Source organism: Paramesorhizobium salinisoli (genome assembly GCF_003335045.1).
GTDB lineage: Bacteria > Pseudomonadota > Alphaproteobacteria > Rhizobiales > Rhizobiaceae > Paramesorhizobium > Paramesorhizobium salinisoli.
In genome coordinates this window covers 400,097-455,534 of record NZ_QOZG01000003.1, presented here as the reverse complement: position 1 = coordinate 455,534, position 55,438 = coordinate 400,097, and the positions used below count along the sequence as shown (strand labels likewise).

At 60.7% G+C, this 55,438-nt stretch carries 57 protein-coding genes and 1 pseudogene (2 of these 58 cut by a window edge); 19 read left to right on the top strand and 39 right to left on the bottom strand.

Going from position 1 to position 55,438, the window contains the following annotated elements; genetic code table 11:
- A protein-coding gene (alaS, locus tag DUT91_RS09160; RefSeq protein WP_114440048.1) for an alanine--tRNA ligase crosses the window boundary here: on the top strand, positions 1–2,525 show its 3' portion. Its footprint begins 133 nt before the window's first position; only the last 2,525 of its 2,658 coding nucleotides appear in the window; its start codon lies off the left edge, out of view; its stop codon occupies positions 2,523–2,525.
- A gap of 214 nt (positions 2,526–2,739) precedes the next feature.
- On the opposite strand, the gene DUT91_RS09155 is transcribed toward alaS, so the two are convergent.
- Together DUT91_RS09155 and DUT91_RS09150 are read right to left on the bottom strand one after the other, a co-directional pair.
- Entirely contained in the window at positions 2,740–3,093 is a 354-nt protein-coding gene (locus DUT91_RS09155; RefSeq protein ID WP_114440047.1) for an antibiotic biosynthesis monooxygenase family protein, read from the bottom strand.
- Positions 3,090–3,419 (bottom strand): NIPSNAP family protein, encoded by a 330-nt coding sequence (locus DUT91_RS09150; protein WP_114440046.1) that lies wholly within the window; start codon positions 3,417–3,419, stop codon positions 3,090–3,092. Before DUT91_RS09150 ends, DUT91_RS09155 begins: the two co-directional genes overlap by 4 nt.
- A gap of 71 nt (positions 3,420–3,490) precedes the next feature.
- On the opposite strand from DUT91_RS09150, the gene DUT91_RS09145 reads away from it, so the two are divergent.
- Positions 3,491–4,168, top strand: a complete 678-nt coding sequence (locus DUT91_RS09145) for an ArsR/SmtB family transcription factor (protein ID WP_114440045.1) — start codon at positions 3,491–3,493, stop codon at positions 4,166–4,168.
- A 13-nt stretch (positions 4,169–4,181) separates the two neighbouring features.
- On the opposite strand, the gene DUT91_RS09140 is transcribed toward DUT91_RS09145, so the two are convergent.
- Positions 4,182–4,811 carry a glutathione S-transferase family protein gene (locus DUT91_RS09140; RefSeq protein WP_114440044.1) on the bottom strand — a complete coding sequence of 210 codons (630 nt, stop codon included), beginning with the start codon at positions 4,809–4,811 and terminating at the stop codon, positions 4,182–4,184.
- 110 nt (positions 4,812–4,921) lie between these two features.
- Entirely contained in the window at positions 4,922–6,136 is a 1,215-nt protein-coding gene (locus tag DUT91_RS09135; protein WP_114440043.1) for an NADP-dependent isocitrate dehydrogenase, read from the bottom strand.
- 196 nt (positions 6,137–6,332) lie between these two features.
- On the opposite strand from DUT91_RS09135, the gene DUT91_RS09130 reads away from it, so the two are divergent.
- Positions 6,333–7,184 carry an RNA methyltransferase gene (locus tag DUT91_RS09130; protein ID WP_114440042.1) on the top strand — a complete coding sequence of 284 codons (852 nt, stop codon included), beginning with the start codon at positions 6,333–6,335 and terminating at the stop codon, positions 7,182–7,184.
- Between the two features lie 14 nt (positions 7,185–7,198).
- Positions 7,199–8,038 carry a glutamate racemase gene (gene murI, locus DUT91_RS09125; protein WP_114440199.1) on the top strand — a complete coding sequence of 280 codons (840 nt, stop codon included), beginning with the start codon at positions 7,199–7,201 and terminating at the stop codon, positions 8,036–8,038.
- Here the strand turns inward: murI and DUT91_RS09120 are convergent.
- Together DUT91_RS09120 and DUT91_RS09115 are read right to left on the bottom strand one after the other, a co-directional pair.
- Complete coding sequence (locus DUT91_RS09120) at positions 8,035–9,066, bottom strand: LLM class flavin-dependent oxidoreductase (protein WP_114440198.1); 1,032 nt, start codon at positions 9,064–9,066, stop codon at positions 8,035–8,037. The genes murI and DUT91_RS09120 overlap by 4 nt on opposite strands.
- Positions 9,067–9,296: 230 nt before the next feature.
- Positions 9,297–9,941, bottom strand: a complete 645-nt coding sequence (locus DUT91_RS09115; RefSeq protein ID WP_114440041.1) for an NAD(P)-dependent oxidoreductase — start codon at positions 9,939–9,941, stop codon at positions 9,297–9,299.
- Positions 9,942–10,146: 205 nt separating this feature from the next.
- Here DUT91_RS09115 and DUT91_RS09110 point away from each other — a divergent pair, with 205 nt between their 5' ends.
- Entirely contained in the window at positions 10,147–10,560 is a 414-nt protein-coding gene (locus DUT91_RS09110) for a winged helix-turn-helix transcriptional regulator (RefSeq protein WP_114440040.1), read from the top strand.
- Between the two features lie 22 nt (positions 10,561–10,582).
- On the opposite strand, the gene bspC is transcribed toward DUT91_RS09110, so the two are convergent.
- Both bspC and DUT91_RS09100 read right to left on the bottom strand, forming a co-directional pair.
- The gene (gene bspC, locus DUT91_RS09105) at positions 10,583–11,005 is read right to left on the bottom strand and encodes a type IV secretion system effector BspC (protein ID WP_114440039.1); all 423 of its coding nucleotides are present in this window, start codon (positions 11,003–11,005) and stop codon (positions 10,583–10,585) included.
- 82 nt (positions 11,006–11,087) lie between these two features.
- Positions 11,088–12,158 carry an extensin-like domain-containing protein gene (locus tag DUT91_RS09100; protein WP_114440038.1) on the bottom strand — a complete coding sequence of 357 codons (1,071 nt, stop codon included), beginning with the start codon at positions 12,156–12,158 and terminating at the stop codon, positions 11,088–11,090.
- Positions 12,159–12,495: 337 nt separating this feature from the next.
- Between DUT91_RS09100 and rpsD the strand changes: the two genes are divergently transcribed.
- The 4 genes from rpsD to DUT91_RS09080 all read left to right on the top strand — a co-directional run bounded on the left by rpsD (position 12,496) and on the right by DUT91_RS09080 (position 15,889).
- Complete coding sequence (gene rpsD, locus DUT91_RS09095) at positions 12,496–13,113, top strand: 30S ribosomal protein S4 (protein ID WP_114440037.1); 618 nt, start codon at positions 12,496–12,498, stop codon at positions 13,111–13,113.
- A 99-nt stretch (positions 13,114–13,212) separates the two neighbouring features.
- Positions 13,213–14,142: a glutaminase gene (locus DUT91_RS09090; RefSeq protein WP_114440036.1), complete on the top strand. Its 930-nt coding sequence runs from the start codon at positions 13,213–13,215 to the stop codon at positions 14,140–14,142.
- Between the two features lie 60 nt (positions 14,143–14,202).
- On the top strand, positions 14,203–15,072 hold the full coding sequence (gene ttcA, locus DUT91_RS09085; RefSeq protein WP_114440035.1) for a tRNA 2-thiocytidine(32) synthetase TtcA: 870 nt from the start codon (positions 14,203–14,205) through the stop codon (positions 15,070–15,072).
- Positions 15,065–15,889 carry an inositol monophosphatase family protein gene (locus DUT91_RS09080; RefSeq protein ID WP_114440034.1) on the top strand — a complete coding sequence of 275 codons (825 nt, stop codon included), beginning with the start codon at positions 15,065–15,067 and terminating at the stop codon, positions 15,887–15,889. The genes ttcA and DUT91_RS09080 overlap by 8 nt, the downstream gene beginning before the upstream one ends.
- A 119-nt stretch (positions 15,890–16,008) precedes the next feature.
- On the opposite strand, the gene DUT91_RS09075 is transcribed toward DUT91_RS09080, so the two are convergent.
- The 6 genes from DUT91_RS09075 to DUT91_RS09045 form a co-directional block, all read right to left on the bottom strand.
- Entirely contained in the window at positions 16,009–17,283 is a 1,275-nt protein-coding gene (locus tag DUT91_RS09075) for a multidrug effflux MFS transporter (RefSeq protein WP_200834932.1), read from the bottom strand.
- A 212-nt stretch (positions 17,284–17,495) separates the two neighbouring features.
- Entirely contained in the window at positions 17,496–17,828 is a 333-nt protein-coding gene (gene grxD / locus DUT91_RS09070) for a Grx4 family monothiol glutaredoxin (protein ID WP_114440033.1), read from the bottom strand.
- Positions 17,829–18,168: 340 nt separating this feature from the next.
- A complete protein-coding gene (locus tag DUT91_RS09060) occupies positions 18,169–18,402 on the bottom strand; it encodes a BolA/IbaG family iron-sulfur metabolism protein (protein WP_105744927.1) in 234 nt (77 codons plus the stop codon).
- A gap of 146 nt (positions 18,403–18,548) precedes the next feature.
- Positions 18,549–19,289: a hypothetical protein gene (locus DUT91_RS09055; RefSeq protein WP_114440032.1), complete on the bottom strand. Its 741-nt coding sequence runs from the start codon at positions 19,287–19,289 to the stop codon at positions 18,549–18,551.
- A 156-nt stretch (positions 19,290–19,445) separates the two neighbouring features.
- Positions 19,446–21,662 (bottom strand): phosphoribosylformylglycinamidine synthase subunit PurL, encoded by a 2,217-nt coding sequence (purL, locus tag DUT91_RS09050; RefSeq protein WP_114440031.1) that lies wholly within the window; start codon positions 21,660–21,662, stop codon positions 19,446–19,448.
- 162 nt (positions 21,663–21,824) lie between these two features.
- Complete coding sequence (locus DUT91_RS09045; RefSeq protein ID WP_114440030.1) at positions 21,825–23,246, bottom strand: aminotransferase-like domain-containing protein; 1,422 nt, start codon at positions 23,244–23,246, stop codon at positions 21,825–21,827.
- 214 nt (positions 23,247–23,460) lie between these two features.
- Between DUT91_RS09045 and DUT91_RS26530 the strand changes: the two genes are divergently transcribed.
- On the top strand, positions 23,461–23,598 hold the full coding sequence (locus DUT91_RS26530) for a DUF1127 domain-containing protein (protein WP_245419640.1): 138 nt from the start codon (positions 23,461–23,463) through the stop codon (positions 23,596–23,598).
- 13 nt (positions 23,599–23,611) lie between these two features.
- Here the strand turns inward: DUT91_RS26530 and DUT91_RS09035 are convergent, their stop codons facing one another.
- The 5 genes from DUT91_RS09035 to purC form a co-directional block, all read right to left on the bottom strand.
- Positions 23,612–24,028 (bottom strand): hypothetical protein, encoded by a 417-nt coding sequence (locus tag DUT91_RS09035; RefSeq protein ID WP_114440028.1) that lies wholly within the window; start codon positions 24,026–24,028, stop codon positions 23,612–23,614.
- A gap of 37 nt (positions 24,029–24,065) precedes the next feature.
- The gene (locus DUT91_RS09030; protein WP_114440027.1) at positions 24,066–24,719 is read right to left on the bottom strand and encodes a glutathione S-transferase family protein; all 654 of its coding nucleotides are present in this window, start codon (positions 24,717–24,719) and stop codon (positions 24,066–24,068) included.
- A gap of 37 nt (positions 24,720–24,756) precedes the next feature.
- On the bottom strand, positions 24,757–25,425 hold the full coding sequence (gene purQ / locus DUT91_RS09025) for a phosphoribosylformylglycinamidine synthase subunit PurQ (protein ID WP_114440026.1): 669 nt from the start codon (positions 25,423–25,425) through the stop codon (positions 24,757–24,759).
- Positions 25,426–25,579: 154 nt separating this feature from the next.
- Positions 25,580–25,822, bottom strand: a complete 243-nt coding sequence (gene purS, locus DUT91_RS09020; protein WP_114440025.1) for a phosphoribosylformylglycinamidine synthase subunit PurS — start codon at positions 25,820–25,822, stop codon at positions 25,580–25,582.
- A 78-nt stretch (positions 25,823–25,900) separates the two neighbouring features.
- Positions 25,901–26,665: a phosphoribosylaminoimidazolesuccinocarboxamide synthase gene (purC, locus tag DUT91_RS09015; RefSeq protein WP_114440024.1), complete on the bottom strand. Its 765-nt coding sequence runs from the start codon at positions 26,663–26,665 to the stop codon at positions 25,901–25,903.
- A gap of 256 nt (positions 26,666–26,921) precedes the next feature.
- Between purC and DUT91_RS09010 the strand changes: the two genes are divergently transcribed.
- Entirely contained in the window at positions 26,922–27,245 is a 324-nt protein-coding gene (locus DUT91_RS09010; protein WP_114440023.1) for a DUF1476 domain-containing protein, read from the top strand.
- A gap of 113 nt (positions 27,246–27,358) precedes the next feature.
- A complete protein-coding gene (locus DUT91_RS09005) occupies positions 27,359–28,120 on the top strand; it encodes an HpcH/HpaI aldolase family protein (protein ID WP_114440022.1) in 762 nt (253 codons plus the stop codon).
- A gap of 5 nt (positions 28,121–28,125) precedes the next feature.
- Here the strand turns inward: DUT91_RS09005 and DUT91_RS09000 are convergent, their stop codons facing one another.
- Entirely contained in the window at positions 28,126–28,674 is a 549-nt protein-coding gene (locus DUT91_RS09000) for an RBBP9/YdeN family alpha/beta hydrolase (RefSeq protein ID WP_114440021.1), read from the bottom strand.
- A 100-nt stretch (positions 28,675–28,774) separates the two neighbouring features.
- Between DUT91_RS09000 and DUT91_RS08995 the strand changes: the two genes are divergently transcribed.
- Entirely contained in the window at positions 28,775–29,626 is an 852-nt protein-coding gene (locus DUT91_RS08995) for a VOC family protein (protein ID WP_114440020.1), read from the top strand.
- On the opposite strand, the gene DUT91_RS08990 is transcribed toward DUT91_RS08995, so the two are convergent.
- The 7 genes from DUT91_RS08990 to DUT91_RS08960 form a co-directional block, all read right to left on the bottom strand.
- A complete protein-coding gene (locus DUT91_RS08990) occupies positions 29,607–30,485 on the bottom strand; it encodes an EamA family transporter (RefSeq protein WP_114440019.1) in 879 nt (292 codons plus the stop codon). The two genes, DUT91_RS08995 and DUT91_RS08990, sit on opposite strands and share 20 nt — an antisense overlap.
- A gap of 15 nt (positions 30,486–30,500) precedes the next feature.
- Positions 30,501–31,802, bottom strand: a complete 1,302-nt coding sequence (gene purB, locus DUT91_RS08985) for an adenylosuccinate lyase (protein WP_114440018.1) — start codon at positions 31,800–31,802, stop codon at positions 30,501–30,503.
- An 89-nt stretch (positions 31,803–31,891) separates the two neighbouring features.
- Positions 31,892–32,626: a DUF2259 domain-containing protein gene (locus DUT91_RS08980; RefSeq protein WP_114440017.1), complete on the bottom strand. Its 735-nt coding sequence runs from the start codon at positions 32,624–32,626 to the stop codon at positions 31,892–31,894.
- 5 nt (positions 32,627–32,631) lie between these two features.
- Positions 32,632–33,324, bottom strand: a complete 693-nt coding sequence (gene rpe / locus DUT91_RS08975; RefSeq protein ID WP_114440016.1) for a ribulose-phosphate 3-epimerase — start codon at positions 33,322–33,324, stop codon at positions 32,632–32,634.
- 79 nt (positions 33,325–33,403) lie between these two features.
- Positions 33,404–34,108: a class I SAM-dependent methyltransferase gene (locus tag DUT91_RS08970; RefSeq protein ID WP_114440015.1), complete on the bottom strand. Its 705-nt coding sequence runs from the start codon at positions 34,106–34,108 to the stop codon at positions 33,404–33,406.
- A 132-nt stretch (positions 34,109–34,240) separates the two neighbouring features.
- Complete coding sequence (locus DUT91_RS08965; protein ID WP_114440014.1) at positions 34,241–35,254, bottom strand: P1 family peptidase; 1,014 nt, start codon at positions 35,252–35,254, stop codon at positions 34,241–34,243.
- Positions 35,254–36,267, bottom strand: a complete 1,014-nt coding sequence (locus DUT91_RS08960) for an ABC transporter substrate-binding protein (protein ID WP_245419639.1) — start codon at positions 36,265–36,267, stop codon at positions 35,254–35,256. The genes DUT91_RS08965 and DUT91_RS08960 overlap by 1 nt, the downstream gene beginning before the upstream one ends.
- Positions 36,268–36,569: 302 nt before the next feature.
- Between DUT91_RS08960 and DUT91_RS08955 the strand changes: the two genes are divergently transcribed.
- The 3 genes from DUT91_RS08955 (at position 36,570) to DUT91_RS08945 (ending at position 38,504) form a co-directional block, all read left to right on the top strand.
- Positions 36,570–37,025, top strand: a complete 456-nt coding sequence (locus DUT91_RS08955) for a flavin reductase family protein (protein WP_245419661.1) — start codon at positions 36,570–36,572, stop codon at positions 37,023–37,025.
- Between the two features lie 27 nt (positions 37,026–37,052).
- Positions 37,053–37,937 carry an alpha/beta hydrolase family protein gene (locus DUT91_RS08950; RefSeq protein WP_114440011.1) on the top strand — a complete coding sequence of 295 codons (885 nt, stop codon included), beginning with the start codon at positions 37,053–37,055 and terminating at the stop codon, positions 37,935–37,937.
- A gap of 114 nt (positions 37,938–38,051) precedes the next feature.
- The gene (locus tag DUT91_RS08945) at positions 38,052–38,504 is read left to right on the top strand and encodes a hypothetical protein (protein ID WP_425373764.1); all 453 of its coding nucleotides are present in this window, start codon (positions 38,052–38,054) and stop codon (positions 38,502–38,504) included.
- An 84-nt stretch (positions 38,505–38,588) separates the two neighbouring features.
- On the opposite strand, the pseudogene cobJ reads toward DUT91_RS08945, so the two are convergent.
- From cobJ to cobG, 4 genes and pseudogenes are all read right to left on the bottom strand, one after another.
- Positions 38,589–39,857, bottom strand: a pseudogene (gene cobJ, locus DUT91_RS08940) (precorrin-3B C(17)-methyltransferase); the annotation flags it as partial.
- 149 nt (positions 39,858–40,006) lie between these two features.
- The gene (locus tag DUT91_RS08935) at positions 40,007–40,738 is read right to left on the bottom strand and encodes a precorrin-2 C(20)-methyltransferase (RefSeq protein WP_114440009.1); all 732 of its coding nucleotides are present in this window, start codon (positions 40,736–40,738) and stop codon (positions 40,007–40,009) included.
- Positions 40,738–41,364, bottom strand: coding sequence for a precorrin-8X methylmutase (locus DUT91_RS08930; protein WP_114440008.1), 627 nt, complete (start codon positions 41,362–41,364; stop codon positions 40,738–40,740). Before DUT91_RS08930 ends, DUT91_RS08935 begins: the two co-directional genes overlap by 1 nt.
- Positions 41,365–41,387: 23 nt before the next feature.
- Positions 41,388–42,746: a precorrin-3B synthase gene (cobG, locus tag DUT91_RS08925; RefSeq protein ID WP_114440007.1), complete on the bottom strand. Its 1,359-nt coding sequence runs from the start codon at positions 42,744–42,746 to the stop codon at positions 41,388–41,390.
- 118 nt (positions 42,747–42,864) lie between these two features.
- Here cobG and cbiE point away from each other — a divergent pair, with 118 nt between their 5' ends.
- From cbiE to DUT91_RS08910, 3 genes are all read left to right on the top strand, one after another.
- Complete coding sequence (gene cbiE / locus DUT91_RS08920; RefSeq protein WP_114440006.1) at positions 42,865–44,076, top strand: precorrin-6y C5,15-methyltransferase (decarboxylating) subunit CbiE; 1,212 nt, start codon at positions 42,865–42,867, stop codon at positions 44,074–44,076.
- A gap of 98 nt (positions 44,077–44,174) precedes the next feature.
- Complete coding sequence (locus DUT91_RS08915) at positions 44,175–45,278, top strand: siderophore-interacting protein (RefSeq protein ID WP_114440005.1); 1,104 nt, start codon at positions 44,175–44,177, stop codon at positions 45,276–45,278.
- Positions 45,279–45,319: 41 nt separating this feature from the next.
- Positions 45,320–47,044, top strand: a complete 1,725-nt coding sequence (locus tag DUT91_RS08910) for an ABC transporter ATP-binding protein (protein ID WP_114440004.1) — start codon at positions 45,320–45,322, stop codon at positions 47,042–47,044.
- Between the two features lie 60 nt (positions 47,045–47,104).
- On the opposite strand, the gene DUT91_RS08905 is transcribed toward DUT91_RS08910, so the two are convergent.
- The 8 genes from DUT91_RS08905 to DUT91_RS08870 form a co-directional block, all read right to left on the bottom strand.
- Positions 47,105–47,857 carry an ABC transporter ATP-binding protein gene (locus DUT91_RS08905; protein WP_114440003.1) on the bottom strand — a complete coding sequence of 251 codons (753 nt, stop codon included), beginning with the start codon at positions 47,855–47,857 and terminating at the stop codon, positions 47,105–47,107.
- Positions 47,854–48,687: an ABC transporter ATP-binding protein gene (locus tag DUT91_RS08900; RefSeq protein ID WP_114440002.1), complete on the bottom strand. Its 834-nt coding sequence runs from the start codon at positions 48,685–48,687 to the stop codon at positions 47,854–47,856. The genes DUT91_RS08905 and DUT91_RS08900 overlap by 4 nt, the downstream gene beginning before the upstream one ends.
- Complete coding sequence (gene nikC / locus DUT91_RS08895; RefSeq protein ID WP_114440001.1) at positions 48,684–49,613, bottom strand: nickel transporter permease; 930 nt, start codon at positions 49,611–49,613, stop codon at positions 48,684–48,686. Before nikC ends, DUT91_RS08900 begins: the two co-directional genes overlap by 4 nt.
- Positions 49,610–50,614 (bottom strand): ABC transporter permease, encoded by a 1,005-nt coding sequence (locus DUT91_RS08890; RefSeq protein WP_425373773.1) that lies wholly within the window; start codon positions 50,612–50,614, stop codon positions 49,610–49,612. Before DUT91_RS08890 ends, nikC begins: the two co-directional genes overlap by 4 nt.
- Positions 50,615–50,680: 66 nt before the next feature.
- On the bottom strand, positions 50,681–52,288 hold the full coding sequence (locus DUT91_RS08885; RefSeq protein WP_114440000.1) for an ABC transporter substrate-binding protein: 1,608 nt from the start codon (positions 52,286–52,288) through the stop codon (positions 50,681–50,683).
- Between the two features lie 43 nt (positions 52,289–52,331).
- A complete protein-coding gene (locus DUT91_RS08880) occupies positions 52,332–53,396 on the bottom strand; it encodes a dipeptidase (protein WP_114439999.1) in 1,065 nt (354 codons plus the stop codon).
- 401 nt (positions 53,397–53,797) lie between these two features.
- Entirely contained in the window at positions 53,798–54,436 is a 639-nt protein-coding gene (locus DUT91_RS08875; protein ID WP_114440194.1) for an outer membrane protein, read from the bottom strand.
- 222 nt (positions 54,437–54,658) lie between these two features.
- Positions 54,659–55,438, bottom strand: partial view of an SLC13 family permease gene (locus DUT91_RS08870; RefSeq protein ID WP_114439998.1) — the final stretch only. The gene runs 993 nt beyond the window's last position; only the last 780 of its 1,773 coding nucleotides appear in the window; its start codon lies beyond the right edge, outside the window; its stop codon occupies positions 54,659–54,661.

Sequence of the window (55,438 nt, the reverse complement as noted above, 5' to 3'; positions counted from 1 at the left end):
AGTTCAAGAATGTCTTCACCGGGCTCGAGCAACGTCCCTATAACAGGGCCACGACTTCGCAGAAATGCGTGCGCGCCGGCGGCAAGCATAACGACCTTGACAATGTCGGCTATACCGCGCGCCATCACACCTTCTTCGAGATGCTCGGCAATTTCTCGTTCGGCGACTATTTCAAGGAGGAGGCGATCGGGTTCGCGTGGAACCTGATCACCAAGGAGTTCGGCCTGTCCAAAGATAAGCTACTCGTCACCGTCTATCACACCGACGACGACGCGGCGAATTTCTGGAAGAAGATCGCGGGCTTGTCCGACGACCGCATCATCCGCATCGCCACCAGCGACAATTTCTGGGCGATGGGCGATACCGGGCCTTGCGGCCCTTGCTCGGAAATCTTCTACGACCACGGCGACCATATCTGGGGCGGCCCTCCCGGCAGCGCGGACGAGGATGGCGATCGGTTTATCGAGATCTGGAACCTCGTCTTCATGCAGTTCGAGCAGTTGTCGAAGGAGGAGCGCATCGCGCTGCCGCGTCCATCGATCGACACGGGCATGGGGCTGGAGCGTATCGCCGCCGTGCTGCAGGGCGTTCATGACAATTACGACATCGACCTGTTCCGCGCGCTGATCCGCGCCTCCGAGGAGGCGACCGGCGTCAAGGCCGAGGGCAAGAACCGCGCGAGCCATCGCGTCATCGCGGATCATCTGCGTGCGTCGAGCTTCCTCATCGCCGATGGCGTGCTGCCGTCGAATGAGGGGCGCGGCTATGTGCTGCGCCGCATCATGCGTCGCGCCATGCGGCATGCGCAGCTTCTGGGTGCGCAGGAGCCGCTGATGTGGCGGCTGTTGCCGACCCTCGTGCGCGAGATGGGGCAGGCCTACCCTGAGCTTATCCGCGCCGAGGCGCTGATTTCGGAGACGCTGAAGCTTGAGGAAACCCGCTTCCGCAAGACGCTGGAACGCGGACTTGGCCTTTTGGGCGAGGCGACGGAGAATTTGAGCGAGGGCGGGCGTCTCGACGGCGAAACGGCTTTCAAGCTCCACGACACCTATGGCTTCCCGCTCGACCTGACACAGGATGCGCTGCGCCAGCGCGGCATCGGCGTGGATACGGAAGGTTTTAACGCGGCCATGGAGCGGCAGAAGACGGAGGCGCGCGCCAGTTGGGCAGGCTCCGGCGATGCCACGACCGAAACCGTGTGGTTTTCCGTACGCGACAAGTCAGGCGCGACGGAGTTCCTGGGCTACGAGACCGAGAAGGCCGAGGGCATCATCACCGCGCTGGTGCGCGACGGCGCCGTTATCGACAGCGTCGGGGAGGGCGACACGGTTGCCGTCGTCGTCAACCAGACGCCGTTCTATGGCGAATCCGGTGGCCAAGTGGGCGACGCAGGAACGATTTCGGGTGAGGGTTTCACAATCGAAATCTCCGACACGCAGAAGAAGGGCGACGGCGTTTTTGTTCATATCGGCCGCGTGGCGAAGGGCTTGGCGAAAACCGGCGCTGTAGTGGAGCTTGCGGTCGACGCGTCGCGCCGCACGCGCATCCGCTCCAATCATTCCGCTACACATCTTCTGCACGAGGCGTTGCGCGAGACGCTTGGAACGCATGTGGCGCAGAAGGGCTCGCTCGTCGCGCCTGATCGCCTGCGTTTCGACTTCTCGCATCCCAAGCCGATTTCGGCCGCGGAATTGAAAGCGATCGAGGATATCTCCAACGAGATCGTGCTGCAGAACAGTCCGGTGACGACGCGGCTGATGGCTGTCGACGACGCCATTGCGGCGGGTGCAATGGCGCTCTTCGGCGAGAAATACGGCGATGAGGTCCGGGTCGTCTCGATGGGCACGGCGATGCAGGGACCCAAGGTCGGCAAAGCCTGGTCCACGGAGCTTTGCGGGGGCACGCATGTGCGCCGGACCGGCGATATCGGACTGATCCGGATCGTCTCCGAAGGCGCTGTTGCCGCCGGCGTGCGCCGCATCGAGGCGCTGACGGGCGAGACTGCCCGTCGCTATCTGGAAGAGCAGGACGAACGGGTCAAGGCGCTCGCGGCCACGTTGAAGACGACGCCAGCCGAGACGCTCGATCGGGTGGCGAGCCTGATCGAGGAGCGCCGCAAGCTTGAGCGTGAACTGACTGAAGCGCGCAAGAAGCTGGCGCTGGGCGGCGGCGGAGAGCAGGCCGCGGCCCAGAACGAAACGATCAATGGCGTGAATTTTATCGGCAAGGTGGTAACGGGTGTTTCGCCGCGCGATCTGAAGCCGCTTGCCGACGAAGGCAAGAAGGCGCTCGGATCGGGCGTGGTGGCGTTCATCGGCGTCGGCGAGGATGGCAAGGCGAGCGCTGTCGTGGGCGTCACCGACGATCTGACGTCGCGCATCAGCGCCGTCGATCTCGTTCGCGCTGCCTCAGCCGCCCTTGGCGGTTCTGGCGGCGGCGGTCGCCCTGACATGGCCCAGGCCGGTGGTCCGGAAGGCGCCAAGGCGCCGGAGGCTATCGCGGCGGTCAAGGCTCTCTTGGGCTGAGCCGCGAAGGATTTTGAACCTTTTGCGGGGTGCAGTCATTCTGCACCGCTGAGCCCATGGAGAAGGCGAGGAATGGATTTCCAGTGCTTCACTGAAATCCATTCCACAACTGCACCACTGCCGCTATTGTGGAATGCCGGCGTGACGAGCCTCACGCTTCCGTGAGGTAAAAAACAACAGAGACAGGCCGGGGTTACTCCGGCCTAATTCGCTTTCACGGGTGGGCGTGGACGACCTTGCTATCATCCGGCGCTTCATCGCGGTCATCGAGCCCATAATCGCGCAGGACGGCCGCGATGCGCAGCCGGTAATCTTCGAAGACGCTATTGCGGCCCTTGGCTTGTGCGATACGGTGAGCGGGGAGGTTTCGCCATTGTTTCACCGCCTCCTCGTCGCGCCAGAACGAGAGCGACAGGAGCTTTCCCGGTTCGTTGAGGCTCTGGAACCGCTCGATGGAAATGAAGCCGTCTATCCCCAGGAGTTCGTCGCGCAATTCGGCGGCGATGTCGAGATATTGTGCCCGGCGTGTATCGTCCGCCGGCCAGACTTCGAAAATAACCGCGATCATGGGCGAACCAACTCCGCATGCGGGCCGGAGACGCGTTTGAGGAATATCCGGTCCTCTCCAAGAATGAAGCGTTCCTTGCGGGCAAATTCATAATTGGCGCGTCCCAGCGGGTCATTGGCCAGCCTGGCGCGGTAGGCTTCGTAAGTGGCGAGGTTTTCGATGTTGTAGACGCCGTAGGCGGTGGTGGCGGAGCCTTCATGCGGTCCGAAATAGCCGGTCAGATCCGCACCGCAGCGGGGAATTGCCTGACCCCAATTGCGTGCATATTCGGCGAAAGCATCCTGCTTGAAAGGATCGATCTGATAGCGGATGAAACAGGTGATCATGGGTACTCCTTGGTTTCCATGACTCATATCTAGCGCTTGAATTCCATTCATACTTCGGTTAGCGTCGAACTATGAAAGACGGTCCTGTCATTGCGAAGATTGCGGCGCTGCTTGGAGATCCGGCGCGGGCGAACATGCTCACGGCTCTCATGGACGGGCGCGCACTGACCGCAAGCGAGCTTGCCGGCTTGGCCGGCGTCACCCTGCAGACGACGAGCGGACATCTTGCCAAGCTCAGCGCGGCCAATCTTATCCTCATGGAAAAGCAGGGGCGGCATCGTTATTTCCGCCTGTCGGGGGCGGATGTGGCCGAGGTGCTTGAAGGGCTGATGGGGCTTGCCGAGCGCACGGGCGCGGTGCGCTTGCGAACCGGGCCGAAGGATCAGGCGCTGCGCGCTGCGCGGATCTGCTACGACCATCTGGCGGGTGAACGCGGCGTCGAAATGCTCGACGCGGCCCGCAGGCTTCATCTCGTTGCCGAGGATGCGGATGTCGCACTGACGGACAAGGGACGTGATTTCTTCACCCATATGGGCCTCGATATCGACAGGCTCGCAAAGGGTAAGCGCCCGCTATGCCGGGCCTGTCTCGACTGGAGCGAGCGGCGCAATCATTTGGGTGGCGCGTTGGGCGCCGCACTTCTCGATAGTTTCATCGCGCGTGGTTGGGCGCGGCGGCTCGAAGGCCGCGTCATTTCCTTCACACCCCCGGGCGAGCAAGCCTTCCGCTCGGCTTTCTCAATCGAGTAGCGGTAGATTTCCGTCAGGCGCTCGTCTTTTTCATGTTCGCCACCGCAGCGTCATCCAATTCACTGGCGCGGTTCAGGGCCTTGCGGTTCTTGAGCCGATCCCAATAGGCCGTGAAGGCAGGGCGGGGTTGGAGCGTGCCAAATCCAATGCCCCAGGAGACGTGTGAGCCGACATAGACATCGGCCGCCGTGAAGCGCTCGCCGGTGATATAGGGATGCGCCGATATGGCCTTTTCCAAAGCGTCGACGACTGAGGCGTAACTTCCGTAGCCGACCATGCGGCTCTTGTCGGCGGGCGGCTCAAGACCGAGTGCGTGGTTGGTCAGCGCCGCCTCGACGGGGCCTGCGGTAAAGAACATCCAGCGGAAATAATCGGCGCGCTCCTCGGGTCTTGGAGCCAGTCCTGCCTCGGGGAACGTCTCGGCGAGATAGGCACAGATTGCGGCGGCTTCGGTGACAACATGGGAGCCATGGCGCAGTGCCGGAACCTTGCCCATGGGGTTGATTGCGCAATATTCGTCGTTCTTCATCGGCGGGCCAAAATCGAGGATTTCCACATTATAGGGCTGGCCGATTTCCTCCAGCATCCAGCGGGCGATGCGGCCGCGCGACATGGGATTGGTGTAGAGCGTGAGTTCGGTCATGCTGGTCCCACCTGTGGTTCCTAGGTTCGTCGTCATTTCAGCATGCACCAGTTTCGCGCAAAGAAAAACCCGGCCGCGAGGCCGGGTTTGAAATTCATTCGCGAGTGGCTTTAAGCCGCCATTGCCTTCTTGAGGTTTTCATCGATCTTGTCGAGGAAGCCGGTGGTCGAGAGCCAGGGCTGATCCGGGCCGATCAGCACCGCCAGATCCTTGGTCATGAAGCCCGATTCGACTGTGTCGATGCAGACCTTCTCCAGCGTGTCGGCAAAGCGCTTCAACTCGGCATTGTCGTCGAGCTTGGCGCGATGCGCCAGACCGCGTGTCCAGGCGAAGATCGAGGCAATCGAGTTGGTCGAGGTTTCCTGGCCCTTCTGGTGCTGGCGGTAATGGCGGGTGACGGTGCCGTGGGCGGCTTCCGCCTCGACAGTCTTGCCATCCGGCGTCATCAGCACGGAGGTCATCAGGCCGAGCGAGCCGAAGCCCTGCGCCACGATGTCCGACTGCACGTCACCGTCATAGTTCTTGCAGGCCCAGACATAGCCACCCGACCATTTGAGCGCCGAGGCGACCATGTCGTCGATCAGGCGATGCTCGTACCAGATCTTCTTCTTCTCGAACTCAGCCTTGAATTCGGCGTCGTAGACTTCCTGGAAGATATCCTTGAAGCGGCCGTCATAGACCTTGAGGATGGTGTTCTTGGTCGAGAGGTAGACGGGATAGCCGCGCTGCAGACCATAATTGAGCGAGGCGCGGGCGAATTCCTTGATCGATTCGTCGAGATTGTACATGGCCATCGCCACGCCCGCGCCCGGCGCCTCATAAACCTCGTGCTCGATCACCTCGCCGTCGTCGCCGACGAACTTGATGGAGAGCTTGCCCTTGCCGGGAAACTTGAAATCGGTGGCGCGGTACTGGTCGCCGAAGGCATGACGGCCGACGATGATCGGTTGGGTCCAACCGGGCACCAGGCGCGGCACGTTCTGGCAGATGATCGGCTCGCGGAAGATCACGCCGCCGAGGATATTGCGGATGGTGCCGTTCGGCGATTTCCACATCTTCTTGAGCTTGAATTCCTCGACGCGGGCCTCGTCCGGGGTGATCGTCGCGCATTTGACGCCGACGCCATGTTCCTTGATGGCATTGGCGGCGTCGATCGTGACCTGATCGTTGGTGGCGTCGCGATGCTCGACCGAAAGATCGTAATATTTCAGGTCGATATCGAGATAGGGATGGATGAGCTTGTCCTTGATGAACTGCCAGATGATACGGGTCATCTCGTCGCCATCGAGCTCGACAACCGGGTTCGCAACCTTGATCTTCGCCATTGAAAAAAGCCTCTTTCTTGGTGGGTCGCGCCCCTATAGCACCGGCTCGCGCCAAGGCAAAGCTCTATGGCAGTTTTCTGCGAGGGCTCGGGGAACGATGGACCGTGGCATGGACATCGCCGTGCCGTAATTCTTTGAGTTTTTGATGCGATTGTGCCAGTGAGTGCGGCATTTCAATCACTGAACTGAGAAGATCATGGCCGGAACGGACAGACATCGCCCTTTTATTGCCGAAGGCCCGGCCATCATCCTGGTCGAACCGCAATTGCCGGAGAATATCGGCATGGTGGCGCGCGCGATGGCGAATTTCGGGCTGGCGGAATTGCGCCTGGTCAATCCGCGTGAGGAATTTCCGAACGAGAAGGCGAGGGCTGCGGCGAGCAAGGCGGATCACGTCATCGATGGCGCAAAGGTCTATGGCGATCTCGCCTCGGCCGTGCAGGATCTCAGCTTCCTCTTTGCCACCACGGCGCGGGAGCGCGATGGCTTCAAGCAGGTGCGAGGTCCGGTCGAGGCGGGAAGGATGTTGCGCCAGCGCTTCACGGCAGGGCAGAAGACAGGCATTCTTTTCGGGCGGGAACGCTTTGGCCTCAGCAATGAGGAAGTCAGCCTTGCCGACGAACTGGTGACCTTCCCCGTCAATCCGGCCTTCGCCTCGCTCAATATTGCGCAGGCCGTTCTGCTGATGTCCTATGAATGGATGAAGTCGGGCATGGAGAGCGAAACCGATACCGCCTTTCGCGGCCCGCAAATGGAGCCGGCGCACAAGGAAACGCTTCACGGTTTCTTCAATCATCTGGAGGAAGCTCTGGATGTCCGCGGCTATTTTCGCCCCGCGGCGCGCAAGGAGATCATGGTCCACAATCTGCGCTCCGTCCTGACCCGCGCTGGCTTTGCCGAGGCAGAGGTGAGGCTGTTGCGCGGCGTCATTACCTCGCTAGATTATTTCACGCGCAAGCATCCGCGCGGTTCCGGTGCGCCGGAAGGCCGCGAGAAGCCGAAGCCTATGGCGAAAAAGGCGAAAAGCGAAGGGGACGCCCAGGAATGACACTGGAGGAGACGATGGGGCAAACCGCGACGGCGCTTCTTGAGGGGCGAGAAGCCCTTGCAGGGCTGGACCGCCCCATCCTGGTCTTCGACAGCGGCATTGGCGGGTTGACTGTCCTGCGCGAGGCGCGGGTGCTGATGCCGGACCGCCGCTTCGTCTATATCGCCGACGATGCGGGTTTTCCCTATGGCGTTTGGGATGAGGAAGCGCTTACGCGCCGTATTGTCACGCTTTTCGGCGGCTTTCTCGCCCGGCACGATCCGGAAATCGCTGTTATCGCGTGCAATACGGCGTCGACGCTTGTGCTCGATGATCTGCGCCGCGCCTATCCCGCAACGCCCTTCGTCGGCACGGTGCCGGCGATCAAGCCTGCGGCGGAGCGCACGCGCTCCCGCCTGGTCTCGGTGCTGGCGACGCCCGGCACGGTGAAGCGTGCCTATACACGCGATCTCATTCAATCATTTGCAACGCAATGCCATGTGCGTCTCGTTGGCAGCGAAAATCTTGCCCGCCTGGCGGAAGCCCATATCAGGGGCGACGAGGTCGACGACGAAGCGGTCGCCAAGGAAATTGCGCCTTGCTTCATCGAGACAAAGGAGGGGCGCACGGATATTGTCGTGCTCGCCTGCACGCATTACCCCTTTATGGCCAATGTCTTTCGCCGGCTCGCGCCGTGGCCGGTGGATTGGCTCGACCCGGCGGAGGCGATTGCGCGCCGCGCCCGCTCACTTCTCTCAAGCAGCGGCGCACAGCCGGAACATGGCGACGACATCGCCATTTTCACCTCCGGCCAGCCTGATTTCTCGACGCGGCGGCTGATGCAGGGGTTTGGGTTGGCGCAAGGCGCTGTCTAACCCAGCGCCTTGCGCACCTCCGGTGCGACGCGGGTGCCAAAGAGTTCGATGGTCTTCATCATCTTGTCGTGTGGCAGATTGCCGACGCCGGATTGCATCAGGAAGCGGTCGTGTCTGAAATAGGAATGTTCGAGCAGGATCTTGTCGACGACTTCCTGCGGGCTGCCGGTCAGAAGCGAGCCGCGCGGGCCGCGCATGGCGTCAAACTGGGCGCGGGTGGTGGGCGGCCAGCCGCGCTCGCGGCCGATCTGGCTCATGACATGGGCATAAGGCGGGAAGAAATCGTCTGCGGCGCTCTGTGAATCCTCGGCGACAAACCCGATCGAATTGATGCCGACGCGGAGGCTTTCCGGCGCATGGCCGGCTTTTGCTCCCGCCTCGCGGTAGAGATCGACGAGCGGTGCAAAACGCTCGGGGTCGCCGCCGATGATAGCAATGGCGAGCGGCAGGCCCAACATGCCGGCGCGCACCACGGATTGAGGCGTGCCGCCAACGGCGATCCACACCGGCAGCGGGTTCTGCAACGGACGCGGATAGACCCCGCGATTGTCGATGGGTGCGCGCAATTCGCCAGACCAGGTCACGCGCTCGCTCTTTCGTAGGGCGAGAAGCAGGTCGAGCTTTTCGGCGAACAGCTTATCGTAATCATTGAGGTCATAGCCGAACAAGGGATAGGACTCGATGAATGAGCCGCGCCCGGCCATGATCTCGGCCCGTCCGTTGGAGATGAGATCGAGCGTTGAAAAGCTCTGGAAGACGCGGATCGGGTCGTCGGAAGAGAGCACCGTTACCGCGCTGGTGAGGCGGATGTTCCTGGTGCGCGTGGCGGCGGCGGCCAGAACGACGGCGGGGGCGGAGACGGCATATTCCGGGCGGTGATGTTCGCCGACGCCGAAGACATCGAGCCCGACCTGATCGGCGAGTTCGATTTCCTCGATAAGGTTCTTGAGCCTTTCGGCCGGCGTGACCGGACGCCCGGTCTTCGGGTCCGGTCCCATGTCCGCGAAGGTGTAGATGCCGAGTTCCATGATGCCCAAGCCTTTCGGAAAGTATGATCCCGAAAAGTTGCAGACTTTCCGGACAAGATCATGCGCGAAAAAGAGAATGATCGGGCTCACAAATACGGTGCGCCCTTGGTGTTGTTAAGGACGCACCTTTTCGTATTCAAGTCACCTGGAGGAAACCGGCGTGGGACAAGTTCTCCTGTCTTGCCGCTAATCCATGCGGAAAACCGGTTCCCCCTGTTCCTGGATTTGCTTTAGTAAGCAGCGGTGAAGCGCTTGCGGATGTGCTTGCCCTGCTCGGCCTCGTCGAGAATGGCCACGGCCAGATCTGCGGTCGAAATCCGGCTGTCGCCTTCGCCGTCGAATACCGGCTGGTCGGCGCCAAGGCGGTATTTTCCGGTGCGTTTGCCCGGTTCAAGATGAAACGGGGGGGAGACGAAGGTCCAGTCCAGGCCGTTCTCAGTACGAAGTTCGTTCAGGGCCTGGCGTGCGCCGAGCGCGCCTTCCTTCCATTCCGCAGGAAATTCCGGCGTATCGACAAACTGGACGCCAGAGGCGCTTTCGAGGCTGCCGGCGCCGCCGATGACGATCAGCCGCTTGACGCCAGCCTTCTTGGCGGCCTCGTTTATCGACTGGCTGCCCTTTATGTGGATCGCGCGGATTTCCGGGTTGCCCCAGCCGGGATTATAGGCGGAGATGACGATATCGTGACCCGCAAGCGCATCCGCCAGGGCACCGGTATCGAGAATATCGGTCTTTAAGGCGGTAACATTGTCCAGCTTTTCCACCTTTTCGGGATGGCGGACGATCGCGGTGACGGAATAACCGCGGGAGGCGGCTTCTTTAAGGATCTGCGAGCCGACGAAACCCGTGGCGCCAATGAGGGCAATCTTTGCCATTGCAATTGTTCCTTTCAATCTGTGAGCATGGAAGGTATTTTAGGTAGTCAGGTTATCCAAGGTAACTACTTATAAAGAGCGCGACGATCTGTGAAGAACGCACTTTTTTCTATTCAGGGCACATGGGTGTAACCGCGCTCGGGGTGGATGGGGTACGCGGACAGAAAAGCGCTCATCCAGTCCCGCGAAGGATCGAAGCAGAAACATGACGATTTCGACAAAGCCTGAGGGCAGTGCGCCACTTCTTGTCACGACGCCGGGCTTCGAGCCGGATGGCGAGGGAGGCTGCCCGATTCGCGAAGTGCTTAACCGGGTAGGGGATACCTGGAGTATCCTCGTGATATTCAATCTTCAGGAGAGGCCGCTACGTTTCAATGCGCTACGCCGGCGCATCGAGGGCATATCGCAGCGCATGCTGACGGTGACGCTCAGGTCGATGGAGCGCGACGGGCTGGTGGCGCGGCGGGTAAAGCCGGTCTCACCGCCGGAGGTGGAATATTCGCTGACCGAACTTGGTCACTCCCTTGCCAAGCCGATCACCGAACTTGGCAATTGGGCGGCCCAGCATCGCTCCGCCCTGCGCATGGCGCGGGCGGCTTTCGATGCAGAGAACGGGTAGTTCTTCGGCGGTCGCCTGAACTTCACTCGGCTGTGGTTCGGATCTCGATCGCCTGCAGCTTGCCCTTGGTGATGCCGCAGCGAAGCGTGACGTCGGCCCAGTTCGTGGAATCGTTACGTGGGCGAGCCTGACCCTGGACCGAAATGACGGCTGAAACCTTCCTGGGGTCCTTGTCGCTGAACTTGCCCGATTTCTGATTGACCTTGACCTTGCCGATATCTTCCTCCGTGAAGCCGAGGCGGTCGAATTTCTTGCTCTTCTTAACGAGGTCATAGCCCGTGGCTATGCAATCGGCCGTCTGGGGCGATGCATGCTGGTCTTTCACCAGCGTTTGATAATTTCCCCTGAAATCCCGTGTTTTCTTTGGTGGCGTTTCCGCGTGAGCGACGCCGGCCGCGATGAGAGAGACGAATATTGTCGCCATCAATGGTCTGGTGAGTTTCATTTCAGTGATTCCTCGTATTGAGAGCCGATCAAAAGAATATTCCGCCGATCGGGTTATTTTTGTGTTGATGAAAACTTTTCGTCTACTGGCAGATGCGCGACGTGCAACTGCCGCCATGGCAGCCCTGGTCGAGATGAAGATTGGTTTTGTGCGCCGCGTCGCCATCGGGACCGATAACGGTCATGAACATGTCGCAACTCGTCTTATGAATTGCGCGCCAGAATTCCTTCTCTTCCGGCGTTCCGTTCCAGCCCGTTGCAAGTTCCGTCTTCAGGCCATTCCTGAAGCTGAAGGACATGATGTCGAGCGCATTGGCAAAGGCGTGTTCGGACGTGCGGCCGGCGGACCCGCCATTGACTTTTCGGCACTGATAATCCGAACCGGTGCCAATCGCCTCGATCTCTGCATTGAAGGATTTCAGCGCCGCTATGCGCACCTCCTTCGCCCATTGCGCGAGCGTGACGGCCATCGAGCAGTTGGTGGTGATCGGCGCGATAAACCGCAAAGGATTTTCCTTGCCGATGGCGGCAAGCGACAGCGGCGATCTTTCTCCGCACATCCCCTCGGACAGAGGCGCAATGAGCGTGCCCTGGACTTCGCCATTCATCAGCGCGGGGCAGGCGGACTGATAGATCCGCTTGTCCTGCGTCCCGGCGTCTTTCTCGTCATGCGGCTCTGCCTCGTCGGGCTTTGCAGGCGGCGCTGCAGGAACGGGCGGTTGTGACTGAGGGGTGGCGTCCTTGCGCTTTTTGTCTTCAGGCTCTTCCCGGGGTGCAGCTGTGGGGGCGGGCTCTTTCGGTTCCGATCTGGGCTGTTCAGCCTTGAGCTCATTGGCTGTGGGCTGCTTTTCTTCTTCCGGGCTTGGCCTCGGCTGCGGAATGGGAATGGTACCCGGCATCTGGGTAGGGCTGGCGGCGCTGGTGATGGGGGAGGCGCGACGCGGGCGCTGGCTCTGTTTGCGGGGCGCAGCCCGTCTGGTTCTGACCGTTTTCTTCCTGGTGGCCCTGGGCTTGAAGACATCGAGAATGTTTTCAGCCTTCGCCTGGCTCGACATTACGGGAATATCAGCAGCAGGAGAGATGAGAAGCCCGATCGTTGCGGCTATCATCGCTAGAAAGCCGTTGCGTAACGGTCGCTGGAAGGAAAGGTTCACGGGCGATCTTTCTCCTGTTTCACATTTCTAGTGATAGTCCTATATTGCCATGCGATGGCTAAGCATCGTGTCACGCTTGGTGACAAAACGTATCAAAATTGGCTGATGTTCCGCGCGCGCAATCGGCTTCAAAGCTTGACATAGGGACAAGCCCTGTCTAGAAGCCAGCCAGCGCAGGGCTTTTCAGCTCTGCGTTTCATTTGACGTGTCCCGTGGATGTATGCCGCAAAGCGTGCGGGCATCATCCTGTCAGTCCTCGAAAACGGAGGGCAGAGGAGGGCGCGTTTCCTTGATCGGAGTGTTGAGCTTCGATCGTCAACGTTTGAAGGGAAATGCGATGAGCAAGCGCGAATCCGCAAAATACAAGATCGACCGCCGTCTCGGCGAAAATATCTGGGGCCGTCCGAAGTCCCCGGTCAACCGCCGCGAATACGGCCCCGGCCAGCACGGTCAGCGCCGCAAGGGCAAGCTTTCCGACTTCGGCGTGCAGCTGCGCGCCAAGCAGAAGCTCAAGGGCTATTACGGCGACATTTCGGAAAAGCAGTTCCGCAAGGTCTATGAGGAAGCTTCCCGCCGCAAGGGCGATACGGGCGAGCACCTGATCGGCATTCTGGAGACGCGTCTCGACGCCATTGTCTACCGCGCCAAGTTCGTTCCGACGATCTTCGCAGCGCGCCAGTTCGTCAATCACGGCCACATCAATGTCAACGGCCGCCGCGTCAACATCCAGTCGTACCGCGTCAAGCCGGGCGATGTGATCGAAGTGCGCGAGAAGTCGAAGCAGCTCGCTCTGGTTCTCGAAGCAGCACAGCTCGCCGAGCGCGACGTGCCGGAATATATCGAGGTCGATCACAACAAGATGACCGCCAAGTTCACCCGTATACCGGCTTTCTCGGATGTACCCTATCCGGTGAAAATGGAGCCAAGCCTGGTCGTCGAATTCTATTCGCGCTAAGGTTTTCGACAGTTTAGAAAGAAGCCGCCCTGTTCATACAGGGCGGCTTTTTTGTATCTGGGAGACAGGTTTGGGACAGGAAAGGTGGCGGAGAGGCGGATGAGCGAGCTTCAGGAACTGGTCGAGGGCGTCTATCGCGATCTCAAGAGCCATATCGGGGAGGGCAAGATCGCCGACTATATTCCCGAACTCGCCAAGGTCGATCCGAAACAGTTCGGCATCGCGGTGGCGACGCTGGACGGCGGTTTCCATGTCGTCGGCGATGCGGAAACATCTTTCTCCATCCAAAGCATTTCCAAGGTCTTCACGCTGACGCTGGCGCTCGGCAAGGCCGGCGACACGCTCTGGACCCGTGTCGGGCGCGAGCCGTCCGGCTCGGCGTTCAATTCCATCGTCCAGCTCGAATATGAGAAGGGCAAGCCGCGCAATCCGTTCATCAATGCGGGTGCCATCGCCGTGGCGGATCTGATTCTCGCCGGACATCAGCCGCGTGAGGCGATTGGCGAGATCGTTCATTTCGCGCGTTTTCTCGCCGGGGACGACAGCATCGCCATCGACCATGAAGTGGCAAAGTCGGAAGCCGAGACGGGCTACCGCAATATAGCGCTTGCCAATTTCATGCGCTCCTTCGGCAGGCTCGACCATCCGGTGGAGCATGTTCTCGGCGTCTATGTTCATCATTGCGCATTGGCCATGTCCTGCCGGCAGCTCGCGCGGGCCGGGCTCTATCTCGCAGCCGGCGGAAACGATCCCCTGCTCGGAAATCGCGTCGTTTCGCGGGAGCGGGCGCGGCGCATCAATTCGCTCATGCTGATGTGCGGCCATTATGATGGTTCGGGCGATTTCGCCTTTCGCGTCGGTTTGCCAGGCAAGAGCGGTGTCGGCGGTGGTATCCTCGCGGTGGCTCCCGGCAAGGCATCGATCGCGGTCTGGTCGCCGGGTCTCAATGAATATGGAAATTCGCAGGTCGGCGCTGCCGCGCTTGAACTCTTGGCGCACCGGACAGGTTGGTCGATTTTCGGTTCCTGATCCTGTTTCGGATTCCTTTGTGTTTTGCGTTTGTCGCATCCGCCGGATAAAGGAAGGGCCATGACCGTTCACGATCCAGATTTCCCCTCCGATCCCGATGCCGATGGCTGCCATCCGCTGTTCCGCGACGTGCCGTCGTCGGTGGCCTTCAACAAGCTGCGCAAGCGTCTCCTGCGCCAGACGCGGCAGGCGATCGAGGATTTCGGCATGGTCAAATCCGGTGAGCGCTGGCTGGTCGGTCTTTCGGGTGGGAAAGATTCCTATGGGCTCCTCGCGCTGCTGCTCGATCTGAAATGGCGGGGACTGCTTCCCGTCGATCTCATCGCCTGCAATCTCGACCAGGGGCAACCGAATTTTCCCAAGCATATCCTGCCGGAATTCCTGACGCGCTATGGGATACCGCATCGCATCGAATACAGGGACACCTATTCGATCGTCACCGAGAAGGTGCCTGAGAACCAGACCTATTGCTCGCTCTGCTCGCGTCTGCGGCGCGGCAATCTCTATCGCGTGGCGCGCGAGGAGGGCTGTTCGGCGCTGGTGCTTGGCCATCACCGCGAGGATATTCTCGAAACCTTCTTCATGAATTTCTTCCATGGCGGGAGGCTTGCGGCGATGCCGCCGAAACTCGTCAATGACGAGGGCGACCTGATGTTGCTGCGCCCGCTTGCCTATGCGGCGGAGGAGGATCTGGAGAAATTCGCCTCTGCCATGCGCTTTCCGATCATCCCATGCGATCTTTGCGGCAGCCAGGACGGGCTGCAGCGCAATGCGATGAAGGCGATGCTGGCCGACATCGAAAAGCGCATGCCGGGCCGTAAGGAAACGATGATCCGCGCGCTTGCCCATGTGCGGCCGAGCCATCTTCTCGACCGTCAATTGTTCGATTTTGCCGGGCTGCAATCCATGACAGGGACCCACGATGTTTGATGAAAAGAGTATCGACTGGCTGGCCGATCTTCTGGCGGAGACGGCGAAGGCCGAGATCATGCCGCGCTTCCGGCGGCTTGGCAAAGGCGATATCAGGCAGAAAACCTCTGCCTCCGATCTCGTCACCGAGGCTGACGTGAACGCCGAGCGCGTTATCACCAAGGCATTGCAAGAGCGCTATCCCGATGCGCTTGTGATTGGCGAGGAGGCATGCAGCGACAATCCGGCGCTCCTCGACGGGTTGGGCGATGCCCGGCTTGCCTTCGTCATCGATCCAGTCGACGGCACGTATAATTTTGCTTCTGACGTTCCGCTGTTCGGCGTCATGCTTGCCGTGGTGGTCAATGGCGAAACGGTAGCCGGCATCATCCATGATCCGGTGGGGCAGGATTGGCTTATCGGCATGCGCGGCGCAGGCAGCCATATCCGCAGATCCGATAATTCATTGGAAAAGGTTGGTGTGGCCGAACCGGTTTCCGTCTCCGAGATGACAGGCGCAATTTCATGGCCATATCTGCCCGAACCCGAGCGTACGCGTCTGGCGCGAAACCATGCCAAATGCCTGGCGCAGATCGGCTATCGCTGCGCAGCGCATGAATATCGGGTGATCGCCAGCGGATATGCGCATTTTGCCGTCTATGGCAAGCTCATGCCCTGGGACCATCTGGGGGGTGTGCTCATCCACACAGAGGCCGGCGGCCATGCCGCGCGGTTTGACGGCAGCGCCTATTTGCCCTCGCATGTCGGCGGCGGGCTGATGATCGCGCCTGACAAGGCAAGCTGGAGGGAATTGCGCGAGGCGCTCTGGGCGGAATAGTCCAGTCAGATAGCGGATAGAGCTGATGCCGGAAAGCGAAACGGTTCTTCGTTGGGATCGTTCCGGAATCTTGCACCGTGGCCAGCCTCGTCGCGCCTCCCAATTGGACGCTCGACGCTTTAATGTGGATCGATGACCTGTGGCGCCGGTGCGTTATGCGGCTGGAACAGTTTTCCCCGTTCGGCGAAGAGCACGCAGATCAGGGCGATGGCACCGAGCAAGAAATAACCCGCTGCTATGGGCGTCGTCGTGCCATCGAAGGTCTGCCCGATGATGGCGCCGATCGTTGCCCCGATCAGCGTCTGCGTAAAGCCAAGCACCGATGACGCCGTGCCTGCGACCTTGCCAAGCGGCTCCATGGCAAGCGAATTGAAATTCGCGCCGATCGAGCCGAAGCAGAACATAACGGTGGCGAACATCAGGAGGAAAAGCGGGAACGGGACGGCGTCGTTGCCTTGCATCGACAGGACGAGCCAGATCAGGCTGACGAGGATGAAGACCAGCAGCATGGTATGGGAGATGCGGCGCATGCCAAAGCGCCCGACAAGGCGTGAATTGAGGAACGACGACAGCGCCATAGTCGCCGCGACCGCGGCAAAGGCGATCGGGAACAATTCGTTGAGCCCATAAATATCGACATAGATCTGCTGGGCTGAATTGATGAAGCCGAAGAGTGCACCGAGCATGAAGGACGTGGCAAGCGTGTAGCAGAGCGCCGCACGATTGGTGAGCACGATGGCAAATCCCCTGGCGACCGATCCCGCAGTGAAAGGCCGACGGTTCTCCCGGGCAAGCGTCTCGGGAAGACGGAAGAACGCCCACAACGCGATGGCAAGCGCCCCTACGGCCATGAAGGCGAAGATCATATGCCATTCGCCGAAAAGCATGATGAACTGACCCGTGGCCGGCGCTATGACCGGAATGATCATGAATACCATCATGACGAGCGACATGACCTCGGCCATCTGCCGTCCGTCGAATGTGTCACGCACGATGGAGATGGCGATGACGCGCGTGGCCGCAGCGCCGACGCCCTGAAGAACGCGGAAGCCGAGAAGCATCGCGAAACTTGGCGAGAGGGCGGCCCCGATGGCGGAGAGAACATAAATTACAAGACCGATCAGCAGAGGCGCGCGCCGGCCAAAGCGGTCGCTGATCGGGCCATAGGCAAGCTGCGAAACGCCGAAGCCGAAGAGATAGGCCGAGATGACATATTGCCGATGGTTTTCGGACGTCACGCCGAGGCTTGCGCCGATCTCCTGCAATCCGGGCAACATGATATCGATGGCGAGCGAATTGATCGCCATCAATGCCGCGATCAGCGAGATGAACTCGATGCGCCCGATCTGCGTCTTCAATTGCTGGAGGTTGGTCGTCGGCAAATCCGTGGTCATGGCTCGGCTATCGTCTCATTGAGCAAGTCCGGGAACTGACTTCATCTGGAAAGCAGCGACTGCTTTTTCATCGGACCTTGCGTGAAAACCTGGAGGAGAGCCGTTCCCTGATTCCAAAAAGAACAACGCTCGTGATCGACTCAACGAGAAAGGCGTCGGAATGCCGACGCCTTGCAAACTTCCGAACGCCTGGAAGTTGCTGCAATATCCGATCAGGCGGCCTTGGTGGCGATGCCCTTGCCGGTGAACAGCTCCTGAAGCTCTCCGGCCTGGAACATTTCACGGATAATGTCGCAGCCGCCGACAAATTCACCCTTTACGTAGAGCTGTGGGATGGTCGGCCAATTTGAATATTCCTTGATGCCCTGACGAAGTTCGTCGGAGGACAGCACGTTGATGCCTTTGTAATCGACGCCGATATAATCGAGAATCTGCACAACCTGGCCGGAAAAGCCGCATTGCGGAAATCCGGGCGTGCCCTTCATGAAGAGCACAACGTCGTTGCTCTTGACTTCATTGCCGATGAATTCACTGATGCCGCTCATTTCGTCTTCCTTTCCGCGCCGGGGGAGGGAGTCCGGCAAAGTAAGCACTCGTTTAGTGATATTTATGGCAGGAAGCGCCGGGGTGCAATGCGGGAAAGCGATTATCCTGACGATCCCTGGTTTTGGCCCCGCCATGCGGCCGGGCTGAGGGACGTGACGCGGCGAAACTCGCGGTTGACGTCTGGAACCCTGCCTCCAACATGGCGGCGGTTAGGGAAATGTCCGTTACTGCAAGCCGCACCCGAAGCGAATCCATGCGGAACTGGTCAATATGGCAGTCGCCGCATTCAGCAGAGCGCGGAACGCGAAACGTTAAAGCAAACCTATCAGGACGCGGCGTTCACTCCGGTGCGCTTGTCTGAAGCGCCAGGGCGTGTAGCACGCCGCCCATATTGCCTTTCAGCGCATCATAGACCATCTGATGCTGTTGAACGCGGGACTTTCCACGAAAGCTCTCCGCGACGACTTCGGCCGCATAATGATCGCCATCGCCGGCGAGATCGCGGATCGTCACCTTCGCGTCCGGAATTGCGTCCTCGATCATTTTCTGAATGTCGTGTGCGTCCATCGCCATTTGTAGTCTCCCCATTCAGGCGGCTGCCGCATACCCGGTACGAGTCGAGAAATGGCAACCTTTTCCCATGATATGGAGACAATGGCCGGCGGCGTCAATCGTAACAAGCGGTCGATTGCCGGCCAATTTCATTATGGGGCTACGCGCTAGGCGGCGGCCAGCCTTGGCTTATAAAGAGTGTATTCTTCAGTGAGGCCGAGCTCGATCCTCTGCGCAGCGGTCAGCGGAAAGGGCCGGTTTGCACCGGCGGCATCGCGCCACCATTGCGGAATGTTCCATGAGCCGAATTCCTTGCGCTCATCGGCTTTTCTGGATCGGCGGCTTTCCTGGACATGGAAGAATGCCGCGTTGGTGATGCGCCGGCGCAGCCATGTCTTGAGGGAACGCCGCGAAGCCTTGGTGAGAATATTCTCGCCGAGCCACGTCGTTTTCATATCCTGTTCCTGCGACAGTTCCCACCAGGCATAGCCAAGGCTGACCTGATCCCAGACCAGGGGATATTCCGAACAATAGGCGGACCATCTGTCGATGAGCCGCCCGGCGGCCGCGCTTTTGCCGAAATAGATCTGGCCGCCGGAAAAATTCCATCCCTGACGCTTCACTGCGGCAAAATCGCTGTCGATACCCATCAATTCGCGGGGAAGGCGCAGGAGCTCGGCATCGGCATCCACCCAGCAGATCGGCCGCTCCGAACGCTGCCAGACATCCCTGATGAAACTGGCCTTCACCGCGCAGTTCTCGACCCAGCTTGATTTTGCAGGTCTTGGTTCGATGATCGTATCGAGCCCTAGGCGCTCGGCGGATTTCTGCAATTTTTGGGCTAATGTCTCATAGGCCGTGGCGGGTGTGTAGTAGGAGACGATGACGGGCATCGCGGTCTCAGGCATGTGTGCTGACCTCGGAAGGGGATTTGGCGGTGAGATTGGGGAAGAAGGCTTGTGGGGCGAAGCCTGCAGCAGGAGGGACACAACGGCTGTGATCAACCGTTGTGTTTAACGCAGATGTATTGGCGGAAAATCGTGGCGGCTTTTCGGCGCTTTTTCCTAATCCAGCACGACGCCGGTCATATAGGCGGGGAACCAGCCCTCATTGGCCTTTGTCAGATCGTCAACCGCAACGTCGAGAATACCATCCATCACCAGCGATGTGCCACCGACCGTTCCGAGCGTGCGGAAGGGCACACCTGAGCCTTCTGCGTTGAGCGTGAGCAGTTTGGCCATCTCCGGTTTCGCTGCGACGACATAGCGGGCCTGGTCTTCGCCGAAGAGGCGGGCATGGCGGGGTCCTTCGCCGATATCGACCGTGGCGCCCTTGCCCGATTTGATGCACATTTCAGCAAGCGCCACCGCAAGACCGCCATCGGATAGATCGTGGCAGGCGGTCATCTGGCCGTTGCGGATGCCTGAGCGAACGAAATCGCCGTTGCGCTTTTCCATGGCAAGATCGACCGGAGGCGGCGGACCATCGGCGCGGTCGAGAAGGTCGCGCATATAGATGGACTGCCCAAGATGCGTGCCGTCGCCGCCGAGAAGCACGAGCACGTCGCCTTCCTGCATGCCGCCGATCTTCGCCATCACGTTCCAGTCGGGGATGAGGCCGACGCCGGCAATGGTCGGGGTAGGGAGGATCGCCTCGCCGTTGGTCTCGTTATAGAGCGAGACATTGCCCGAGACGATGGGGAAGGAGAGGGCGCGGCAGGCCTCACCGATGCCCTGAACAGCCTTGACGAGCTGACCCATGATCTCCGGCTTTTCCGGATTGCCGAAATTGAGGTTGTCGGTGGCCGCGAGCGGTTCCGCGCCGACGGCGCTCAGATTGCGCCAGCATTCGGCGACGGCCTGTTTGCCGCCTTCGAACGGGTCGGCCTCGACGTAACGCGGCGTGACATCGGAGGAGAAGGCGAGCGCCTTCGTCTCATGGCCTTCGACACGAACGACACCCGCATCGCCGCCGGGGATCTGCAGCGAATTGCCCTGGATCAGCGTGTCATATTGCTCGTAGACCCAGCGGCGCGAGGAGAGATCGGGCGAGCCGATGAGCTTGACGAGGGCTTCGCCATAGTCCTCGACTTCCGTGACGTTTTCTGCGGGGAGCGGGGCATGGCGGCCGGGCTCCATCCATGGGCGGTCATATTCCGGCGCCTCATCGCCCAGTTCCTTGATCGGCAGATTGGCGACTTCCTTGCCCTGATGCAGGACGCGGAAGCGCAGATCGTCCGTCGTATGGCCGACGATGGCGAAGTCGAGGCCCCATTTGCGGAAAATTGCCTCTGCTTCCTTTTCCTGTTCCGGGCGCAGCACCATGAGCATGCGCTCCTGGCTTTCGGAAAGCATCATCTCATAGGCTGTCATGCTCGCTTCGCGCACCGGCACCTTGTCGAGATCCAGCTCGATGCCGAGATCGCCCTTGGCGCCCATCTCGACCGCCGAGCAGGTGAGGCCCGCCGCGCCCATGTCCTGAATGGCGATGACCGCGCCCGACGCCATGAGTTCGAGGCAGGCTTCGAGCAGGCATTTTTCCGTGAAGGGATCGCCGACCTGTACGGTCGGGCGCTTTTCCTCGATGGATTCGTCGAATTCAGCCGAGGCCATCGTCGCTCCGCCGACGCCATCGCGACCCGTCTTGGCGCCGAGATAGACGACGGGCAGGCCAACGCCCTTTGCTTGCGAGAGGAAGATCGCGTCGGTCTTGGCAAGGCCTGCTGCGAAGGCGTTGACCAGGATATTGCCATTGTAGCGCTTGTCGAAATTCACTTCGCCGCCGACGGTCGGCACGCCGAAGGCATTGCCGTAGCCGCCGACGCCGGCGACCACGCCCGATACCAAATGCCGGGTCTTGGGATGGTCCGGCGCGCCGAAGCGCAACGCGTTCATCCCCGCGATGGGACGCGCGCCCATGGTGAAGACGTCGCGCAGAATGCCGCCCACGCCGGTCGCCGCGCCCTGATAGGGCTCGATATAGGAAGGGTGGTTGTGGCTCTCCATCTTGAAGACGACGCAATCGCCATCGCCGATATCGACCACACCAGCGTTCTCGCCCGGCCCCTGGATGACCTGCGGGCCGGTTGTGGGCAACGTGCGCAGCCATTTCTTGGAGGATTTATAGGAACAATGCTCGTTCCACATGGCCGAGAAGATGCCAAGTTCGGTAAAGCTCGGCTCGCGTCCGATCAAATCGAGAATGCGCTGATACTCGTCCGGCTTCAGGCCGTGGGCGGCGATCAGGTCAGGCGTGATGGCGATGTCGTTGCGAATGGTCATTTCTGTCCAATTTCTCTGATTTCCGGCCCAGACGGGTATTGCCGTCCATATCCCGGGGAACCACGTGGATTGTTCCCCCGGCCTATAGCCGAATTCCCATCAGCCAAGAAAGGGAAACGGACGGAATTTATGAAAAAATCGTGATTATTCGGATTGTAGGGCCTATTCCATTCCGTCGTAACCGGCCCGCGCATTGTCGAGAAGCTGGCGCAGGATGTTGAAGCCGCGCCTGACGTCTTCCTGCGTATTGAGCGCGGAAAACGCCGCGCGGACGCAGTGGCAGACGCGGTCGGCCTGGCCCACCTTGAACGCATCGGCCTCGACAATGGCCACGCCTGCCTCAAGTGCGGCATTCTTGAAGGTTCCCGGCAGCCAGGGGTCGGGCAGCGTGAGCCATATATAGGGGCAGCGCGGATCGCTTACGAAGCGATGTCCTGTCATTATTTCGCGAGCGATTTCTTCCCTCAGCCGGATTTCACGCAGAACGGCGGCCCTAAGCCTTGCCGCTTCGCCGCTGAGGACCAGCCGCGCGGTGACCTCCGTCATCACGTAGGGCAGGCCGCCTGTCATGAGCTTCTTGGCGTTGATGATCTGGTTGGTGAAGCCGATTGGTCCGGAAATCCAGCCCGCGCGCAATCCCGCGCTCAGCAGCTTCGAGACGCCTGAGACGTGGAAGGTACGCTCGGGCGCGAAATGCGCTAAAGGCGGCGGCGCGTCATCAAACGCCTCGCCGTAGATATTGTCCTCGATGATCCAGACATTATGACGACGGGCGATTTCGACGATCCGCCGCCGATTTTCCTCAGGCATGACCGTGATCGTCGGATTGTTCATCGTGGGAATGACGACCAGCATCTTCGGATGATCGCGCGCGCATACGCGCTCGAAATCGTCGGGGTCCAGCCCTTCATCGCCCCCGCGTACTTTGATGGGGCGGCGGCCGATGAGGGCAGCACCGCGCGCCAGCGCGCTGTAGGTCAAGTCCTCGAAGGCGATCTTGTCTCCCGGCGCGGTTACCCCCGCGATGACATTCTGGACGCCGCTCAGCGCACCGGTTGTGGGTATGATCGTCTCAAGAGCCGGGCGCCAGCCGCAGGTGGCGAGCCATGTTGCGCCGGCCTCGCGCCATTCATCGGAAAGCGTGCGCGTATAATCGTTGGCGCGGTGCGGCTCGTCGATAAAAACCTGCGCCAGCATTGGCCCTATAATTGCCGCCTGGCCGACATCGACGCCTGCGGTCGAGTCCATGCGCAGCGCCTGCGCAAGGGCAGGCGAGGCATCGACCCGCGCACCGCGGAAATCAGGATCCTGGAACACGACCGATGGCCGATCCGCGCCCTGCCGCGCAAGAACATAAGTGCCGCGCCCGACTTCGCCGGCGACAAGGCCTCGTTCGGCTGCGAGCGCATAGGCCCGGCTTATTGTTCCTATTGTCACCTTCATATCATAGGCGAGATCGCGTTGCGGCGGCAGGCGAGTACCAGGCTGGAGGACACCGGAATCGATATCGCGGTCCATCGCCTCCGTAATCGCTATATATTTCGGCGCTTTAATGCCCGTGATGTCGGGTGTCCAATTTGTCATGGTGACAATAATAGACTTGAAAAGAACGTTGAGTCAATCGATGGTGACAATTGGGCGGTCAAGATGGATCTGGAGTATAATTATGGATACAATGAGGACAATTATCCCTCGGATAAAGACGGGAAATCCATCATTGGAGCACCGCCCGGAGGTATATTCAGGCAGTCAGACGTTTTTTCGGAAGTGGATCGCCTGGTTTCTGCAAGGTTTCCGCGTGCAGCGCACGCGCAGGGCGTTGCGGCAGCTGACGGATGACGAGTTGCGCGATATCGGGCTCAGGCCAGACGAGGCAGCACGCGAAGCCAAGCGCCCGATCTGGGACCGGAACACGCATTTCGACCGGTGGGGTTGAGTCTCCGGGTGTTTCAGCCGACGCCGGCGCACCCGTTGTCGCCAGCCGACCAGCGGCGGATATCGGACGCGATGCGGTTGCCGTGCGAGCCCTGCATCAGCGGGCCGAAGGCCTCGACCTTGGCAGGATGACCCTCTGCCTGGACGACAAGCAGCGGGCGGTCGCCTGGATTTCTCGCCGGCACGACCAGGATGCGCGGACGGCCCGTGAAGGAGTTCAGCTCAGGCGCCAGCCGATAGGGGCGGAAAGCTGCGTCCTTGGATTTGAACCAGCATGAATTGGCGGCGAGCGCTACGCGCTCCATTGTGGACAGCGCGGTATTCTCGCTCGACAGGGCGATCGCGCCGGGGCCGGGTTTTTTCTCCGATTGGCAGGCTGCCAGAGGCAGAAGCGCTGTAGCCGCCGCAACCGCGAGAAAAGTTCTTTTCATGCATGAAACTCCGCAGACCAGGAGATAAAGGGATGTTTTAGGCCAGGCTTGGCTGAAATACCTTCAGCCCGTCGCTCATTTCGTCCCACACGCGTGAGAGCGGGGGATGCTGAACGGCTTTGTGGGCGTAGGCGTCAAATTTGGGGTAAGCGTCGAGCAAATCGTTGAGACCGGTCATCTTTCGTAGCGGATCGAGGATAAAGCGGATCGGTGTCAGCCAGGCGTCGGCAAAGCTCATCGCTCTGCCGTATGCAAACGGGCCGTCCGATAATCTCTCCTCGACAATGGAAAGCCCCTGCCGGAGTTTACGCAGTTCGGCGGCGATGGCCGTGTCGTTGCGCTCCTTCACGCTGTGGAGGATGAAAAGCTCTGTGGCGGGCGCCAATATTTCGAGCTCGGCAATGCGGGCGATGATGCGCACCCGCGCCCGGTCCTTCGGATCGGCGGGCAGGAGCGGCGTTTCAGGGAAATGCTCTTCCAGATATTCGGCAATGACCGAGGCTTCGAAGAGCGTCTCGCCCGATCCGGTGATCAGCACCGGAATGCGCTTCGTCGGTGAAATCGCTCGGAATTCCTCGGGGATCGGCACGCCCGGGGGTGGTGCAATGAGTTTTACCGGGAGATTCTTGGCATAGATGATGCCTCGGATGATGGAGGAATAGGGAGAAAGCGGCCGCGAATAAAGTTTCAAGGCTGATGCCCTCCCTCAATTTCCATGTGTTTTCCGCTCAAGCGGCGATGCCCAGCAAGCCTGTGAAGAGCGCGCGCCCGTCAAGGCCGCCATGCGCGGCTTCGATCAGGTTTTCAGGATGCGGCATCATGCCGAGCACATTGCCGCTTGCGCTGACGATGCCGGCGATGTCGTTGAGCGAGCCGTTCGGATTGGTGCCCTCGGCGTAGCGGAAGGCAACCTGGCCTTCGCCTTCGATACGCTTCAGCGTCTCATCATCGGCAAAGAAATTGCCGTCGTGGTGGGCGACGGGACAGCGAATGATCTCGCCCGGAGCATAGCCGCGGGTGAATGCGGTGTTGGCGTTGCTCACTTCGAGCTTCACTTCGCGGCAGACGAATTTAAGCGATGCATTGCGCATCAGCGCGCCGGGCAGGAGACCGGCCTCCAGCAGGATCTGGAAGCCGTTGCAAACGCCCATGACCATGACGCCTTTTTCCGCCTTCTCGCGCACTGCCTTCATGACCGGCATACGGGCGGCAATGGCGCCGCAACGCAGATAGTCGCCATAGGAGAAGCCGCCGGGGATAACGATCAGATCGACATCGGGAATATCCGTGTCGGTCTGCCAGACGGTTTCGGGCGCCTTGCCGGAAATCTTGGTGAGGGCCGCGATCATGTCGCGGTCGCGGTTAAGGCCGGGGAGAAGGACGACAGCTGATTTCATGGGTGCGGCTCAAACCTTGCTTGTGCTTCCGCCAATTCATGGAGATCGATACGATCAAGACGGTTTTTAATATGGGCGACGGTGCCACGCAGACTGGAGTTCATGGAGCAAGTCTTGCGAGATCTCAGCCATGCACCTCTCCAGATTGCAACCTCTATGCGATCTCCACACTATAATCTTCGATCACAGTGTTGGCGAGAAGCTTGTCGCACATCGCCTTGATGCGGGCTTCGGCCTCGTTTTTGTCCTTCGTGTCGAGTTCGACATCGAAGACCTTGCCTTGGCGCACGGCGTTGACGCCTTCGAATCCGAGGCTGTCGAGTGCGCCGACGATGGCCTTGCCCTGGGGGTCGAGAACGCCGTTCTTCAATGTAACGGTGACGCGTGCCTTGATCACTGTGCTATCCTGCTGGAATTCTGCTTTGGAGTTGAAATTGCCGGCCCCGAATGCATCTCGCCTTCGGGGCCGGATATCCTATTTGACCAGAACCGGGCCCACAGGGCGGGGCGGCTCGTTCTCGTTCATGATGCCGAGACGACGCGCCACTTCCTGATAGGCCTCGACGAGGCCGCCCATGTCACGGCGGAAGCGGTCCTTGTCCAGCTTATCGTTGGTCTGGATATCCCAGAGCCGCGCCGAGTCGGGCGAAATCTCGTCGGCGACGACAATGCGCATCATGTCGCCTTCCCACAGGCGTCCGCACTCGATTTTGAAATCGACGAGTTGGATGCCGACGCCGAGGAACAGGCCGGAGAGGAAATCATTGACGCGAATGGCGAGCGCCATGATGTCGTCGATTTCCTGCGGACTGGCCCAGCCGAAGGCGGTGATGTGCTCTTCCGACACCATCGGATCGTCCAACGCATCGGCCTTGTAGTAGAACTCGATGATCGAGCGAGGCAGGACAGTGCCTTCCTCGATGCCAAGCCGCTTGGAGAGCGAGCCGGCCGCGACGTTGCGGACGACGACCTCGAGCGGGATGATCTCGACTTCCTTGATCAACTGCTCGCGCATGTTGAGCCGTCGGATGAAGTGCGTCGGAATGCCCATGCGGTTGAGCTGGGTGAATATGTGTTCGGAAATGCGGTTGTTGAGCACGCCTTTCCCGTCGACCACTTCATGCTTCTTTTTATTGAAAGCTGTAGCGTCGTCCTTGAAGAACTGAATCAAGGTTCCAGGCTCGGGGCCTTCATAAAGAATCTTGCCCTTGCCCTCGTAAATACGGCGGCGACGGTTCATGGATTTTCCCAGATGTCTGACCTATCGGAACGGTCTCGCTGACCGCAGTGTTCGCGCGCTACCTATAGCAAATGGCCGCTTTTCACAATCATGCTTTACGCCGCTCCTCTCGTTTTTCGTTAGGAAGCTCCTGAGTCGCCCCATGAGTCGTCTATGCGGCAATCTCCGATTGATCTTGCGCGTCTCTTTTGATTTAGACAAGGAGACACCATATCGAACTCGGATTCGGAAACAGAAAACCAGCGCTTGGAGTTAAATGATGACCGGGATGGACGATCGCAAGGATGCCTTCGAAAACAAATTCGCCCATGATGCTGAATTGAAGTTCAAGGCAGAGGCGCGGCGCAACAAGCTTCTTGGCCTATGGGCTGCGGAGAAGCTGGGCAAAACCGGCGATGAAGCCGCCGCCTATGCCAGGGAAGTCGTGGCGGCCGACTTCGAGGAAGCGGGCGACGAGGACGTTTTCCGCAAGGTCCGCGGGGATTTCGATGCGGCCGGCGTAGGGGAAACCGATCAGCAGATTCGCCGCACCATGGAAGAGCTTCTCCGCGAAGCGGTTCGCCAGATCCAGGAAAACTGAGTTTTCGCATCGCAACTGACAAAACCGCCTTTCGGGGCGGTTTTTTGTTGGCTTAAACAGTTGAGACGCATAGGTTCTCCCGCATCTTCATGGATTTCTGCAGGATTTACAGTATGTCGCTTGCTTCCCGTCTTCGTTCAGGTGAAACCTTGCTCTCCGCCTGGTCGGCCCTGCCGGAACCGCTGACGATCGAGGCGGTGGCGCGGACGGCGTTCGATGCTGTTACGCTCGACATGCAGCATGGCGGCCATGACGAGCAAAGCGTGCTGCGCGGCCTCGGTCTCATCCTGGCGCTCGGCAAGCCGCCAGTGGTGCGGATTCCTGTCGGACGCTTCGACATGGCGAGCCGCGCGCTCGATTTCGGCGCGGAAGCCGTTATCGCGCCGATGATCAACAGCGTCGAGGATGCGCAGCGTTTCGCGGCTTCCATGAAATATCCGCCGGTCGGCGAACGTTCCTGGGGGCCGTTGCGCGCCAATATCGGCTACGGCGAGCGCGGGTCGAACGATTATCTGACCAATGCCAACCGCGAGTCGCTCGCCTTTGCCATGATCGAGACACGGGCAGCGTTCGAGGCGCTCGACGGTATTTTGGGCGTGCGCGGCATTGACGGGATTTTCGTCGGGCCCAGTGATTTCTCGATCGCCTGGAGCAATGGCCGCGAGTCCAATCCGGGCTCCGAGGCGCTGGTCGAACCGTTAACGGAAATCGCCCGAAAGACAGCGGCTGCCGGCAAGCTTGCGGGTATTTACGCGATCAATCCCGGATTTGCGCGGCGCTATGCCCCGCTCGGATACCGTTTCATCACCGTTTCGCACGACACGAGCTACATCCAGATGGGCGCACAGGCGCTGGTCGATGCGATCAAAGCCTGAAAAGTTCAGAGTCTCGACAGGAACTGCGCGAAGACCATGGAACCCTCCGGCCACGGGCCATGGCCGGATTCGGCGTTGATATGGCCGGATTCGCCGGCATCGATGAAGAGTGATCCCCAGGCGGAGGCGATCTCTTCGGCCACTTCATAGCGGCTGAAAGGATCGTTGCGGCTGGCAATGGTGACCGATGGAAACGGCAGGGGATCGCGCGGGTAGGGGCCGAACGTCATAAGATGGCGTGGCCTGATCGTGGGGTCGGCGACATCGGGCGGCGCGACGAAGAATGCCCCTTTCACCTTGTCCTTGATCTCGGGGAGGGCGTGGACCGCGGTTGCGACACCCAGAGAGTGTGCAACGAGGACAATGGGATTTGTCGCTTCGTTGGCCGCCTTGACAACCTCGGCCACCCAGTCCTCGCGTACCGGTTTGGTCCACTCCGCCTGCTCGACGCGCCTGGCGGTCGACAGCTTCGCCTGCCATCGCGTCTGCCAATGGTCAGGGCCGGAATTGGTATAGCCCGGGATGATGAGAATATCGGCGTCTTTGACTTTCATTGCTCTCATTTAAAGGGCTGTTTCCTGGTCTTCAAGACGCTTGTCGAAGCATTCGCGCTTGATCGGTGAACAGCTTGTTCGCTGAAAGGCGCCTTGTCCGATGCCGCGTTTGTGGCGATCTATGCTGCAACGAACGGAGACAGAGATGAGTGACGTACCTTTCGCGGTCACAACGCCGATCCGCGTTGCCAAGGTTGGATTGAAGGCAAAGGATGCCGAAAGCCTTGCCGCCTATTATCAGGACATCGTGGGCCTGAGGGAAATGGCGCGACGCGGCAGCATTATCGTGCTTGGCGCTGGCGACCGTGAGCTGCTTGAAATCGAACAGTTTTCCGCTGCCCGGCCGGACGATCCGCGCAGCGCCGGATTGTATCACACGGCATTTCTCCTGCCGTCGCGCGGCGATCTCGCCCGCTGGTCGCGACAGGCGATCGACCGGCATCTGCCGATATCGGGGGCTTCCGACCATCTGGTCAGTGAGGCCATCTACCTGACCGATCCTGAAGGCAACGGCATCGAGATCTATGCCGACCGGCCGCAGGATGCATGGCAGTGGAACGGTTCGGAGATCACGATGTCCACCAGGCAATTGAATGTGCCGGATCTGCTCGGTGAACTGGAGCGGGATACGCGCGCATGGGGTGGGGCGCCGGCGAATACGGTCATCGGCCATGTGCATCTGCGTGTCGGGAATGCCGCCGAGGCGGAAAGCTGGTGGCACCGGGAGCTTGGCCTCGACACGGTGCATACCTACGGCGACAAGGCGGTGTTTCTTTCAACCGGCGGCTATCACCATCATATAGGCGCCAATTCCTGGCAAAGCCCGCGCGCCGGCAAGCGCGACAGGGATCGCACTGGGCTCGCATGGATAGAGCTTGAGGACACGCGTGGCGGGACGTCGAAATCCTTCGAGGATCCGTGGGGAACCGCTATCAGAACCGTCGCGGCCTGAGACGGATGATCCTCGGCCCGAATATATTGATCATCAGGCCGAAGAAGATCAGCAACGAGCCAAGAGCCGCCTGAGGACCAAGACGTTCGCCAAAGACCAGCGCTGTCGATCCCATGCCGAAGACCGGGATCAAAAGCGCAAACGGGGTGACCATGGCCGCCGGATATTTGCGCAGCAGGAAGACCCAGGCGGTGAAGGCAAACACGGTCGTCGGCCAGGCGAGAAAGGCAATCGAGCCGAAGCCGATGAGCGAGGGAAGATGCGGCGGCAAGCCGAATGTCGTGCCTTCGAAGATCGCCGACAGGACGAACAGCGGCACTGGTGCGGCGAGCGACGACCAGAGCACAAAGGGCAGCATTTTCTTGGGCTTGGCCGCCTTGGCGATGACATTGGCAGTGCCCCATGCGGCTGCCGAGACAAGCACGAGGAGGAACGGCATGAGCGGCGCGCTTTCGACCCTCGACCAGCCGATAAGACCGATGCCGGCGAGCGCAACCGCGGCGCCGGCAATCTGCGCCGGGCCCGGCCGTTCGCCGAAGAGGACGGCCGAGATGAGAATGGTGAAGAACACCTGCATCTGCACGACGATGGAGGCAAGTCCTGCCGGCGCGCCGAGAGAGATCGCCACGAACAGCAGACCGAACATGACCACACCCTGCATCATGCCGTAGGCGATCAGCCAGTGCGCGCCCACATCCGAACGCCCGACGAAGAAGACCAGCGGCACGGCGGCAAAGAAGAAGCGATAGCCGGTCAGAAGGAGCGGCGGTATCTCGCCGACGCCTGCCTGGATAGCGACGAAGGCGAAGCCATAAGAGGCTGCAACGAGAATAGCGAGCAGGATATGCTTCAACGGCACGGGGAAGCCTCCCGTTCAGCCGAACACTCGCCGGAAAATCGTGTCCACATGCTTGGTGTGGTAGCCCAGGTCAAACTTCTCGCGAAGCTGTTCTTCCGAGAGGGCGGCGCGGACATCCCGGTCGGCGAGAAGTTCTTCCAGAAAATCCTTGCCCTGTTCCCATACCTTCATGGCATTGCGCTGGACGAGCCGGTAGGAATCCTCGCGGCTGACGCCGGCCTGGGTGAGTGCCAGAAGCACACGCTGCGAATGGATGAGGCCGCGGAATTTGTTCATATTTTTGAGCATGTTATCCGGATAGATCACCAGCTTCTCGATCACGCCCGCGAGACGGTTGAGCGCGAAATCGAGGGTGATGGTGGTATCCGGACCGATGGCGCGCTCGACGCTCGAATGCGAGATGTCGCGCTCGTGCCAGAGCGCCACGTTTTCCATCGCCGGGATAACCGACATGCGCACCAGACGGGCGAGGCCGGTCAGGTTTTCGGTCAGGACCGGGTTGCGCTTGTGCGGCATGGCCGACGAGCCCTTCTGGCCCGGTGAGAAGAATTCTTCGGCCTCCAGCACCTCGGTACGCTGCATATGGCGGATTTCGATGGCGATGTTTTCGATCGACGAGGCGATGACGCCGAGCGTTGCGAAGAACATGGCGTGACGGTCGCGTGGGATCACCTGCGTGGAAACCGGCTCCGGCTCAAGGCCGAGCTTAGCGCAGACATGTTCCTCGACGCGCGGATCGATATTGGCGAAGGTGCCGACCGCGCCTGATATGGCGCCGGTGGCGATTTCGGCGCGTGCTGCGACGAGGCGGGCGCGGTTGCGCTCCATCTCGGCATAGAAGCGCGCAAAGGTCAGCCCCATCGTAATCGGCTCGGCATGGATGCCGTGGCTGCGGCCGATGCGCACCGTATCCTTGTGCTCGAAGGCGCGCTTTTTCAGCGCGGCCAGCACGCGATCCATGTCGGCGATGAGGAGATCGGCGGCGCGGACGAGCTGAACGTTGAACGTCGTATCCAGCACGTCGGAGGAGGTCATGCCCTGGTGCACGAAGCGCGAATCCGGGCCGACGAATTCCGCAAGGTGGGTCAGGAAGGCGATGACATCATGCTTGGTTTCGCGCTCGATCTCATCGATGCGGTCGATATCGAACTCGGCCTTGCCGCCTTTTTCCCAGATCGTCCTCGCCGATTCCCTGGGGATGACGCCCAGCTCGGCAAGCGCATCGCAGGCATGGGCCTCGATCTCGAACCAGATGCGGAATTTCGTTTCGGGAGACCAGATGGCGACCATTTCCGGCCGCGAATAGCGCGGGATCATGTTTTCTTCCTGTAGCGGGAACCTGTCTGCCGTGGGCAATAACAGACGCGAGGTGATCACTCAACGTATTATGTCTTCGGGCCGAGGCGCTAGCGTTTCGTGACGGCGAGCCAGCGATGATTGGGGCCCTCGAAGCCGATACTGCGCACCGCTACGAGGATCGCGCCAGCAGGCGGCCCCTGCACGTCATGGGTGATTTGCACGGCGCCGATGCTATAGCCCAGCGGGCAGGCGCGGCTTGCCGGGATGTTCTTGTCCTCATGCAGCAATCGGGTCTTCCCGTTCGGCGCGGGGTCGATTTCCACGAGGCGAAAACCCTTCATCTCGCCCAAATCCGCGCTCAAATCCTTGCATGGTGCAGGCGGGGCCAGCGGAATTTCGCTCAGACGGTATTCAAGCGGCGCGTCGATGGCCGGGAAGACCGGGCGGGGATTGACGACGACGCGGAACGGATCGGCGGAAAGCTCGGTCACCGGGTTGGAGGCGACGGTTTTACCGGCATGGGCGCGAAGCTCGTCGTCGCCGACATGCGCTGCCGTCTCGCCCTTGCCGCGCGCTTCCCGGCGCGCCTCATCGATCGTCGCGTCGTCGCGGTCGATCACTATGCGCACCGGCGTTCCAGGCAGGAAGCTGTCATTTTCCGTCGAGATATAGAAACGGTTTGCATAAGGAAAGCCAGAGCCGTCCTGGATGCCGGACTCCTCAAAGGCGAATATCCCGCCGTCCTTGGAAAAGCCAATTATATCAAGGCTTGCCGCGTCTCCGGCATGGGCGGCACAGGCTCCTGAAACCAGGAGAGCCAAGGCGGCGAGATTGGTCCGCATTCACGTTATCCCTTCCCTGCGTTCGATGCCGCCGCGCGGATGGCGTCGACATTGGCGCGGTAGGACTCGACGGAGCTTGCCCCAGAACTGGCCTTGTAGATCGCGGAGCCTGCGACGAGCACGTTCGCGCCGGCCCGACCCACTGAGGCGGCCGTTTCCGCGGTGATCCCGCCGTCCACTTCGATGTCGATCGGCCGATCGCCTATCAGGGCCTTAATACGGCGGATCTTGTCAAGCGTGGCGGGGATGAATTTCTGCCCACCGAAGCCCGGATTGACGGTCATGACGAGGATCAGGTCGATATCGTCGAGCACATATTCGATGACCGATTCAGGCGTTGCCGGATTGAGCGCAACGCCGGCTTTCTTGCCGAGGGCGCGGATCGTCTGCAGCGAACGGTGGAGATGCGGGCCCGCCTCGGCGTGGATGGTGATGATGTCCGAGCCCGCCTTGGCGAAGGCTTCGAGATAGGGATCGCAGGGCGCGATCATCAGATGCGTGTCGAAGACGGCTGTGGTGAGCGGGCGTATCGCCTTCACCACCTCGGGGCCGAAGGTGATATTGGGCACGAAATGCCCGTCCATAACGTCGATATGGATCCAGTCTGCGCCCGCATCGAGGACATCGCGGACTTCCTGGCCAAGCTTCGAGAAATCCGAAGCGAGGATCGAGGGCGAAATAACGAGGGGACGCGGCATGGTGCACTCCGGGAAAGAATTACCTGCGCCGTTACCACACGGCGCAGGCCGGCTTCAACCGGCAATGGCGTGGCGGTCGTTACGCCCGGACCGCGATAATGGATTTGTTCAGTCCCATCATCTTTTCATGGGTGATTACGGCGTCCTTGAAGAGGAACCGCATCTGGCGGGTCGAGATGATGCTGTGGTGCTTGATGATGTCGCGCGCTTCCTCGTAATTGTCGATACGTTTGAAGAAGCCGAGGGGAACGCGCTGAATGAGCGCTATCCGAACACTTTCGGGAAGATACTGGAATCCCGGGGTGCGGAAATGCGGCTCGTAGGGAAACCAGTAGTTCGGCGTCTGCACATAATAGCGCTTGGCGAGGCGCCTGGTGTTCTCGGCGAACTGGATCATTCGGTTCCAGTCGCCGACATGCTCGATCACCGAATTGGAGTGGACGACATCAAACTCCTGGCCGGCAAGAAGGTCAGGGCTTGCGGCATCGCCTGCCAGAGATGTGAAAAGGGCGGTATCGCGTACCGGCTCCTGCTCCAGATTGACCATTGTGATCTTGATGCGGTGCTTGTTGCGATTGATGAAATCCTCGCCAATCAGCCAATAGGTTTCGGTGCCGCCAAGATCGAGAATGCGTGCTTCGCCGCGCTCCTTCAGCGCATCTTCGATAAGGGCCTGTACTTTGGCGAAGCGGCGCGCGCGGAAATTGAACTCCATGCTCGTGCGGTCCGTATAGGGATTTCTGGTCTTGGTATCCTCGGCGGCGGCGCGCTTGTCGTCAGACATTGCATTCACTTTCTCTCGTTGCCCGTCCCATATAGTTATCAGGGAGACTTTTGGGGAGAAATATTTGCCGGAAGGTAAATGAGGCGGGTCTCGCGATGTCGATCGGGCACAATATGCGTCCGCCGGGAAAATTTACCTGCCGTTCCGGCTGGTCCATGCCGGAAACAAGTCTCCGGCCGCCGATTGCGCCGCGAAGACGCCGCGCGCGATGGCGCGGGCCATGGTCGAGGCGGCGGCGGCGCAGAGGTCGATGAAATCGTCGAGTTGTGGCGAGGTGCCACTTGTTCCCGTTGCCAGCGCGAAGACCAGATCGCCGTCGAAGGGCGTATGTGCTGGCCAGATCGCGCGGGCAAAGCCGTCATGGGCCGATACGGCGAGACGCTTGGCCTGCGCCTTGGTCAGGACGGCGTCGGTGGCGATGACGGCGATGGTGGTGTTTTCGAGCGGCGTGGCATCGCGGAATTTGAGCGCGACCCCGGCGGCGTCCGCGGGCAGGGGATGCGGCAGGCCGAGGCCGCCGAATTCGGCATCCATTTCGAAGGGCGCGGCCCAGAAATGACGGCTTCGGCCCACCGTGACCGAGCCGATCGCGTTGACGGCGGCAAGCGCGCCGATCGTGATACCGCTGTCGAGAATGGTGGAGGCGGAGCCGAGCCCGCCCTTCAATCCGCTGACGAGCGCGCCGATACCGGCGCCCGCCGTGCCGATGGCAAAATCCTGCGCGGCGTTTGCCACGGCTTCGTAGCCGAGCTCGCGATAGGGCGGATAGCGGCCCCAGGCCTTGTCGCCGCCATTTCTCAGGTCGAAGAGGATGGCGGCGGGGACGATGGGGATGCGATGTCCGCCGACCTCGAAGCCGATGCCGCGCTCCCGCAATGCCGCCTGCACGCCGGAAGCCGCATCAAGGCCGAAGGCGGAGCCGCCCGACAGGACCAGCGCGTTGATCGTCTCGACGATATTCTGCGGCTCCAGAAGATCTGTCTCGCGGGTGCCCGGAGCGCCGCCCAAAACCTGTACGGCGGCGGTAGCAGGCCTGTCGCAAAGGATGGCGGTGACACCACTCTTGATATGCTGGTCCCCGGCGTTGCCGACACGCAGACCCTCGACATCGGTGAGGAGATTGCGTGGTCCGGGTCTCAGCGCCATCACTGCGCCTCTGGTATGAAACGGCTGCCGTCATAGCGGAACAGCCTATAGGGATTGTCGCTCCGGTTGCCGCTTTCATCGAAACGTATCTCGCCGAGTACGGTCGTGAATGTCCTGCTGCGCAGTATAGCCAGCGCCGGCTGCTTTCCCGCCTCCGCCGCCATGACCGCCTCCATGGCGATCTGCAGGGAGGCATATCCCGGCACGGCATAGCCCTCGACCGGTCGTCCGGCGCCGCGGATCGCGGCCACGGCCGGCGCCGCCGAGGGAAGGGTTTCAGCCTCCGGCGCGGCGATCATCAATGTGCCGGGCGCCAGGTCTACGCCGCCGGATGCGGCTCTCAGCGCTTCGTCGCTGGCGATTTCCAGCGGATAGTTCAGCTTGGCGGCGGCACTGGCGATTGCCGCCGCGTCGCCGCGCTCGCCACCGATGAAGACTTGGGTGGCGCCGGCGCGCCGCAGAAGCGCCACGAGCGCGCTCTGGTTGTCGAGACCCGGGCGGTAGGTGTCGGTATAGACGGGTTTCAGTCCTTTCGCCTCGATGGCGGTGCGAACGCCATGCGCCAGTTCGCGCCCACGGATCGTCCCATCATCGATGATGGCGAAAGGCTTGTCGCGCCAGTGATTGGCAAGGATTTCACCGGCTGCGGCGGCCTCCCGGTCGCTCGGCAGGGCGAGGCGGAAGACGGGCAGGGGCTCTTTCGCGCGTCTTTCAGTCAGACCACGTTCGCGGATGGAAGGGGTGAGGACGGGAATGTTTTTTTCGGCAAGGAGCGGTAGCGCCGCCTCCAGTGCTTCGGTGCAGAAAAAGCCGGTGACGATCCGGACTCCTGCCTTGATGAATGTCTCTGCTGCCGCGGCTCCGCCCTCCGCCGAACATTTGTCATCGACGACAATGGGCGTGGCCGTCGTTCCGGGGGGCGCCATCGTCGTCGCGAGATGCGCGCCGTCACTCAATTGCTGTCCCAGAAGCGCGAAAGGACCGGAGAGCGGCGCCGCAACGCCCACACGCATGTCCACCGCGGCAGCGGACGTCACAGCCGGAAAAGATAGAGCAAGGCTCAAAAACATCGTTCGGAGAAGCGTTAAATGCTTCATTCGGCTTTGTTAGTCCCTAAAGTTCACTATGTAAGCGGGTAGCGGTTTCCGTTCGACTGTGCAATGCCAAACGCTTATGTTCAGAAGCACATACCGAGAGGCATGCCCCGCAGACCTTACAGACCATGCCCACAGACCATGAAAGTGAAAACGTGCTCTACGTGAAGGACAATACGCAGAAGACGCCTGTCATCGATCCACTTTCCTATCGCAATGCCATGAGCCACTTTGCCGGCGCCGTGCATGTGGCGACGACGGATGGTACTGCCGGGCGGCGCGGTGTGACGATCTCCGCGACTTGCTCGGTTTCGGACGATCCGGCAACGGTACTGATCTGTCTCTTGCGCGGGCATGAGCAGAACAGGCTCTTCATCGAAAATGGCGTCTTTGCGCTCAACACGCTGGCGGCGGAACATCGACCGCTTTCGGAAGCGTTTTCGGGCCGGCTGGCGTTGTCGCAGGACGAGCGTTTCGCGCTGGGCAAATGGGAGACGCTGCAGAGCGGCGCACCGGTGCTCAAGGACGCGCTTGCCGTTTTCGACTGCCGCCTCGTGAGCCAGCAGGACCACGCGACGCACCATGTGCTGTTCGGCGAGGTCGTTGGTCTCAGGATGGGCGAGCACGACCAAGCGCTGGTCTATCTCAACCGCCGCTATCACGCGCTGGATTTGTAAGCGCCTGAAACGTACGGGAGGGGGAGCATGAAGATTGAACCGAAGGTGTTTCTGGCGGCACTCTGTCTTTTGCTCCTGCCGGTTCCGGCCCAGGCTCAGCTCGCACCCTACAAGGATGATTATTTTGCATATCCCGGCATTTTGAAAACTGCCGACAATGAGGATTATCTCGTCGTCGATTATTCCGAGATGCGCGATATCAACGGGCGCGATGCGACGCCGGAGAAACGGGTCAAGGACGCCTATGTCTCATTAACGCCGAGGCGTTCGCAGAAAGATCTGACCATCAAGACTCAGGCGGGACCGGTGAAGGCGCTGGCGGTGGGCAAGATCGCGGGCAATGCTTCGGTCATCGTCATTTACCTGCACGGGCAGGGCGGCAACCGGCTGCAGGGCATGAACGACTATACCTTCGGCGGCAATTTCAACCGGCTGAAGAATTTGATGGCGCGGAACGGCGGGCTTTATCTCTCGCCGGATTTCAGCGATTTCGCCGACAAGGGCGAGGCGGAGATCGCCGGATTGATCGCGCAGGCAAAGGCATCGTCGCCCCGCGCACCTATCATCGTAGCCTGCGGCTCGGCGGGTGGGGCGCTGTGCTGGCGCATGGCGAGCGATCCAGCGGTCGCGCGGGATCTATCGGGTCTCATTCTTCTCGGCTCACTCTGGGACGACGCTTTCCTGTCTTCGCCGGCCTTCAAGCGGCGAGTTCCCGTATTCTTCGGCCATGGTAGCCGCGATCCTGTTTTCCCCGTGGAGAAGCAGGAGGCCTTTTATCGCGGGATCCGCAAGGCCGCGCCCGGTTATCCCGTCCGCTTTCACCGATTCGAGACCGGAAATCACGGAACGCCGATCCGGATGACCGATTGGCGCGGTGCGATAAACTGGATACTGGGCGCGCAGCCCAAATAGGTTGTGGAGTGATTCGAAAATCTTCTCCTGTGGCTGCCACACCACTCGACAATCGGGGAAAACCGAATAGTTTCCGGGCTTATATCAATTTCCATCGCTTATGAGGTTTAAGCCATGCGTGCTTGCGTCCGGACCGGGACACGTATTCTCCTGTTAACCATGCTGGCGCCGCTTGGGGCCTGCGCGATTACGTCGGGGGAGCCGTCTTCCACGTCTTCGAGGCCGACGATCAATCCCTTGCCACGTTTCATGCCGCAGCCGTTGCGCACGCAGGTAGATCCGGAACTTGCCCGTCCCTGCATTGCGGCGGCGGCCGACAAATATTTCCTGCCGGAAAGCGCTATCTCAGCCGTCGATTCACGCTCGGCAGGCGACAACACGGCGGTCAGCCTGAAGGTCGATTTGCGCACTGCGCTCTGCACGGTCAGCTCGAGCGGAACTGTGCGCTCGGTCGTCGATACCTCGCCGAAGAGCGCCGACCAGGCTGCAGCCGAGGAAGCCGCGCGCAAGCGCGATATGGCTCCGGCGGCCAAGCCGGCTATGAACAAGAAGAAAAAGAACAGCTAAAACGGCTGTTTTTTAGTGAGATTTGGGAAAAGGCGGGACGAAGTCCCGCCTTTTTGCTGTTTCTGAAGCATGACTTCATGATTTTCAGGACGTTGGGCGGCCTTCGCCGTACCAGCGCGGCGTATAGACCCACTCGCTGCCATCGTTCCTACCAAAGCGCTGCGTCGTCGATGAGCCGATGATGACGACGGTGCGCATGTCGACCTGATCGGGCGTCAATTCGCCCAGGCTCGTTGCCGAAACCTTTTCACCCGGTCTGCCGACATCGCGTCCGAGTACGACAGGCGTCTGCGGCTCGCGATACCTGCGGATGATGTCGAGCGCCTGTCCGAGTTGCCAGGGGCGGGCCTTGGAGATCGGATTATAGAACGCCATGGCGAAATCGGCGCGCGCGGCAAGGTCGAGCCGCTGCTCGATGACGGACCAGGGCTTCAGATTGTCGGAGAGGGACAGAATGCAGAAATCATGGCCGAGCGGCGCGCCGATACGGGCGGCGGCGGCCATTGCGGCGGATATGCCGGGGAGAATCACAAGCTCGACGCCATGCCATGCGGGATCGCCGGATTCATGCAGCGCTTCCAGGACCGCCGCCGCCATGGCGAAGATGCCGGGATCGCCCGACGAGACCATCGCGACCGAACGGCCGGAGGCCGCCAGTTCGAAAGCATGGCGCGCGCGATGCATCTCCTCGCGGTTGTCTGTCATATGCTGCACCTGATCCGGCCTGAAGGGACCGGCCATGCGCACATAGGTCTCGTAACCCAGAATATCCTCGGCGCGCTGAAGCTCCTGGCGAACGGCGGGGGGCATCAGGAGGGGATCGCCCGGCCCGAGCCCAATCACGGCGAGCCGACCGCGCTTGTGGCCTGTCGAGACGAGATAGAGAAGTTCGTCGGCCTCCGGCTCGCGGCTTTCATCGGTCACGGTGATGGTCAGCGTGGCGTCCGGATCAAACGGCAATCTTGCGTTGGATATCCATGGCGCGTCCCCGACGAGTCTCACCTTTTCACCTGACAGGAGATCGGAGATGAATTTCTTGCCGGCCTCGGGATTAGCCAGCGTATAGCCTGCGGGGGGATGCAGCAGATTGGTGCCGAAGCGCAGTTCCCCTGTCGTGGTGATGGCGGGGACAACATTGAATGCGGCGGCGATGCGCCGCGCCAGATCGTTGACGCCGCTCAAGCCCCCCAGGAGCGGCACCACGGCGCTGCCGTCTTCCGCGACGGCCAGGACAGGCGGTTCCGCCCGCTTGTCCTCCAGAAGCCGCGCCAGCGCCCGTATGACGATGCCTGCGGCGCAGATGGCGATGATTGGACGCCCAGCCTCATAGAGGTCGCGCAGCGCGCCGCCGAAATCCGAAAACGGGATATCCGCCTTTTCGACGCGCGACTGAAGCCCGAAAATGTCCGCTTCGCCAAGAGCCGACCTGATGCGTTCGGCGGTTTCGATGCTGTTTTCGCCCAACACCAATATGGCGGGGCGGGCGATCTCTTCGCGATGCATCAGCCGTTCCACTTCTGGCCGGGCACGAGGATCAGCGAGAAATAGGGCGATTTATCCGGGTCCACTTCGGCGAGCGGCAGGATACGCTGCGCTGCCATCGTGGCCCGCTCGACGTAGAGCGCGCGGTCGATCAGACCAAGTCCCTCCAGAACGCCGCGCACCTTACAAAAATTCTGGCCGAGCTTCATGATGACCGCGGCTTCCGTATCGGCAAGACGACGCTTTAACTCGCCGGCGTCGAGAACGCCGGATAGAATGGTGAGCGTCTGGTTGCGATAGGCGACCGGCGCACCGAGGACGGCGGCGGCACCGAGAAACGAGCAGACGCCCGGCACCACCTCGGTCTCGTAGCGATGCGCCAGCCGGTCATGAATATACATGAAGGAGCCGTAGAAAAGCGGATCGCCCTCCGCGATCACAGCGACATCGCGGCCGCTGTCGAGATGAGCGGCAAGCGTGCCTGATATCTCGGCATAGAAATCGCTGACGATTTCTTCGTAATTCATATGCGGCGGCAGCTTCTCCGTGGTCACGGGATAGACGAGCGGCACCAGGATCTGCTCCGGCGACAGATATTCCTCGACGATCGACAGCGCGTTGCCCTTCTTGCCCTTGGCCGCGTGATAGGCCACGACCGGTGCAGCCTTCAGGCGTTTCAGGGCCTTCAGCGTGATGAGTTCAGGGTCGCCGGGGCCGACGCCCAGACCGAAAAGCCGTCCGGGTCTGGCCATCATTCGCGCTCCGTGGCAAGCGCATTGATCGCGGCCGCCGCCATGGCGCTGCCGCCGCGCCGTCCGCGTACGATGACGAAGGGAACGCCACGGCTGTCTTCGGCAAGCGCATCCTTCGATTCCGCCGCGCCGACGAAGCCGACGGGGAAGCCGAGGATCAGCGCCGGTTTCGGCGCGCCTTCATCGAGCATTTCGAGCAGGCGGAACAGCGCCGTCGGCGCATTGCCGATGGCGACAACACTGCCTGCCAGATAGGGCCGCCAGAGTTCGAGTGCGACGGCGGAGCGGGTATTGCCAAGCTCTTTCGCCAATTGCGGCACGGAAGGATCAGAAAGCGTGCAGATGACCTCGTTACCGGCGGGCAGGCGCGCGCGCGTGACGCCCTCGGCCACCATGCGCGCATCACAGAGGATCGAAGCCCCGGCGGCGAGCGCTTTCCGCCCGGCTTCGCCCGCGCCTTGCGAGAAGATCAGATCATCGACCACGTCCACCATGCCGCTCGCATGGGCGACACGCACGGCGAGCTTTTCCAGATCTGCGGGAATGCGGGAAAGGTCCGCTTCGGCGCGGATGATCGAGAAGGAACGGTCATAGATCTGCTGGCCGTCTTTGATGTAGTCAAGCATGGGCGCTCCCGGCATGTTTTTTGTCAGGAAGGGGATAGACGCTTGTCCAGCAAGCGCCCCGCTTCCTCGATTGTGATGTTCGCCGCCAATAGCCGTCCAAAGCGCGATGGTCCAGCCGTGGCGCGCAAAAAGAGGTCATAACGCCCGGGCGACACGGCGACCAGCGTGGCCGGGGCAGGGCGGATGGAGGCGCAGGATTTGGCGCAGCCGGTCAGGTGAACCGGCGCTGCCTTGCCGTTCTTCAATAGTTTCGCCAGCTTTGCGCCATCGGCCTGGGTGTCGGCAAATGCAGAGGCGCAGCCATTCGAGCCGGAGCAGGCGATCATCGAGGCAAGCGGATCGGCGGGATCGCTGGCGAGGCCGATGGGATGCATCCGCCTGAGAATATCGTCGGCGCGGTCGGTAGTGAGATCGGGCAGAAGTACGCTTTGCCATGGGGTCAGCCGGATCTGTCCGCCATTGGCTTCGGTGGCGAGATCGGCCAGCGCGCGCAGGTTCTCCGGGGTAAGCCGTCCGAGCGGTGCGGCTGCACCGGCATAGGCGAAACCTTGCTGTCGCTGGCGATGGCTGCCCAAATGCGCGAAAGGGCGCGGCGCGGCGCGGCGCCAGTCTGACGCGTGTTCCACCGGGAAAGCCAGGCGAAGGCGGAGCCTTTCGAGAATGTCCGATACCGGCATTTCAGCCAGAAGATGCTTCATGCGAGCGACGCCCGCTCGTTCTGCGCTCAATTCCAGGAAGAGATCGAGGAGGCTGGTGACGAGCGCAGTGGAATTTTCGGCAGCGACCATGCCGAGGGCGGGCTGATCGTCCACCGCAACCGGAGGGCAGGAGGCGAGGCCGAAGGCGAAGTGTTCGCCATCCTGTGTCGCCGCAAGCCAGATATCGCTGGTGTGCCGGACTATGGCGCAGGCCTCGCCGCCATCGAGGAGGAGAGAGAATTTCGGCGAAAGTGCATAGTAGGCTGGTGTTATCTGCAGTGTTTCCAGCAATCGTTCGGCAAGCGGGATGGTGTCGAAGGTCTGGGCCTCGTCGATACCGGCGGTCGGATTGACCATGACATTGCGGACGTCGTCGCCCTCGGGGACGAGAGGGCCGAGACCGGCTCCCGTAAGCGCCATAATCACCTGATCGGAATCGTTTTCGTCAATCCCACGCAGTTGCAGATTGGCGCGATTGGTGATCTCGACGATGCCGTTGCCATATCTATCCGCGACATCGGAGATTGTCCGCGCCTGATCCGCGACAAGCCGGCCGCAGGAGAGCTTGACGCGGCAGATATGTCCGTCCGCCGCCTGATTCATGCGGAAAAGGCCGGGGCAGGCGGATCGCCTTTGTGCTCTATCGGCTTTGGGTGCGATATTTTGCACGGTGCTATTCTTCATTCGAAATTCCATCCGGGCCTTTATACGCCGCCCCGCTTGCCCTCGCCACAGCCAAACCGTATCAACGACAAATCAACGTCTATCCGAAACAAAACAACGGGCAAGGTCTGGAAGCGACATGACGCCATGGCTGACGATTATCGGCATCGGGGAAGATGGCGTCGAGGGATTGGGCCGCGCCGCGCGAGAAGCTCTTGCCGCCGCCGTGGTCATCTTCGGCGGGAGGCGGCATCTCGATTTTCTCGATGACGGCATAAGGGGAACACGGGTTCCCTGGCCGACGCCCTTTTCCCTGGGCATCGACATGATCGCGTCGCATCGTGGCGAGGCGGTCGTGGTGCTGGCGAGCGGCGATCCCTTGTTCTACGGCATGGGTGCGACGCTGACGCGCCATATCCCGGTGCAGGAGATGCGCATCCTGCCGTTTCCATCCTCGTTCTCGCTTGCCGCAGCGCGCATGGCGTGGCCATTGCAGGATGTGACCCTCTTGAGCGTGCATGGCAGGCCGCTGGAGATCATCCATGCCCATATCCAGCCGGGCAATCGGCTGTTGATCCTCAGCAATGACGGGGAAACGCCGGCTGACATGGCAAGGCTCTTGAAAGCGCGCGGGTTTGGCGAAAGCAGGCTCACCGTTCTGGAGCATCTGGGCGGGCCAAGGGAGCGCCGCTTCGAGGGGACCGCGAGTGGCTGGGCGCATGAGCGCGCCGCCGATTTGAATGTCCTTGCGGTCGAATGCCGGGGGGAGGCGGAGGCCATGGCCTATCCGCTGTTGGCGGGACTGCCGGATGACGCCTTCGAGAATGACGGCCAGTTGACCAAGCGCGACGTGCGCGCCGCGACGCTTGCCCGGTTGGCGCCGATGCCGCGCGCGCTTCTTTGGGACGTGGGAGCGGGTTGCGGCTCCATCGGCATCGAATGGATGCGCGCGCATCCGACCTGCCGCGCCATCGCCATCGAGGCGCATGCGGGACGGCAGGCGATGATCGAGCGCAATCGTCTGGCGCTCGGCGTGCCCGGCCTCGAACTCGTCGGGGGAGAAGCGCCGGCCGCTCTGCAGGGGCTGGAAGCGCCGGATGCCGTCTTCATCGGCGGGGGCTTTACGGATGAAGGCGTGGCGGAAGCCTGCTGGCGGAGCCTCAAGCCCGGCGGGCGCTTCGTCGCCAATGCGGTGACGATCCAGAGCGAGGCGATGCTGGTTCAATGGCAGAAGCAAGTCGGCGGCGAGCTGACGCGGCTTTCGATGGCGCAGGCCGGGCCGCTGGGTGGTTTCGATGTCTGGCGGCAGGCATTGCCGGTGACAATGCTGATGGCTGTAAAGCCTTTGTAACAGGCAGAGCATTCGCATTGATAAAACATGACTTGTATTGTCATGTTACATCGGGCTAATCCTTGCGCACCGTATCGGGATATCTCCGGGAGTTAGCCTTGCAGCACAGCCGTTTGAGCGCCACCGCGCGCGTTACGCTTTCAAAACCCGACCTCATCATGGGCAAGCTTCTCGAACATTTCGCGGAATATGCTGACATTTCAAGATCGGATGGGAGGGGCCAGATTGCGCTGTCTTATGGGCGTGCGATGATCGAGGCCGACAGCGATAGTTTGACTTTCCATGCGGAAGGCGAGGACGATAGCGGGCTTGCCTATATGAAGCACGCCATGGCCGAGCATGTGCTGGAATTTGCCCATGACGAGACGCCGAGGATCGTGTGGACCGGCGACGGTGCCGTGGGCTCGCCGCTGCCTTATTTCCGCGAGATGCGCGTCGTGTCCGCCCGAAATGTGACCCCACATATGCGCCGGGTGACGTTGCGCGGCAGGAATCTCGAGCGTTTCGCGCGTGGCGGGCTGCATGTCCGCCTGTTCTTTCCGCCGAAGGGCGTGGTCGCGCCGCAATGGCCTGTTACCGGCGAGGACGGGCGGCCGCTCTGGCCGGATGGCGAGATGAAGCTTACCAACCGTGTCTATACAATCCGTAATATCGACGTCGCGAAAGGCGAGGTGGATATCGATATCGTCCTTCATGAGGGGGACGAGACGCCGGGCTCTTCCTTTGCGCTCAATGCCGGCGTGGGCGATCCGGTGGGGATGACCGGGCCCGGCGGTGGAAGCATCGGCGAGGCGGACTGGTATCTGCTGGCCGGTGACGAGACGGCGATTCCAGCCATCGGCCGTATTCTGGAAGACCTTCCGGCCCATGTGAAGGCTGTGGTGCGCGTCGAGGTGGACAGCGCCGCCGAGGAGCAGGCGCTACGCTCCGACGCTGATGTGGATCTCGTCTGGTTGCACCGTAAAGGGCAAGGAGCGGGAACGACCACGCTTCTGGCCGATGCGGTTCGAGCGGTTGAATTTCCGGATGAGGGAACGCGCCTATTTGCCTGGGCGGGCTGCGAATTCGCCGCTTTCCGTGCTATCCGCAGTTACCTGCGCAAGGAGCGCAAGCTCGACAGGCAGGATCATCTTGTCGTGGCCTATTGGCGCCACGGCTTCGATGGCGACAATGCAAGGCGTGACAAAGAAGAAAGCAATTGATATCCGGCGATACCCTGTCGGAGAGAAATCAGGTCAGTTATATGCTCCGCCGGTTCTTTTCCTATTACAGGCCCTACAAGGGCCTGTTCCTGCTCGATTTTGGCTGTGCGGTGCTGTCGGGGCTTCTCGAACTCGGCTTTCCCATGGCCATCAAGCTGTTCATCGACCATCTCCTCCCGGGACAGGACTGGGTGCTGATCCTGCTCGCGTCCGCCGGGCTTCTCATGGTCTATCTCGTCAACACCGGGCTGATGGCGGTCGTGACCTATTGGGGCCATATGCTTGGCATCAATATCGAGACGGAGATGCGGCGCAAGCTCTTCGATCATCTGCAGAAACTCTCCTTCCGTTTTTATGACAACAACAAGACCGGTCATCTGATCGCCCGTGTCACCAAGGATCTGGAGGAAGTGGGCGAGGTCGCGCATCACGGGCCGGAAGACCTCGTCATCGCCCTCATGACCTTCCTCGGCGCCTTCGTGCTGATGTTTACGATCAATGTGCATCTGGCGCTGATCACCATCGCCGTCGTGCCGCTGGTGGCGTGGCTGACCAGCCGCTATGGCGGGCGGATGACGCAGACCTGGCAATCGCTTTATGGCCGCATCGGCGATTTCAATGTGCGCATCGAGGAGAATGTCGGCGGCATGCGCGTCGTGCAGGCCTTCGCCAACGAGGAATATGAGCGCAGGCTCTTCGCGCGCGACAACAGCCGCTACCGCGAGATCAAGCTCGACGCCTATCGCATCATGGCGGCGAGCACCTCGCTCTCCTACATGTCGATGCGGCTGACGCAGCTCATCGTCATGCTGGCGGGGACGTGGTTTGTGCTACACGGTCAATTGACCAATGGCGGCTTCATCAGCTTCCTGCTGCTGGTCGGGGTGTTCATCCGGCCGGTCGAGAAGATCAATTCGGTCATCGAGACCTATCCGAAGGGCATTGCCGGGTTCCGCCGCTACACCGAGCTTCTGGATACCGAGCCGGATATCGTCGATGTGCCTGACGCCGTCACCGTTTCGGGTCTGAGCGGCGATATCCGCTATCGCGGCGTCACCTTCGGCTATAGCGCCGACAGAAAAGTGCTGCACGATATCGATCTCGACATCCGCGCGGGCGAGACGGTCGCTTTCGTCGGTCCGTCCGGGGCGGGGAAGACCACGCTGTGTTCGCTCCTGCCGCGCTTCTACGAGATCGAAGCGGGGGAAATAACCATTGACGGCGTGGATATCCGCCGGATGACGCTTGCCTCGCTGCGCAGCCAGATTGGCATCGTGCAACAGGATGTGTTCCTGTTCGGCGGCTCGATCCGCGAGAACATCGCCTATGGCCGGCTCGATGCGGGCGACCGGGAGATCGAGGCGGCGGCCCGGCGCGCGCGGCTCGACACGATGATCGCAGGCCTGCCCCAGGGCTATGACACCATTATCGGCGAGCGCGGCGTGAAACTGTCGGGCGGGCAGAAGCAGCGCCTAGCGATCGCGCGGATGTTCCTGAAGAACCCGCCGATCCTCATTCTCGACGAGGCGACATCGGCGCTCGATACCGAAACCGAGCGGGCGATCCAGCAATCGCTTGCCGAGCTTTCGGCGGGACGCACCACGCTCGTCATCGCGCACCGGCTGGCGACGATCAGAAATGCCGACCGAATCGTCGTGGTGGATGAAACCGGCGTGGCGAAACAGGGCAAGCACCGCGACCTGATTGCTGCGGATGGGATTTATCGCCGCCTGCATGATGCGCAGTTTGATCTGACGGGGAGCTAAGGCCTTTGCGCTTCTATTTAAAGATAGATGGAGTCAAAATCCCATCATAAGCCTTTGATTTTAGGCGATCGTGCGCCGAAACCCTTCGCTCGCCCGCATCAAATTATCGGTATAGGCCTGAGTGACCTTGCCGCTCGCGAGATCAGCTGCATCGAGCTGTTCGACGATATCGCCGTTCTGCATGACGACCAGCCGTTCGCACATATGGGTGATGACGGCGAGGTCGTGGCTGACCATGACGAAGGTCAGCTTGCGGTCGCGGCGGATCTGTTCAAGCAGGTTGAGAACTTCGGCCTGCACCGAGGCGTCGAGGGCCGATGTAGGTTCGTCGAGGAGAAGGATTGAGGGCTCGACGATCAGCGCGCGGGCGATGGCTATGCGCTGGCGCTGGCCGCCGGAAAGCTGGTGCGGATAACGGAAGCGGAACCCCGAGCCGAGGCCCACCTCGTCGAGCGCCCGGACAATGCGCTGTTCACCATCGCTGAAGCCGTGAATTGCGAGCGGTTCGAGCAGCAGGCGATCGATGGTCTGGCGTGGGTGAAGCGAGCCGTAGGGGTCCTGGAAGACCATCTGCACGGTGCGGTAGAAGGCCTTGTCGCGCGGCGTGGTGAGTGGCTTGCCATCAATGCGGATCTCGCCGGATTGAACCGGCGCAAGGCCCGCGACGGCGCGCAGCAGCGTTGATTTTCCGGATCCGGATTCACCAACCAACCCAAAGGATTCCCCCCGCGCCACCTCGATGCTCACGCCTTTCAGCGCGCGGAAATGATCGAAGGCGACTTCGAGATTGCTGATCGAGAGCGCATTCGTCATAGCGACCACTCCGCCTGGCGCTGGAGAGTGGGCAGGGGATGCCGGTCGGCACCGATCTTCGGCATGCAGTCGAGCAGGCCACGCGTATAGGGATGCCTGGCATTGGCAAGGTCGCTTGCCGCGATCTCCTCGACGATGCGGCCGGCATACATGACGATGACGCGGTCGCAGAAGGAGGAGACAAGGCGCAGGTCGTGGCTGATGAAGATCAGCCCCATGCCGCGGTCCGCCACCAGCCTGTCGAGAATGCCGAGCACTTCGAGCTGGACCGTGACATCGAGCGCCGAGGTCGGCTCGTCGGCGATGAGCAGTTCCGGGCCCGCGATCAGCATCATGGCGATCATCGCGCGTTGTCCCATGCCGCCGGAGACTTCGTGCGGATAGAGGTTGAAGACGCGTTCGGGATCGCGGATCTGCACGGCTTCCAGCATCTGAAGCGCGCGCGACCGCGCTTCGTTCCGGCTCACGTCTTCGTGGGTGCGGAGCGTTTCGACGATCTGGCGGCCAACGGACATGACAGGGTTGAGCGAATATTTCGGGTCCTGCAGCACCATGGCTATACGGCTACCGCGCAGGGTCCGACGTTGACGCGCAGAGACATTGAGAAGATCGATGCCGTCAAAGTCGAGGCGTTTCGCGGTCACTTGGGCATGGGGCGGCGTCAGCCCCATGATGGCGCGGCCGGTCTGCGACTTGCCGGAACCGGATTCGCCGACGATGCCAAGTCGTTCGCGCCCGAGCGAGAAGGAAACGCCGCGGACCGCCTCAATCGTTCCCGTGCGGGTGGGAAAGCGCACGCGCAGCTCATCGACCTGGAGAAGCGTGCTCATTGGTTGCTTCCCCTCGGATCGAGCGCATCGCGCAGACCGTCGCCGAGAAGGTTGAAGCCGAGGCTGACAATGAGGATCGCCAGACCCGGCATGGCGGCAACCCACCATTGGTCGAGAATGAAACGGCGGCCAGAGGCGATCATCGCGCCCCATTCCGGCAAGGGCGGCTGCGCGCCGAGGCCGAGGAAGCCGAGGCCGGCGGCAGTCAGGATGATGCCCGCCATGTCCAGCGTCACGCGCACGATGAGCGATGACAGGCAAAGCGGCATGATGTGGCGGACGACGATGCGCGTAGGAGATGCGCCCATCAGCTGCACGGCGGCGATATAGTCGGAATTGCGCACGGTCAGCGTTTCGGCCCGGGCCATGCGCGCATAGGGCGGCCATGAGGTGATGGCAATGGCAATGACGGCGTTCTCGATGCCGGGTCCAAGCGCTGCGACGAAGGCGAGCGCGAGGATAAGTTTCGGAAAGGCCAGGAAGATATCGGTAATGCGCATCAACACCGCATCAACCCAACCACCGGCATAGCCGGCAACGGTCCCGACGAGAAGGCCGATGGGCGCGGCGATGATGGCGACGAGCAGGACAACGTAGAGCGTCAGTCGCGAACCGTAGATCAGCCGCGAAAGGATATCGCGGCCTTGATCGTCTGTGCCCAGCAGAAATTCGCCGCCGGGCGGCAGCAGCCGCGTGGTGCGCAGATCGCCGACCGTAGGCGAATAGGGCGCCAGCAGATCGGCGAAGGCGGCAACGAAGAGCAGCGCCAGGATGATGACGAGACCGACAACAGCCAGCTTGTTGGCGGTAAACCGCCGCCAGATCATGTAGAAGCGGCCGAGCCGCGCCTGCATACGCGATTGGGGGCGCTCGGAGAGGAGCCAATCGCGAAGGGTTTGCGGGCTTGTTTCTGCGGTCTCGCTCATCGGGCGCGCGTCCTTGGATCGAGTGTTCGATAGAGAAGATCGGAAACGAGGTTGAGCGCGATGAAAACCGAACCGATGATAATGGTGCCGCCCAGGACCGCGTTCATGTCAGCGTTCTGCAGCGAGTTGGTGATGTATTGGCCAAGTCCCGGCCAGGCGAAGACAGTCTCGGTGAGGACCGAGCCTTCCAGAAGGCCAGCATAGGATAGCGCGATCACGGTCACCAGCGGCACGGCGGCATTGCGCAGCGCATGCCGCCAGATGATGCGGCTCTCTGAAAGGCCCTTGGCGCGCGCGGCGACGACATATTCCTGTTCAAGCTCGTTGAGCATGAAAGAGCGGGTCATGCGGCTGACATAGGCGAGCGAATAATAGCCCAGGAGGCAGGCGGGAAGGATGATGTGGCTCAGGATGTTGCGGAGCGCATCCCACTGGCGCTGCATGATGGCATCAATGATGTAGAATCCGGTGATCGGCGTGAAAGTGTATTCGAACACGACATCTATACGTCCTGGACCCGCAGTCCAGCCGAGACGGGCATAGAAGATGAGGAGCGCAATCAGACCGAGCCAGAAGATCGGCACTGAATAGCCGAAGAGGCCGATGACCCGCACCGTCTGGTCGATGAAGCTGCCGCGCTTCACCGCCGCCAGAACGCCAAGCGGAACGCCAATCAGCGAGCCGATGATCGTTCCGAGCGTGGCCAGTTCCATCGTCGCCGGAAAAACGCGGCGAATATCAGTCATCACCGGATTGGTGGTCAGCACCGAGGTGCCGAAATCGCCTTGGAGGACCTTCGAGACATAGATGTAGAATTGGGTATAGAGCGGTTCGTTCAGCCCCAGTTCCTGGCGCACGCGCGCAATGGTGCTGGCCGGCGCCCGGTCACCTACGATGGAGAGAACCGGATCGATGGGAATGACGCGGCCGATGAAAAAGGTTACGGCGAGAAGGCCAAGATAAGTGGTGGCCACAATCGCCAGGAATGTGCCGATCGAAATAGCGAATTTGATGACGCGGGCGCGTCTGCGCCCGGCCGTCTGTGTCAGGTCAAGTGAAGCCACGGTTTATTTCTTTGATACCGTGTAGACATAATTAGTCGAGAAGGACGGACCCAGCCGGTAGTTCTCGACGTTACCGCGGACACCGGCCACTTCGGTCTGCTGGAACAGGATGACGTAGGGGCCGGTTTCCAGAACCTTCTTCTGGAGGTCGTGATACATCTCGATACGCTTGGCTGTGTCACGCTCGAGCACCGCAGCCCTGGTTTCCTTGGTCAGTTCCGGGATATCCCATGAATTGCGCCAGGCGAGCGTCGTCGAAGAGGCACCGTCCTTGTTATCAGGATTGCTGGAGAAGGTGTCTGCATTGCTATGGGGATCCCAGTAGTCCATGCCCCATTGGCCGATATACATATCGTGATTGCGGGCGCGGTACTTGGTCAGCGTCTGCTTGCCATCGCCGGGGATGATCTCAAGCTTGACGCCTGCTTTGGCAAAGGTCTGCTGCACAGACTCGGCGATGCCTGTAACCGGCTGGTTATTACGCACATCCATCGTGACCGAGAACCCATCCTTGAGGCCGGCTTTCTCCAGGAGTTCCTTGGCCTTATTGACATCGAGCTTGTAGGGCATCTCATCCAGTTCGCCGAGAACGCCCTTGGGCAGGAATGTCTGGTGCAGCGTGCCGATACCTTTGATGAGGGTCGCACCGATCGCTTCATAATCAACCAGATATTTCAATGCTTCGCGCACTTCCGGCTTTGCCAGCGTCTCGTTCTTCTGGTTCAGGCTGAAATAATAGATCGTGCCTTTAGGCGCATTGGTCAGCGAAATGCTGTCTTCCTTGGAAACCGCGTCAAGGTCGCCGGGCTCCAGATTGCGCGCGACGTCCACATCGCCCTTTTCAAGCAGCAGGCGCTGCGTCGCGCTCTCCTTGACGTGGCGATAGATGACGCGGACGAGCTTTGCCTTTTCGCCATGATAATTGTCGTTGCGTTCCAGAACGAGGATCTCATTGGCGCGCCAATCGCGGATCTTCATAGGGCCGGAGCCGGCATAATGGGTCTTCAGCCAGGCATTGCCATAGTCATTGTCAACGACATTCTCCAGGACCAGCTTCTTGTCGACGACTGAAGCCACGTCTGCAGTCAGGCAGTTGAGCACGAAGCTTGGAGCATAGGGCTGATCGAGGGTCAGGACGAAGGTGGATGGATCGGTGGCCTTGGCTTTTTCCTCCACGTTGTCGGCTGTTATGCCGAACTGGGTGAGGATAAAGACCGGGCTCTTGTCGAGCTTCACCGCGCGCTGGATCGAGAAAGCCACATCTTCGGCCGTGACCGGATTGCCGGAGGCGAATTTGAGATCGGGCTTGATCTTGAACGTATAGGTCAGGCCATCCTCGGAAACGGTCCAGCTTTCAGCGATATCTTTCGTGACATTCGACGTATCATTGATGTCGAGGCGAACCAGCCGATCATAGCTGTTGCCCAGAATTTCGCCTGTGCTGAGCTCGAAGGATTCGGCGGGATCGAGCGTGATGATGTCATCGAACGCAAAAGCGATCACGAGCGTGTCCTGCGGAGTCGCGGTCCAAGCTGGTCCCGTAACCGCCATGATGGCGGAAATCGCAGCACCGGCGGCAAGAATACGAAATCGTCCCAAATTCATCATCATTACCATTGTTCCCTTTGTCTCAACTTCTTGGGTCCGGCGCTGGTCAGCCGACAGGGCTTTCATGCCAGGCGGAGCGCAGCACCCTTAGCCAGTTCTCACGGCATATTTTTGCGAGCTCGTCTTCACCATATCCGGCCTTGCGCAAGCCGACAATCAGGTTTTGCGTGCCCGCGGCGTCGCCGATCTCACGGGGGATCAGTGCGCCGTCAAAGTCCGAGCCGAGCGCGACACAGTCGATGCCTGCGCGCGAAACCATATAGTCGATATGACGGACCATATCGTCGATTGGCGTGTCGCCATTCTCTCTCCCGTCGGGGCGCAGCATCGTGACGGCATAGTTGAGGCCGACAAGCCCCTTGCGTTCCGCGATTGCATCGAGCTGGCGATCCGTAAGGTTGCGAGCAACGGGGGTCAACGCATGGGCGTTGGAATGGCTGGCGACCAGTGGCTGATCGCTCAGCTTCGCGACGTCCCAGAAGCCCTTTTCGGTGATATGGGCGAGGTCGATCAATATGCCGAGCCTGTTGCAGGCCTTGACGAGCTCGCGGCCGGCATCCGTCAGCCCAGGACCGGTGTCGGGGCTCATGGGATAGGCGAAGGGAACGCCATGGCCGAAAATATTGTTGCGGCTCCAGACGGGGCCGAGCGAGCGCAGGCCGGCGGCATAGAACACTTCTAGCGCCGACAGGTCCTTGTCGATCGCCTCGCATCCTTCCATGTGGAGGACGGCGGCGAAGCGGTCCTCGGCCACGGCCTTGTCTATATCGGCGCCGCTACGGCACAGGCTCCAGCCGCCCGCCTGCTCGATCCGGTAAGCAATGGCGGCGAGCTCAAGCGCGATGTCGAGGGAGCGCGGGCGTTCGAGAGGTGGGGAAAGCGGCGTCTCATAATGGCCGTTCGCATCCGGGGCTTTCAGCACAAGGCCCTTTTCGGACGGGATATAGATGGCGCAGAGGCCGCCCATGACACCACCCTTGCGCGCGCGCGGCAGGTCGAGATGGCCCTGCTTGATGCCGTCGATGAATTCCCGGGCAGGATCCGAGCCTTTGCGGGCATTCTTCCACAATCTCAAAAGCACATCATTATGACCGTCGAAAACGGCTTGCATCGCGTGATCCTCATTTTACGGGAGGGAAGGAGCGGTAACGTCGGGGGAATTTAGACGACAAGCTGTGGTGAGTCGCCATCTTCGTGCAAGTTTGCGAAGGAAAATTTCCAGGCGCGCAACGGTGCAGTATAGCTTTTTGCACGCAACGGTATGTTCTTATTATAAAATTCAAAAAATAGACTACCAAAATATATAATATATAGGCTCCATTTAATTGGGGTTTCTTTCGGTGAATTTCTGGTGCACGATACTTGTGCTGGCAACCCACCCAGCCTTGAGACCCGGTGCTCCCAAGCCCGCTAGCCCCGGATTGTCGGGTCTCATCTTTCCTTCCTCCTCCCCAAAGGAAAAGCCGCCCAACAAGGCGGCTTTTTCTATTTGTCTTTGCAAGTTAAATCGATCTAGAACTTGTAGTTTACACCTGCCTTGATCGCGTGGTTGCTTAAATTATCGCGCTGAGTGCGTCCTCCAACTTCCGTCTTTACATCGCCGAAGCGCATATAATCATATTCGGCCTTGACCGAGAGAGGTCCGGAGATCACCTGTTCGACGCCCGCGCCGAGGAGGACACCACCTTCCCAGTCGCTGCCTGATGTGACGGTGCCTTTCGGCTTGAACTTGGTCGCGCCATAGCCCAGCGCGCCATAGATCAGCGTCTTGTCCATGGCAATGCCGGCGCGCGCCTTGGCGACACCGCTCCAGGACTGCTGCAGCGTTCCGCCGCGTCCGAGACGATGTTCCGCTTCGGCGAAGTTTGCTTCAAGCTCGCCGCCATAGACGAACTTGCCGTTCTGGAAGTTCTTGCCCACGACAACACCGCCGAGCGCGCCGGTGCGATTGGAGAAGGGGTTGGGAAACTCGGAAGAGGACGCGCCGATCTGCGCACCGACATAGTTGCCCGACCAGTCCTGGGCGGTATCGAGCGGAGCCGGGTCGGCATAATAGTCGCCCGTTCCGAGATCGGCTGCCGATGCAGCGGCGACGGGGAGGGTGGCAACAAGCCCTGCGAGGGCGGCGAGATAAAGATTGCGCCTGGACATGATCGAACTCCAATAAGCAAATGCACCGGCATTCATGGGCTTGCCGGTTGCTGGGTTTGGGCACGGTTGAACGGGCTGCTCGCACGTGCCGGAAAACTGTCGGCTTTCAGAAAAAGCTTGAGCTTTCATCCAGGTCAAATGCGCCGAAAATGCATAAAGTTCGAGATTAATTGTATGGTTTAACTGGGCAAATTCCGCTCATGCTTAACAACTGGTAAAAGTTCAGTTTAGCGGCCAGAAATAGAGCAAGGCTGGGATCGCCGCCAGCACGATGATGGCAGACAGCGGCAGGCCAAGGCGCGGGTAATCGCTGAATTTATAGCCGCCGGGGCCCATGACGAGCGTATTGCACTGATGGCCGATGGGCGTGAGAAAATCGCAGCCCGCGCCGATGGCGACAGCCATCAGGAACGCATCGGGACGAAATCCGAGGCCAGTGGCGAAGCTGGTAGCGATCGGCGCCATGACCAGAACCGTCGCGGCATTATTGAGAAACGGCGTAACGGCCATGGCCGTGATGAGGATCAGCGCAAGCGCGCCATAGGGCGGCAATTCGTGGCCGAAGACGGTCAACCATTTTGCAATGACGTCGCTCGCGCCCGTCGTCCGCAAGGCGTCGCTGACGGGTATGAGGGTGGCCAGCATGACGAGAATGGGGCCGTTGACCGCGCTATAGACTTCGCGGACGGGAATCGTCCGGAAAAGCACCATGGCGACTGCGGCTGCAAAGAAGGCGATGGAAACAGGCAGCATTCCCAGCGCGGTGGTCCCCATGGCGATAATGAGAATGACGAGCGGGATCAATCCACGGCGGAAGCTACCGAGCAGGATCGACCGCCTTGCCAGGGGCAGGCAGCCGAACTCGCGCAGGACGTTCGGCAGGTTCGTGTCCTTGCCCTGGAGCACGATGACATCGCCCAGGCGGAAGACGATCTCGCCAAGCCGCTCCTTGATGCGCTCGCCCTGGCGGCTTATGGCGAGAAGATTGACATCAAATCTGTC

Coding starts and splice junctions, on each gene's coding strand:
- nikC (WP_114440001.1), bottom strand. CDS start 49,613: ATGAGCGAGACCGCAGAAACAAGCCCGCAAACCCTTCGCGATTGGCTC.
- DUT91_RS09120 (WP_114440198.1), bottom strand. CDS start 9,066: ATGGAACTCGGCATCTACACCTTCGCGGACATGGGACCGGACCCGAAG.
- DUT91_RS09115 (WP_114440041.1), bottom strand. CDS start 9,941: ATGGCAAAGATTGCCCTCATTGGCGCCACGGGTTTCGTCGGCTCGCAG.
- DUT91_RS09090 (WP_114440036.1), top strand. CDS start 13,213: ATGAGCGAGCTTCAGGAACTGGTCGAGGGCGTCTATCGCGATCTCAAG.
- purB (WP_114440018.1), bottom strand. CDS start 31,802: ATGATCCCGCGCTATTCGCGGCCGGAAATGGTCGCCATCTGGTCTCCC.
- DUT91_RS08965 (WP_114440014.1), bottom strand. CDS start 35,254: ATGGCGCTGAGACCCGGACCACGCAATCTCCTCACCGATGTCGAGGGT.
- rpsD (WP_114440037.1), top strand. CDS start 12,496: ATGAGCAAGCGCGAATCCGCAAAATACAAGATCGACCGCCGTCTCGGC.
- DUT91_RS08995 (WP_114440020.1), top strand. CDS start 28,775: ATGCCGCGTTTGTGGCGATCTATGCTGCAACGAACGGAGACAGAGATG.
- DUT91_RS09005 (WP_114440022.1), top strand. CDS start 27,359: ATGTCGCTTGCTTCCCGTCTTCGTTCAGGTGAAACCTTGCTCTCCGCC.
- DUT91_RS09080 (WP_114440034.1), top strand. CDS start 15,065: ATGTTTGATGAAAAGAGTATCGACTGGCTGGCCGATCTTCTGGCGGAG.
- purQ (WP_114440026.1), bottom strand. CDS start 25,425: ATGAAATCAGCTGTCGTCCTTCTCCCCGGCCTTAACCGCGACCGCGAC.
- purC (WP_114440024.1), bottom strand. CDS start 26,665: ATGAACCGTCGCCGCCGTATTTACGAGGGCAAGGGCAAGATTCTTTAT.
- DUT91_RS08950 (WP_114440011.1), top strand. CDS start 37,053: ATGAAGATTGAACCGAAGGTGTTTCTGGCGGCACTCTGTCTTTTGCTC.
- DUT91_RS08980 (WP_114440017.1), bottom strand. CDS start 32,626: ATGCGGACCAATCTCGCCGCCTTGGCTCTCCTGGTTTCAGGAGCCTGT.
- ttcA (WP_114440035.1), top strand. CDS start 14,203: ATGACCGTTCACGATCCAGATTTCCCCTCCGATCCCGATGCCGATGGC.
- DUT91_RS08910 (WP_114440004.1), top strand. CDS start 45,320: ATGCTCCGCCGGTTCTTTTCCTATTACAGGCCCTACAAGGGCCTGTTC.
- DUT91_RS09135 (WP_114440043.1), bottom strand. CDS start 6,136: ATGGCGAAGATCAAGGTTGCGAACCCGGTTGTCGAGCTCGATGGCGAC.
- DUT91_RS08930 (WP_114440008.1), bottom strand. CDS start 41,364: ATGCTTGACTACATCAAAGACGGCCAGCAGATCTATGACCGTTCCTTC.
- DUT91_RS09145 (WP_114440045.1), top strand. CDS start 3,491: ATGAAAGACGGTCCTGTCATTGCGAAGATTGCGGCGCTGCTTGGAGAT.
- DUT91_RS09010 (WP_114440023.1), top strand. CDS start 26,922: ATGATGACCGGGATGGACGATCGCAAGGATGCCTTCGAAAACAAATTC.
- purL (WP_114440031.1), bottom strand. CDS start 21,662: ATGACCATTCGCAACGACATCGCCATCACGCCTGACCTGATCGCCGCC.
- DUT91_RS08970 (WP_114440015.1), bottom strand. CDS start 34,108: ATGTCTGACGACAAGCGCGCCGCCGCCGAGGATACCAAGACCAGAAAT.
- cobG (WP_114440007.1), bottom strand. CDS start 42,746: ATGAAGAATAGCACCGTGCAAAATATCGCACCCAAAGCCGATAGAGCA.
- DUT91_RS08960 (WP_245419639.1), bottom strand. CDS start 36,267: ATGCGTGTGGGCGTTGCGGCGCCGCTCTCCGGTCCTTTCGCGCTTCTG.
- DUT91_RS09075 (WP_200834932.1), bottom strand. CDS start 17,283: ATGACCACGGATTTGCCGACGACCAACCTCCAGCAATTGAAGACGCAG.
- DUT91_RS08875 (WP_114440194.1), bottom strand. CDS start 54,436: ATGTCCAGGCGCAATCTTTATCTCGCCGCCCTCGCAGGGCTTGTTGCC.
- DUT91_RS08900 (WP_114440002.1), bottom strand. CDS start 48,687: ATGAGCACGCTTCTCCAGGTCGATGAGCTGCGCGTGCGCTTTCCCACC.
- DUT91_RS09110 (WP_114440040.1), top strand. CDS start 10,147: ATGACGATTTCGACAAAGCCTGAGGGCAGTGCGCCACTTCTTGTCACG.
- DUT91_RS09150 (WP_114440046.1), bottom strand. CDS start 3,419: ATGATCACCTGTTTCATCCGCTATCAGATCGATCCTTTCAAGCAGGAT.
- DUT91_RS09035 (WP_114440028.1), bottom strand. CDS start 24,028: ATGAAAAGAACTTTTCTCGCGGTTGCGGCGGCTACAGCGCTTCTGCCT.
- DUT91_RS08955 (WP_245419661.1), top strand. CDS start 36,570: ATGAGCCACTTTGCCGGCGCCGTGCATGTGGCGACGACGGATGGTACT.
- DUT91_RS09155 (WP_114440047.1), bottom strand. CDS start 3,093: ATGATCGCGGTTATTTTCGAAGTCTGGCCGGCGGACGATACACGCCGG.
- DUT91_RS08935 (WP_114440009.1), bottom strand. CDS start 40,738: ATGGCCAGACCCGGACGGCTTTTCGGTCTGGGCGTCGGCCCCGGCGAC.
- DUT91_RS08880 (WP_114439999.1), bottom strand. CDS start 53,396: ATGCAAGCCGTTTTCGACGGTCATAATGATGTGCTTTTGAGATTGTGG.
- cbiE (WP_114440006.1), top strand. CDS start 42,865: ATGACGCCATGGCTGACGATTATCGGCATCGGGGAAGATGGCGTCGAG.
- rpe (WP_114440016.1), bottom strand. CDS start 33,324: ATGCCGCGTCCCCTCGTTATTTCGCCCTCGATCCTCGCTTCGGATTTC.
- murI (WP_114440199.1), top strand. CDS start 7,199: ATGGGGCAAACCGCGACGGCGCTTCTTGAGGGGCGAGAAGCCCTTGCA.
- grxD (WP_114440033.1), bottom strand. CDS start 17,828: ATGAGCGGCATCAGTGAATTCATCGGCAATGAAGTCAAGAGCAACGAC.
- DUT91_RS09060 (WP_105744927.1), bottom strand. CDS start 18,402: ATGGCGATGGACGCACACGACATTCAGAAAATGATCGAGGACGCAATT.
- DUT91_RS09000 (WP_114440021.1), bottom strand. CDS start 28,674: ATGAAAGTCAAAGACGCCGATATTCTCATCATCCCGGGCTATACCAAT.
- DUT91_RS09130 (WP_114440042.1), top strand. CDS start 6,333: ATGGCCGGAACGGACAGACATCGCCCTTTTATTGCCGAAGGCCCGGCC.
- DUT91_RS09045 (WP_114440030.1), bottom strand. CDS start 23,246: ATGACAAATTGGACACCCGACATCACGGGCATTAAAGCGCCGAAATAT.
- DUT91_RS08905 (WP_114440003.1), bottom strand. CDS start 47,857: ATGACGAATGCGCTCTCGATCAGCAATCTCGAAGTCGCCTTCGATCAT.
- DUT91_RS09055 (WP_114440032.1), bottom strand. CDS start 19,289: ATGCCTGAGACCGCGATGCCCGTCATCGTCTCCTACTACACACCCGCC.
- bspC (WP_114440039.1), bottom strand. CDS start 11,005: ATGAAACTCACCAGACCATTGATGGCGACAATATTCGTCTCTCTCATC.
- DUT91_RS08945 (WP_425373764.1), top strand. CDS start 38,052: ATGCGTGCTTGCGTCCGGACCGGGACACGTATTCTCCTGTTAACCATG.
- DUT91_RS08885 (WP_114440000.1), bottom strand. CDS start 52,288: ATGATGATGAATTTGGGACGATTTCGTATTCTTGCCGCCGGTGCTGCG.
- DUT91_RS09140 (WP_114440044.1), bottom strand. CDS start 4,811: ATGACCGAACTCACGCTCTACACCAATCCCATGTCGCGCGGCCGCATC.